Source organism: Paenibacillus jepli, from assembly GCF_047238105.1.
Classification (GTDB): Bacteria; Bacillota; Bacilli; order Paenibacillales; family Paenibacillaceae; genus Paenibacillus_D.
The window spans coordinates 2,642,762-2,700,432 of sequence record NZ_JBDFMD010000001.1 but is presented as its reverse complement, the minus strand read 5'-3'; the positions used below and the strand labels follow the sequence as shown (position 1 = coordinate 2,700,432).

Genomic DNA, 57,671 nt, shown 5'->3' with positions numbered 1-57,671 from the left:
GCATGTGGATGCGCTTCAGCCGCCTTATTCCATCCTGCGGCCCAACGCAGAGCAGGAGCTGCTGCCGTTCTGTCTGGAGCATGGGATCGGCGTCGTCGCTTACAGCCCGCTGACCTCGGGACTGCTCTCTGGCAAATACACGTACGAGACGACCTTTGAGGACGGCGACTGGCGCTCCCGCTCCGCTGCCCATACAGGGGAAGGTCTGCGGCGCAATGTGGACCGCGTGGAGCAGCTCAAAGGCATCGCGGCCCGTCACGACATCACCGTCGCCCAACTGGCGGTTGCCTATGATCTGGCGCATCCGGCTGTCACCAGTGCGATCGTCGGCGTCCGCAAGCCGGAGCATATCCTCGGCGTCCTGGCGGCCGTGGATGTCGTACTGGATGAGGAGACGCTGCAAGAGATTCGGGCAATTGGCAAGCCAGACTGACCTTTTGAACCGCCATAACCTACATGTCGTGTCATAATCGGGAGGATCTGGTCGTATCTTTGCGACTGCCCCGGCGCAGGCTCGGGTGAGCCAGCGAGAGCGGAAGCAGAGCCTGCTCATCCGGCGAGGGGCCGGTTTCCTTCTCGCGGTCTGTCTTATATACTTATAAATGTGCCACAACGATGGCAGGTATACACAGACAAAAACAAACCGGGAGTTGAGAGATTGTGACTTACAGTGAGTTACTGACACGACGAAGCGAGATTCTGAAACGGAACATTGGACGCATGATCGTACGCGACAATCGGAACGATCTGGGGGACCAGGAGGGCTATCTGATGCAGCGGATGATCAAGGAGCTCCATCAGAATGAATATGAATTGAATGCGACGAAATAAGCGATTGTGATGCTGGTAACAGCGAACAGGCGGTGCAGGGAAGATTCCTGCACCGCCTTTTACTGCTGTCTGGACCGGTCAGACGACGGATCTGCGGAGCAGCAGGAAGCAGCAGAGCGCCATGACCAAAGAGAGCGGCAAGGTCCACAACGACAGCTCGAAGGCCGTGTGCCGGGCAAACCAGTGGAAGAAATCCATCCACCAGCCCATCTCCGTCATGTAATAAGAAAGCAGCGTCCCGAGCACTAGCGCAGCCAATAAAGCGATCAGCAAGCTGGAGCGGCCATAACGGCGGTAGACGGCGGCGATCGCAAGACCGCAGAAGAAAAAGAACATGTATAACAGCAGGAACAAGATGAGCTGCTGGATAAGCGAACCGTCATGCAAGTATGGCAGATGGAAGAAGTGAAGTCCGGTTCCCCAGGAGCCGCTAGCCTGCTCGATCGCTCCGAGCAGCGTAACGACGACAGTCGAGAACACACCCATCAGCAGACCGGTCAAGACGGTGCCGATGAAGTAGTCGCGCCTCGTCGCACCGAGACCCAGTGCCAGCGGGAACGTCTGCGGGACAATCGTAATCCCGGTGACAAAGATAATGATAAACAGAGCGGCCAGCCCTCCGGTGTACATCGCATCCTCAAGGTAAAAGCTGATCAACAAATTAATCAGAAAGCTCGAAAACACAATGACCCAGGGCAACCCTGCCAAAAGGAACGGATTGCGCAGATGCAGCGAAATAATCTTGACGGAACGGTTCATCGGCTGGATGCCTCCTTGTGGTTGTGGGTGAGCTCTACGATCAGCTGCTGCAGGGATACCGGCAGCAGTTCCAGACCATCCGCCTGCGCCTGCCCCCGGTCAGCGCGGGACAGTTCGCCAATGACGGTCGCTGTCATATAGCTGCCGAGCGGCTCGCGGCGCGTCACTTGCCTGCCTTCCAGGAAGGGCTCGACCTTGGCGGCTGGACCGGCCAGCGTAAAGGCGTAGCTGCGCAGCGTCTCCGTATCCTCATTTATGATAAGCCGCCCTTTGTCGATGACCAGCACATGCTCCAGCATCCGGCTCACCTCGTCGATCAGATGGGTAGAGAGCACGATCGTGCGCGGATGTTCGGCGTAATCCTCCAGCAGCAGATCGTAAAACATCTGCCGTGCTACCGCATCGAGGCCCAGATAAGGCTCGTCGAAGATCGTCAGCGGCGCCCGGCTGGCGAGGCCGATGATGATGCCGACGGCGGACAGCATACCCCGGGAGAGTTTCTTGATGTTGCGCTTAGGGGGCAGCGAGAACCGGTCCAGCAGGTCGCTGGCAAACTCAGCATCCCATTGCGGGTACATGGAGGCTGCGACGGCAAGGGCATCGCAGACCCGGAAGACATCCGGATAGCGCTGGCTCTCCTTGATGAAGCAGATCCGGCTCAGGATGCGGCTGTTCTCGTAAGGATGCTCGCCGAAAATGCGAATGTCGCCGCTGGTTGCGAAGGTCTGGGCGGTCAGCATATGCATCACGGTAGTCTTGCCGGCCCCGTTGCGGCCGAGAAGGCCATAGATCTTGTTCTCCTCCAGCGTGAAGCTGACGTTATCGACAGCTGTGACATCCTTATAATGCTTCGTCAGTCCCTGCACCTCTACGATGGTCGTCATTTCAGCATCGCTCCCCGTTTGATCATCTGTGTGAGCTGTTCTTCGGTTATCCCCAGCTTATTGGCTTCCGACAGCATGCGGATCACATATTGCTCATAGAATTGTTCCTTGCGCGCTTCCAGCAGTCTGGAGCGGGCGCCTGTCGCCACAAACATCCCAATCCCCCGTTTCTTGTACAAAATGCCTTGATCGACCAGCAGATTCACACCCTTCGCAGCAGTGGCCGGATTGATCTTGTAATAGGCGGCGAACTGGTTCGTCGACGGGACCTGAGATTCTTCAGGCAATACATCGTCAATGATGTCGTTCTCGATCCGCTCCGCAATCTGGGCGAAGATCGGCCGGTCATCATCAATTAGTAAGCTCATTGCTTCACCACCATATTGGTTAATTACTGTTGTAACTAACCATACAACCATTCGATCTTCTTGTCAATAGGGGTAAGACGTCGGACACGCAAAAAAAGCCTGTCCGGTTTGAAGCCGGATAGGCTGTTGGTGGGGCATTCGCCGTTTATGCAGTTGTGGCTTTGAGATCGACGGCGATATTGCCGCGCGTTGCTTTGGAGTAGGGGCACATCTCATGTGCGGCCTCGGACAGCTCCATGATCTGCTTCTCGTCCAGGCCTGGGATGGCGACCTCCAGCAGAACGGAGAGCTGATACCCATCGTCACCCTTGTGAAGCGAGACATGAGCCGTCACTTCGGAGTCTGTCGTGTCGATGTTCTTGCCGCCGGCGATGCTCTTGAGTGCGCTATGATAGCAAGCGGCATAGCCTGCGCCGAATAACTGCTCGGGGTTGGTGACGTCGCCGCCGCCGCCCGGCATGCCGACTTGCAGATCCAGTATACCGTCCGACGAGCGCACCGTACCGTCACGTCCGCCTTTGGAGGTTACTTCCGTCTTGTACATCGTCTTCATCCTATATCGACTCCTTTCGTATGCATTCCCTCTCCCATTACCCTGGAGGGCTGCAGACGAATCGGGACGAGGTTCGGATCAAGCCGCTTCTTCCTGCACAGATCCGCCGTCTCCGGTCTCCTCCCCGTCAGCCGCGTCTGCTGGAGGAGCAGGCGGCGCTTCTGGGACTTCTCCACTGAGGAAGCGCTCCAGGAACAGCAGCGCATGCTCGGGTTGTTCGGTGTCCAGATGGGGAGCCCGTACGCCTGCCACCATATTCTGATAGTACAACGGCAGCTCCTGCATCAGCTCGGTCTCACCCAGCCGGATCCCATAGACTCGCTCTTCGGGATCGTCTTCGGTGAATCCGGTGCGGAGCATATCCTCTGTGACGTAAGGTGCGAGCGGACCGGCGACCTGGTCGTCCAGCGGCCGCAGCAGTCCCTGTCTTGTCAGCAGTTCAAAATTATGCTCATCGATCAGATAAACATCGCTTTTCTCCGTCATAAGCATGATCATTGCTTTCTGGACAAGCGCCGCATCCTGCGGCGAGCCTTGCTCGCCCGGCAGATAGGTCAGGACGCCTCTCACACGCTGCCACTCAGGAAAGTAGGCAAGCATGGCTTCTTCCAGCGGTACGATATCCTGACCGCCGTCCTCCAGGAAGTAGTTGCCGTAGAGCATGAAGGTCAGGTCGATGGGCGGCCGCAGCGCTTCCAGCCGCTTCTCTTCCTGTCTGTCCATGTAACCGTTAATCCCATAAATGATGCCGATGATGATGACGACGCCGATGATCAGATGCCATCTGTAATAGCTGAAGAAATGGTCGGCTTTCTCGGCGGTGTCGGCCATGCCCTTATATCTGCCGTATTTGTCGGCATTGAAGGCGTCCAGATCCTTCTGGTTCTCGTGCGCCAGGATCAGCTTGTACGCCTGATTTACAACGTCCAGGTCCACCTTGTCGACGACGGTCTCGCCGGCTTCTTCGCGCCTCTGCTGGGTACGAGACTGCCGCATGAGAATCGTATACCGTTTCTCCACGGCCTCCTTGTCTGCGCCTTCGTTTAAGCCGAGGGTCGTATAGGCTTGCTTCAAGTCCATCTTGGGGTCACCTCTATCTCATAAATGGTTTCGTTTTCACACAAATGCAGCACCCGTTGCATGACTCGGGCCTCTATAATAATTTATACGATTAAGTATAAAGGTAGTTTCACCGATAGTAAACCTGGGTAAGAAATCAGGTTGAAGGTAAATTCATTCTCATGTAGAATATACTATTCCTTATAAGAGTTTGTATAACAGCCCGCTTTGGCGTGCGCACGATAAGTGTTCCAGGCTACTGGAGAGGAGGCAGCAGGTGTGAAAGCCATAACTGTGCAAGAACTCGCCCAGCGTTTCTCGCTGGAGATCCTGGCCGGCGCAGATCAGGTGGAACACCGCCAGATCAGCAAAGCCAGACCCCATCGACCGGGGCTCGAATTCGTCGGGTATTTTGATTTCTTCCCGCAGGAGCATGTCCAGATCCTGGGCAAAAAAGAGATCAATTATCTCCATACGCTTAGCGAAGAGGAGCGTAACCACCACATCGGCAACATCGTTAAATATCATCCGCCTTGTTTTATTGTAACGGGCAACCAGGACGGGCTCAAATACCTGACCAAATATTGCGAGCTGGAAGGGATTCCGCTGCTGCGGACCGGCTCGGCTACGAGCGAGTTCATCGCCCGGCTGGACGGCTTCCTGGTGAAGCACCTGGCCGAGGAGATCTCCATCCATGGCGTATGCGTCAATGTATCAGGCATCGGCATTCTGCTGCGCGGCAAGTCCGGCGTCGGCAAGAGCGAGACCGCGCACACGCTGATCCGGAGGGGACACCGCCTGGTGGCCGACGATATCGTGGTGCTCAAGAAGCTCAGTCCCCAGACGATCCTGGGCACGCATAATGAATCGACCAAGGAGTTCCTTGCGCTCCGCAGTATTGGTCTGGTCAACGTATCCAGGCTATACGGGCGCAAGGCGTTCCAGGAGGAGACGCGCATCACGCTTGATATCGAGCTGACGAAGTGGAAGGATGATGCGCTCAACAACGAGCTGGAGCTCGACGAGAAGTTCACCGATTATATGGGGGTCAAGGTGCCGCATATCGAGGTGCAGCTTCAGCCCGGAAGGGATGTGGCGGGCTTGATCGAGGCTGCCGCCAACAACTGGTATTTGCGCCAGCAGGGATACAGCGCGGCAGAAGAGTTCATGAAGCGTCTGGAATTCAGCTGAAAGGGACAGTGAGCGACGCAATGAAGGCGGTACAGAGCAATAGTCCTGTACCGCCTTTTGACGATGGGGCGCAGCTTTGCCGATACCGATACCGGCAGGCAACGGGATTACTTCTTGAGCACGGGGAGCATCCGGGAGTCGGCGAGCATCTCCGAGCCGCAGATCGGGCAATTGGGATTATCCTGGAAGGAGAAATTGTCCCGCATCCAGCATTCGCAGCCGTCGCTTTGACAAGACCAGATCGATGTTTGCTCCTCCGGTGTCGGTTCGGCGTTCTTCTTGGAATAGTAGATAACAACCCCTCCTAATCATAAGTATGCCACAGATTGACTCTGTCTGTTAGTTTATCCAAGACTGGCGATCGTTATTACTCTTTTGAGACAAGCGAAAGGAGATGTAAGCGATGTTAATGAACGAAAAAATCAAAGCCTCCGAGGTGCTGCTGACGGGCTTGGACGGCGAGCAGCTTGGCGTGGTGTCCCGCGAGGAAGCGCTCGCTCTGGCTAAGCAGGCCAAGGCTGATCTGGTGTGCGATTCGCTTATGAGCAGCCCGCCGCCCTGCAGATTGGCGTCACGGGGGCAGGCGAAGCGGCAGACGCCGAAGGCCAAAAAAGAGGACGGAGCCCCGCAGAAGGTCAAAGAAATCCGGTTGACCGCCGGCATCGAACAGCATGATTACGAGACCAAGCAGCGCCAGATCGAAAAGCTGTTGCAGTCGGGACAGGCAGCCGTGCTCGTTGTCAGGCTCCAGGGCCGGCGCGGTGAAGGCGAGCAGGCCAAGGAGCTGCTGCAGCGGCTGCTGGCCGACCTGCGCAGCGCAGGCACGCCCCGGACGGGCATCCAGGTGAGCGGCAAGCAGGCGGCTGTAGTGGTAGATCCTTTGTAGTCGTTTAAAATATTTGGTGAAAAAATGCCAAAGAGGCACGGAATCGATTCTGGTCAACGCTTTCTGTAAGAAAGCGACATGGAAGCATACGCTGCGAAGCGCTCGCCTGAGAGCTTTTCGCAGAAAAGCTAGCCTCGAAAGCATATGCTCCCCAGATTTCCCCCTTTAAAGGGGTTAAATCTATCCAAGAAATCTGGGGACAACAGCGATCGAAAGAACGATCCGTTTCAAGGAGGCCTACTTTTCACCAACGATTTAAGGAATTTATAAGAAATAAATTACGTTTCCTTATCGGAGTCTTAAATCCGCTCCGCCATACTGGGATCATGACAGGCAGCACAGGCTGCCGCGACAATCTCAGTACTGGAGGCACAGCGCTATGGCGACAAATGTGTATATTCTCTACGGCGGCCGGTCGGCCGAGCATGACGTATCGTTGAAGACGGCCTTGACCGTCCTGCAAGCCGTCGATAAAACCCGGTATACGGTACATCCGGTCTACATCACCCGGGACGGGGTATGGTGTCCGCCATGGCGGGTGGAGAGCGAGCTGCGGGAGGCAGCGCAGCTGCGCCGGCAGCCGGCGCACGCGAGCGCGGCAGCCTCGATGGGGGCTTTCCTGAGCGCGCTGGATGGGCAGGATGCGATCGTCTTCCCGGTGCTGCATGGGCCGGGCGGCGAGGATGGGACGGTGCAGGGACTGCTGGAGCTGGCGGGTGTGCCTTATGTCGGCAACGGCGTGCTGGCGTCGGCCGTCGGGATGGACAAGCTCATGACCAAGCGCATCCTGGAGGCCCAGGGGATCCGGCAGGCCCGGTATGAAGAGCTGCGTCTGGCGGAGTGGCAGGCGAGCGCGGAGGCGGCATTGGATCGGCTGGAACGCGAGATCGGCTATCCTTGCTACGTGAAGCCGGCCAATATGGGCTCCAGCATCGGCATCAGCCGCTGTGCGGGCAGGGAGCAGCTGCGGGCCGGCATCGTGCTGGCGCTGCGTTACGATGTCAAGCTGGTCGTCGAATGCGAGGTTGTCGGCCGCGAGGTGCAGTATGCGGTGCTGGGCAATGAGCAGCCGCGCTGCTCCATCGGCGGCGAGTTCATCCGGGAGATCGATTTTTTCGATTATGACAAGAAATACCTCCAAGGCGGACTTGTCCAGCAGATTCCGGCCGTTCTCGAGCCGGAGCTTGACGAGGCGCTGCGCAGCACGGCGCTCCGTGCGTTCCGGGCGCTGGACGGCGCCGGACTGATGCGGGTGGACTTCTTCGTCACGGATGACGGGTTTGCCTATCTGAACGAGGTTAATACCCTGCCCGGCTTTACCGCGATCAGCATGTATCCGGCACTTTGGCAGAAGACCGACGGCACACCCTATAGCGGGCTGATCGACCGCTTGCTGGGGCTTGCGCTAGAACGGCATCAGGCACGCCGTCTGGAGGTGGTGTCATGATCCGCCGGACGATAGGCCAGATCGCCGAGATGCTGGAGCTGGGGCGCGATCGGCTGCGCAGTGCTGCGGAGGACGTGGAGGTGCATGGCGTCTCGACCGATACCCGGACGATCCGCCCGGGCAATCTGTATATCCCGATCCGGGGACCGCGCTTCAATGGCCATGACTATGTGCGCCAGGCTGTCGATGCCGGAGCCGTGGCGGCGCTCTGGAGCGCTGACGAGCCGGATGCGCCCGAGGGCGTGCCGCTGTTGATTGTGGGCGACACAGTCGCTGCGCTGCAGCAGCTGGCCGGAGCGTACCGCAGGCAGCTGCGGACGCGGGTCGTCGGCATCACCGGCAGCAACGGCAAGACGTCGACGAAGGACATCCTCGCCGGACTGCTCGGCACGGCGTTCCGGACACAGAAGACCGCCGGCAATCTCAACAATGAGCTCGGCGTCCCGCTGACGCTGCTGTCGCTGGCGGAGGAGACGGAGATGGCTGTCGTCGAGATGGGGATGTCCGGTCTGCGAGAGATCGCCTTACTCTCGTCGCTGGCCCGGCCGGACGTCGCCATCATCACGAGCGTCAGCGAAGTGCATCTGGCCGATCTGCTGACCCGGGAGCGGATCGCTCAGGCCAAGCTGGAGATTCTGGAAGGCTTGGCGCCTGGAGGGTTCTTCATCTACAATGCCGACAACCCGCTGCTCACGGACCGCCTGGCGCTGCTGACGCCGGATGCCGACTTGCTTGCCTTCGGGGAAGCGGCCCGGCATGATCTGTATCCGGCCAGTTGGACGATGAACGAGGCGGGGATCACCTTCGAGGTGAACGATCCGGTGTATGGCCCGCTGTTCCTGCCGATGCTGGGCAAGCACCAGCTGCTCAATGCGCTCGGCGCCATCGCCGCCGCCCGTCATCTCGGGCTCTCCCCCGAGCAGATCCGGCAAGGACTGCTGCGCGTCGAAGCGACGGGGATGCGGCAGGAGGTCGCCTATGCGGGCAAGCTGATGATGATCAACGACACTTACAAGTCCAATCCCCCGAGCCTGCGGGCGGCGCTGGATACGCTGATGTCGCTGCAGCCGCACAAGCGCAAAATCGCTGTCATCGGCAGCATGGTCGAGCTCGGCGAGGAGAGCGATGCTCTGCATACGGCGATCGGCGAAGGGCTCGATCCGCAGCGGCTCGACCGGGTACTGACGATAGGAGAAGCTGCGGCCCGGATTGCTGACGCAGCAGCCAGACGTTTTCCCGCCGGAGCGGTCAAGGCGTTTGCCGAGAACCAGCGGGCTGCGCTGCTGGCAGCGCTGCTGGCGGAAGCGGACAGCGACTGTATCGTCCTCGTCAAGGGTTCCCGCTCGCTGAAGCTCGAAGAGCTCGTGACCGAAGTGCTGGCACGGGTGGGAGAGGGGGAGGGGGTCCGATGAGCTGGACGCCGGTATGGACCTGGGCCGAGGTCGATCTGGGAGCGCTGGCCCGCAATGTCCAGCTGCTGAAGGACCGGCTGCCGGGGCATTGCCGCTTCATGGCGGCGGTCAAAGCGGACGGGTACGGGCACGGACTGGTGGATGTCGCCCGGGCGGCAGTGCAGGCAGGTGCAGACGAGCTTGCCGTCAGCCAGCTGGAGGAAGGCGTGCGGCTCCGGGAGGCCGGCGTGAGGGTGCCGATCCTGGCGTTGACGCCGCCGCATCCGTCTCAGGCCGATCATGCCGCGCGCCACCGGATTGCGGTGCCGGTGTTTCAGGCGTCATGGCTGCGCGAGATGCGAAGCGGCAGGCGGACATCAGAGCCGCTGGAGGTGCACATCAAGATGGACACGGGTATGGGCCGGATCGGCCTGCGCACCCGCGAGGAGCTGGCAGCGATGGAGCCGTGGCTGCGGCAGCCGGGCGTTGTCGTGGCAGGCGTCTACACGCATCTGGCGACAGCCAATCAGGCAGACGGCACCTACTACCGGCGCCAGCTCGATCGCTTCGCCGAGATGCGGCAGTGGCTGGCGGAGGAAGGCTGGCCGGATGTGCCTGCCCACTGCGGCAACAGCGCAGCGGCGATCCAGTATCCGCAGGACGCGGCTGAAGGCATGGCGATGATCCGGGTTGGAGCGGCGCTGTACGGGATCGATACGTGCGACGAGGAGGTGCGCGAGCAGACGGCGCTCCGGCTGGAGCCGACGCTGGCACTGTATTCCACGGTCGTCCAGACCAAGCTGGTGCGTGCCGGGGAGTATGTCGGCTATGACTGCAGCTACCGGGCCGAGCGGGATGAGTGGATCGGCACGGTGCCGCTGGGATATGCCGACGGCTATGCGCGTGATTATGCGGGCTTCCATCTGCTGGTGAACGGACGGCGGGCGCCGATCCTCGGCCGGGTATGCATGGATCAGCTGATGATCCGGCTCCCGGGCCCCTGTGCCGTGGGCACGGTCGTCACAGCGATCGGCCGCTCCGGGGACGACGAGATTACCCTGGGGCAGCTCGCAGAGCACAGCGGCACGATCCCCCAGCATGTGCTGACGATGCTGGCTGGACGCGTGCCGCGGGTGTCGGCGGGGCAGCCTGCAGGTCGCGCCAGCCTGCGGGCGATGCCCTGAGGCTGGCTGACCCGGCCCGGCGGGGTGGACCGGATCCGCACGGTTTCGGGCCAGCCTGCAGACGTTACCCTGAGCGGTGGCTGGGACATCGGCTCCGCCGGTCGACTCCTCTCCTGCAGGCGAGCAGGACCCACCCGGGATTCCCGGCGCTGCCAGCAGGGTCAGCCATGCAGGAACCGCTGGCGGAAGCTGCGCGGCGACAGCCCCTCGAGCTTGGTGAAGCTGGCGGTGAAATAAGCGGCCTGGTTGAAGCCGACCGCCTCGGCGATCCGCGAGATGGGCAGGTCGCTCTGCAGCAGCAAGAGCTTCGCCTGGTCGATCCGGAAGCGGAGCAGATATTCCGAAGGCGAGCAGCCGAGATGGCGCTGCATGCAGCGGGCGATATAGACAGGGTGGAAGCGCAGGCTTTCGCCCATTTGCTGTGCCGTGAATCCCTCCTGATAATGCTCCCGGATGTAGGAGGCGGCGGCTTCGGCGCACACCATGGAAGCGGACGGCGGCGGAGCCTCCAGGGAGGCGGACAGCAGCTGCAGCACCTCCTGGAACAATTGCTGCTGCTTCCATCGGACGCTGCCAAGGTGGCTGCGCTGCTGCAGGCCGATCAACTGCTCGATCCGCTCGTACAGCTTGCGGGGCTGGAGCAATCGGGTGAACTGGGCCAGGATGATCGGGAAGGTTTGCGCAGCGTAAATGGCCAACGACGGATCGGCTGGCGCCTCGGACCAGTCCGCCTCTTCGTAGAGCAGCCGACCGGCAGGCAGGCTGTGCTCGCGGGCGACGGCCTCCCAGCTTCCGGTCGTCTGGAAATGCAGCCAGTAGTAAGAGGAGTCCCGGCTGCAGGGCAGCGTCGCATAGTGGTGGCTGTCGGGACGGAGGATCAAGGCATGCCCGGGCATGACCTCATAGCTTCGTTCCGCTTCGCCCATATAGAGACAGCCTTCCGAGACTGCGATCAGATCGAACACGCCGATCGCCCGGCGGCTCGGGTGCTTGCGCCCCGCAGGCATCAAAGATGCGCCCGAGACGATGTAGTGCGGGAGCGGCGGGGCTTCAAATTGCAGCAGCATCGATTGTTCCCTCCAGAGCAGATAGGTTGGAATCGTGAAAGTTTCGGTTGATCCGCTGATACATGTGATTCAGTATAGCATCTATAATTTGATGGGGGTACCATCCCTGATCACAAAGCGCATGACCCATTACGGGAGGACGCGCCAAAGGAGCAACAGCGGTGACAGCCAAGACAGAAGACCAATCCAACTCCCACCCGTTGAAAAAGTTTACGTTATGGGCGCTCGCATGGCCCGTTTTTATCGAGCTGTTCCTGCAATTGATGCTGGGCGCAGCCGATACGCTGATGGTCAGCAAAATCTCCGATGACGCCGTCGCGGTCGTCGGCTTCTCCAATCAGCTGTTCGCGGCGCTGACGACTCTGTTCGTCATGGTTGCCAGCGGCGCAGGCATCCTGATCGCCCAGCGGATCGGCGCCCGCAAGCAGGAGGACGCCCGGACGCTTGCCATCATGGCGGTCAGCGTGACGTTCGTCGTCGGAATATTCCTCAGCATCGTGCTGTATCTGTTTCCAGGCGAGATTGCGGGAGCGCTGCAGCTGCCCTCGGAGCTGCTGCCGATGGCGCAGGTGTATATCTCCATCGTCGGGGGCGGCATGCTGCTGACGGCCCTGATGTCGACGCTGAGCACCGTCATCCGGAACACAGGCAATACCAAGGGACCGATGTATACAGCGATCGGCATGAACGTCATCCATCTGTTTCTGAACTATGCTTTTATCTACGGTGCGTTCGGCTTCCCGGAGTGGGGGCTGACCCGTGGCGATCTCCACGGTTGTCAGCCGTCTGCTGGCTACGGCGCTGCTGTATGTGATGTATGTAAGGGCCTTTGACCGCCCGATCGTCTTGCGGGACATGAAGCGGTTCGACCGCCGTTTGTTCGGCGAGGTGGTGCGGATCGGCTGGCCGCTCGGTGTACATATGTCCTGCTGGGTGCTGAGCCAGCTGGCGATCTTCACCTTCATCGCGATGCTGGGGGCCAAGGAGCTGGCGGCCCGGACGTATATGAACACGCTGGAATCGACCTGCTTCATGCTGGGGCAGGCGATCGCGATGGCGGCCCAGATCCAGATCGCCCACCTGTTCGGTTCAGGCCGGACTCGCGAAGCGTACAGGGCCGCTTACCGGGCGCTATGGATCGGCGTTGGCATCGTCGTGCCGGGATCCCTGCTCCTGCTGCTGTCCGGCGGCTGGCTGCTGGGCATCTTCACGGCCGATGCCGAGATCGTCGCCATGGGTGTCTCGCTGCTGGCGCTCAATCTGCTGCTGCAGCCGGGCAAGATGCTCAATATGGCGATGGGCAGCTCGCTCAATGCGCTCGGCGATACCAAGTTTACGATGGTCGCCTCGCTGACCTCGATGTGGCTGATCGCCACCGGCCTTTCCTATCTTGCAGGCATCCACTGGGGATGGGGGTTGACCGGCATTTACGTCTGCATGATCATCGACGAGTATGTGCGGGGCATCCTGGCCTTCTTCCGCTGGCGTGCGCAGAAGTATCTGAAGCGTGCGGAAGCCGGGCAGCAAAGCGTAGACAGTTCTGGGGACCATGACGGATCCGGACGTCCTCACCGCCCGGCAGGTGGCGGGAAGATTCTGCCGGAGCCTGCGGGAGCCGAACTGTAGACTCGGCGCGGCTAAGGGAACGCAGACAGCCCCGCAGCCCCGCAGTGGCACAACGTACCGCTTTCCAACGATCCCTGACTATGCTATAGTTACATCGAACTGAATATCTAGACCGGCCTGCGCCCACGCGCGGATCCGGGAGAGGTTCGCGACCCCCCCTCTATAAAAATACTAAGGATGAACGGCATTCCCTTGGTATGCCGTTTTTTGCATTCCAGAAAGCAGGTTATCACGATGAGACAACATGAAAAAGCCATCGTCGTCTTCAGCGGCGGCCAGGACAGCACGACCTGTCTATTATGGGCTAAGCAGCAATTCGGGACGGTAGAAGCCGTCACGTTCAACTACGGGCAGCGCCATGCGGCGGAGCTGGACTGCGCTGCTGCCATCGCCAGCGAGCTGGGGGTGCGTCAGCACGTCCTTGACCTGTCACTGCTCAGCCAGCTTGCGCCGAGCGCGCTGACCCGTCAGGATATTGCCATCGAGCATCAGGAAGGCAGCCTGCCGACTACTTTTGTCGACGGACGCAATATGCTGTTCCTTACTTTTGCTGCCGTACTGGCCAAAAATATCGGCGCCCGCCATATCGTCACGGGCGTCTGCGAGACCGACTTCAGCGGGTATCCCGACTGCCGCGACGTCTTCATCAAGTCGCTGAACGTGACGCTGAATCTGTCCATGGACTACAATTTCGTGATCGATACGCCGCTCATGTGGCTCGACAAGGCCCAGACCTGGGCGCTAGCCGACGAGCTGGGCGGCCTGGACTTTGTGCGGGAGCGTACGCTCACCTGTTACAATGGTCTGCCGGCGGACGGCTGCGGCGAATGTCCGGCCTGTCTGCTGCGCAAGAAAGGGCTGGATGCCTATATGGAGACCAAGCGCGCGGGGGAGGCGACACGATGATCCAGCAGATCTATCCTTCGCCGCCGCATGCGTACCGTTACGAGCTGCACAAGGATCTGCACTTTGCAGCCGCCCATTACATCCCCCATGAGTCGGCAGGCTCCTGCCAGCTCGTGCATGGACATACCTATTTTGCCGATCTGACGATTGCCGGCGACGAGCTCGATCCGGCGGGCTTCCTGGTCAATTTCTCGACACTCAAGCGGCTCGTCCATGATCGGCTCGATCATACGCTGCTCAACGATCATGAGCTGTTCGGAGAGCAGCCAGGGGAGCGGATGCCGACGACAGAAGTCGTCGCCAGGGCCGTCTGCGAGCTGGTGCAGGCTCATCTCGATACACTGCCCAATCGGCCGCGCTGCCTGCAGGTCTACCTGCGCGAGACACCGAGCAGCTATGTCATCTACCGCCCGGGGAGGGAGTGCTCATGAGCGCCAGACCGCTCCCGGTGCTGGAGATCTTCGGCCCGACCGTGCAGGGGGAAGGCCGCTTCATCGGCCAGAAGACGATGTTCGTGCGGACGGCGGGCTGCGACTACTCCTGCAGCTGGTGCGATTCCGCATTCACATGGGACGGGTCGGCGTCGTCGTCGATCCGGATGCTCTCTGCAGAGAGGGTGCTTCGTGAGCTCTGCGACCTGGGCGGCGATACGTTTGCCCATGTGACGCTGTCCGGGGGCAACCCGGCGCTGCTGCCGCAGCTGGGCACGCTGATCGGCCTGCTTCATGAGCGGGGCATCACCGTGGCGCTGGAGACGCAGGGCAGCCGCTATCAGCCGTGGTTCCGGGAGGTGGACGAGCTGACGATCTCTCCCAAGCCGCCCAGCTCGGGGATGGAGACCGATTGGGCCAAGCTGGATGAGATCATGGCGCAGCTCGCGGATCGCGGGGATCAGACAAGTCTGAAGGTCGTTGTCTTCGATGAGACGGACCTGGCGTTTGCTGTGCGGGTCCACGACCGTTATCCCGAGGCGGCGATGATCGTGCAGCCGGGCAACGGCGAGCTGGAGGAGCAGGAGCCGCAGCGCATGCTGCCTTACCTGGCCGCCAGATACGAGTGGCTGGTGGCGGCGGTCGTTGCCTCCAGCGCCTTGCGCCGGGTACGGGTGCTGCCGCAGCTGCATACATGGCTGTGGGGCAACAAGCGCGGCGTGTGAGCCGGATGATAGGATGATTATTAGATAAGAGGAGAGAGAGCACCATGGCAGGGAGAAGCAACGAAGAGCTCAAGGAGCAGGGTGTCAGCCTGCTTGGCAATCAAGGTACTTCTTATGTGTACCAGTACGACCCGGGGGTGTTGGAGGCTTTTGATAACAAGCACCCGCATCGCGATTATTGGGTCACCTTCAATTGTCCGGAGTTTACCAGTCTGTGTCCGATGACCGGGCAGCCGGATTTTGCCACCATCTATATCTCGTACATCCCCGATCAGCGGATGGTCGAGAGCAAGTCACTCAAGCTGTACCTGTTCAGCTTCCGCAACCATGGCGATTTTCACGAGGATTGTGTCAATATTATCATGAATGACCTGATCGAACTGATGAATCCCAGATATATCGAGGTGTGGGGCACCTTTACGCCGCGAGGCGGCATCTCGATCGATCCTTACTGCAATTGGGGACGTCCGGACACCAAATACGTAGCGATGGCTGAGCATCGGCTGTTAAACCGCAATCTGCGGACGTAAGGGGCTTGCCCGAGATCTGATCTGACTGAATGAAGGAGGCGCTGGCATGAAGGCGATCTGTGTGGATGAGAAGACGAAACAGCTCTATGTGGGAGAAGCGGCGGAGCCGCAGCTTCAGGAGAACGATCTGTTGGTCGAGGTGCGGGCGACGGCGCTGAATCGTGCGGATCTGCTGCAGAGACGGGGGTTGTACCCGCCGCCGCCGGGCGCTTCCGACATCCTCGGCCTGGAGATGTCGGGCGTAGTCTTGAAGGCCGGCGTAGGGGCCTCCGGTTGGCAGCCGGGAGACCGCGTCTGCGGTCTGCTGCCCGGCGGGGGCTACGCTTCCCGCGTCAGCCTGCCTGCCGGGATGGCGATGCGCATCCCGGATGAGCTGAGCTTCGAGGAGGCGGCGGCTATCCCGGAGGCCTTCCTGACAGCCTATCTCAACTTGATGGAGCTGGGCGGTCTGCGGGCGGGACAGACGGCGCTGATCCATGCCGGGGCCAGCGGCGTAGGAACGGCGGCCATCCAGTTGGTCCGTGAGGCCGGCGCACATGCCATCATCACCGCAGGCACGGCGGCCAAGCGGGAGGCCGCTCTATCGCTTGGCGCCCAGTTGGCGATCGATTACAAAGCAGGGCCGTTCGCGCCGATGGTGATGGAAGCGACCGGCGACCGCGGCGTGGAGGTCGTGCTGGATCCGGTAGGAGCCTCTTACTGGGACCAGCATCTGGAGGTGCTCGCCGTGGATGGCCGCCTGGTCCTGATCGGACTGATGGGCGGCAGCAAGCTGCGGGAGGTAGATCTGGGCAGACTGCTCAGCCGCCGCATCCAGGTGATCGGTTCGACGCTGCGTTCGCGCTCCCGGGAAGACAAGATCCGGCTCACCCGCGACTTCGCTGCCTTCGCGCTGCCGCGCTTCGCAGACGGGCGGCTGCGGCCGGTCATCGACACGGTGATGGACTGGTCGCAGGCGGGCGAAGCCCATGACCGGATGCAGGCCGATGCCAATATCGGCAAGATCGTGCTGCAGGTGCAGACTTAAGCATGCGCATGAAACAGCCGCTGCCGTCAGGGGGTTTTCCTCTGGCTGGCAGCGGCTTTGTTTGGTTTATTGGGTGCTAGTGCGAGCGTGCTGCCCGCCTTATCCGAGCCGGAATCGTGCAATCCAAGTAACAATCTGCCCCTGGATGGGCTCGCTGAGCCGGATTATTAACTATGCGCTTAGTGCATCACCCCTTCACGTCTCCCGGCCGCCGTGCCGCAGCTTAGCTCCAGCTTTTTTTCTCACGCCTGTTAGTTCCATAGTTACTCCTTAGGCTTCGGCAGCGCCATGCCACGCGAGCTGTTGTAGAGCAGGTACCACTCGATGCGGCTCAGCTCGATGCGGTCGGCGCCTTCGCAGGCGGCGATCCGCTGCGGGTTGGTCGTGCCGATGACGGGCTGGATGCCGGCGGGATGCCTCATCAGCCAGGCGAGCACGATGGCCTCGCGGGTCGTCCCTTTCTCTTCGGCGAACTGTCCGACGAGCTGGGCGGTCTGCTTGATGGCATCGCTCTGATCTTCCAGGTCGCGGCCGGAGAACCGGCCCTGCGCCAGCGGACCCCACGCCTGCAACTGGATGTTCTCGTGCTGACAGTACTCCATGGTCCCTTCAGGGAAGATATTGTCCTTGCCCTTGTCCTGATTGACATACACCTGCGTGTTGACGAAGCCGGTGCGGGCGAGGCTCATCTCCAACTGGTTGACGATGAAGGGCTCGTCCGCATACGTCTGAAGCAGCTTGATCTGACCCATGCTCATGTTGGAGACGCCAAAATGCCTCACTTTGCCTGATTCCTTCAACCGCCGCAACGCTCCCGCCACTTCCTCGGCATCCATCAGCGGATCCGGCCGGTGCAGCAGCAGGATATCCAGATACTCGATCCCCAGACGCTGCAGGCTGCCATCGACGCTGCTCAGGATATGATCGGCGGAGAAGTTAAAATGGTTGGGGATACCCGGCTCCTCCAGGACGATGCCGCATTTGGACTGCAGGATAATCTTCTCGCGCAGGCCCGGGTGGCGGCGCAGCGCTTCGCCGAAGACACGCTCCGACTTGCCGCGCGTATAGATGTCGGCCAGGTCGAACATGTTGATGCCGGCGGCCAGCGCGGCCTCCACGGCAGCTTGTCCTTGCGTGTAATGCTCCTCGGTCAGAGGGTCGCTGTTCCAGCCGCCTCCGAAGGGCATGCAGCCGAGCACAAGACGGCTGGCCTCAAGGCCGTGGCGGTTCAAAGGGATCGTAGTCATGTGGAGAATTCCATCCTCTCAATATGAATTTGGTGAGCGCTTTCAGCTCCAGCAACGAGTTGACCGCTGGGTGCCCGGAATATTGTCCGGCCAGCCGCAATGCGGCAAAAGAACAGGCTATCCCGTCCCTCTGCCGACAGGTTCCGGCTTATTGCAAGCCGATCCAATCCTCTTGGGCGACTTCCGCCCAGCGGGCTTTGATGGCATTGTACTGCGCTTCCGGCAGATAGCCGGCATCCAGCAGCCGGGCGTTCTCTATCCAGCGCTCCGGCCGCGCCGTACCGACGATCGCGGAGTGGACGCCGGGCACGGAGAGTGTGAAACGAAGCGCTGTACTTACCGCCTCCTGCATGTCGCCCTTCAAGAAATCATAATCCAGCCGTTGCAGCCGCTCCCAATAGTCCTGAACATAGCTGTCGTCAGGCTTGGTCTGGTGCTGCCAGACCGCATTGGCGATCGGCCGCTTGATCACGACGCCCATCCCCTGCTCGATGGCCTTGGGGATCGTCAACTCGGCGGCCTCCTGATCGGCGATGCTGAGCGAAGTTTCCAGGGAATCAAATTGCCCGGACTGCACCGCGTACAGAGCCGCCTGATGGTCGCCGCTGTAGCCGATATAGCGGGTCTTGCCCTCCTCCTTGGCCCGCTTCAGCACCTCGATGACATCCCCCTGCCGGAGGATCTCCTCGCTGCAGCTGTGCAGATGGATGACATCGACATAGTCGGTCTTCAGCCGCTGCAGGCTGCGGTCGATACTGAGCTGGAGCAGCTTGGGATCCCAGGCGGGAAAGTCCAGGCCGGAGGGATGTCCGCATTTGGTGAAAAGATAATAATCCTCGCGGCGGTGCGACACGGTCTTGCCGATCAGCTCTTCGCTGTCAGCATAGCACTCCGCCGTATCGATCAGGTTCAAGCCTGCGTCCAGCGCGCTGCCCAGCAGCCGGTCGACATCGGCCTCGGACGCCTTCTGGAAGCCGATCTCCGCCCCGCCGAATCCGAGGACGCTTACATTCATCTTCGTCTTGCCGTATGATCTCAGTTCCATCGTTACATCCACTCCTTCTTATAGTAAGTATACGAATGTTTACCCAACTAGGAAAGTAGTGAACAAGCAAAATAACCCCAGTAAGCAGGGGACTCGCTTCAAAGCAAAATCAAATCTGTTGCAGGGCCTGGATACGTTTAAATTTGGTCCGCTCCTACAGGCGCTCTGCCCCGATAATGGGCGGAGCGCCTGGGCGCTTCCAGCTTGCTTACTGCGCCTGATTGTGCATATCTGACATCCGATAGATCGCGAGCCGGCGGTTGAGGACGTCGCAGGCATAGACCAGTCGGCTCGTCAGATCGACCAGCGACAGCCGGAGCCGGTGTCCGGCGCCGGTGTCGATGCCAAGCTTGCCAGGGGCTTCCCAGATGCAGCCTGCGGTTGCGCCGAGCACGTGTGTCGCGGTATGACCGAAGACGATCGTTTTGTCAGATGCGGCAGGAGAGCGGTAGAAGACGTCGCGGATGCTCAGCAGGTCGGCAGGCTGCTGAACAGACAAAGGAAGGCCGGGGCGGAGTCCTGCATGGACGTAGATGTAACGCTCGTCCTCGTGCCAGAGCGGCAGTCCCCGGGTAAACCGGAGCAGGTCACCGCTCAGCCAGGGCAGAGCGGCCGGCTGCACCGCCTGACGCCGCAGCAGCTTGTCTTCATTGTTGCCCATCAGCGCGACGGCTCCGCCATCTACCAGAGAGCTTGCCAGCCGCAACGCGCCTTCAGAATCAGGGCCCTTGTTGACGTAATCGCCAAGCAGCAGCAGCCGGTCCTGCCCGGGGACATACTGGGCAGCTTCCAGAAGCTCGCGCAGGCAATCGGTATAGCCATGGATGTCGGATACGACTAAGGTTCGTTTCACGGGCATACACTCTTTCATTTAGGTTGTCGCAGGGTAGAGCAGGGCACGGTCAGCGGGAAATACGACATCGACGGTCTGACCGAGCTCTACCTTGACAGGGGTAGTCAGATGGATGCGCTGACCGTCGCCGATGTCGACCATAAGCCGCCAGTGATTGCCTTCATAGACGAGGTGGACCACCTTGCCCTGCAGCTCGTTATCGCCAGGTGCGGCTTCGCTATTACCAGCATTCCCGCTGACTGCTTGACGCAAACGCAGATTGTCCGGGTGCAGCAGCAGCAGCGCTTCGCGGCTCTCCGCCATGAAGTCGGCCGGCACGGCGGCCATCAGCCGTTGTCCGGCGGCGGAGACGACGGCACCGGCATCCGAACGCAGATAGCCGGGGGCGCTCTCAAGCTTCACCCGCAGTGGATTGTGGAAGCCCATCAGCTCTGCCACCCACTGCGATACCGGACGCTCGAAGATCCGCGCCGGCTCGTCGAGCTGCTCGATGCGGCCCTCGCGCATGACGAGGATGCGGTCAGCGAAGGCAAAGGCTTCGAGCGTATCATGCGTAACATACAGCGAAGCGATGCCCAGCGAACGGATCAGGTATGAGAGCTCATGCCGCATCTGCAACCGCAGCTTGGCATCGAGATTGGAGAGCGGCTCGTCGAGCAGCAGCAGCTTTGGCTCGGTTACGAGCGCTCTGGCGATGCCGACCCGCTGCTGCTGGCCGCCCGACAGTTGGGAGGGCAGACGGCCGGCGAGGCCTTGCAGCCGCAGCAGCTCCATGACACGTGCGACACGGCTTTGGCGTTCGTCGGCTTTTTGCTTTTGGCGCTTGAGCCCATATTCGATATTGGCGGTCACATTCATATGCGGCCAGAGCGCATAGTCCTGGAAGACCATGTTCAGCTGACGCTTCTCCGGCGGCACATCCTTGCCGGGAGCAGTCACCAGCCGGCCGTCCAGCAGGATCTCGCCGCCGTCGCAGCTCTGCAGGCCGCCGACGAGCTGGAGCAGCGTAGACTTGCCGCAGCCGGACGGGCCGAGGATGCTGATGACTTCGCCTTCTCTCATCTCCAGGGAGAGGTCGCTCAGCGCCCGGTGAGAGCCGTAAGCCTTGGTCAGGTGGCGAATCTCCAGCAGATTGGTGGAGGGTGCAGCAGGACTCATATCCATTACCTCACTTTAATAGTTGTTCAAAAGGCTGCTTTTGATCACGAAGTGAATCAGGATGCATTTGGCCTATTCTTGATTGTCTGCCGGCCTGGATAGCCAGCGTTTGCCGAGCCAGTTGCCGAGCAGCAGGATGATGACGACGATCGAGCCGCTGAATACGGTCGCTGCGGTAGCGTAGCCGTACTGGGAAAATTCAAACGCTTTGTCAATGACGAGCGGGACCAGCGTATAGTTGGGCGGCTTCAGGATCGAAGCGATCGCCAGATCATAGACACTGGTGCCAAAGGAAGCGAGTGTCGCCACCAGCAGTCCGCCGCGCACGAGCGGCAGCAGGATATCCTTCATCCGGCGCGCCGACCCGGCGCCCTGCATGGCGGCGGCGTTCAGCATGCTCGAAGGAATCTTGGCGAATGCGCCGATCTGCAGGCGCACGGCATACGGGATCGCTCCCGCGACTGCGGCCATGACGAGCAGCGTCGGCGTTCCGTACAGATGGAGTCCGATCATCTCCAGCCAGCGTTGATTCCAGACGAAGATATAGCCGATGCCGAGCACGACGCCAGGGATGGCCAGCGACAGCACGGTCGAGAGATGGATCAGCTGCTTGAACCGGAACCGGGTGAAGGTGACGACATAAGAGGTCAGGAACCCCAGCGCCATGCTGAGCACCGCAGCCAGAGCGGCGATCATGAAGGAATTGCGCATGCCGGTAAACAGCGGCAGGGTCCGGTGTGCGCCGGGCGGGACGTTGAACAGGCTAATATAATGGTCCAGCGTCAGATTGCTCCAGGTCAGCCCGCCGCCAAGCTGCTTCAGTACGGAGGTCGAGATGCTGGTGCCGACGGGGATTCCTACGGCGATGAGCAGCAGGAGAAGGACGCCGCCAGTCATCAGCCAGCTGTAGCGGCTCGGCCCCGGAGCCTGCACGACGGCTCTTGAGGTCAGGAAGTCGACGCGGGACTTGCGCAGGGCAATGAACAGGACGGCCATGGCCAGCGCCAGGATCGCGACCAGGTAGAGCGCCAGGACGCCGGCCATATCGAAACGAACGGGCGATTGATAGATGGCCGTGTAGATCGAGTAGGGCAGCGTCGGGAAGCGGTATACGGTGGCCAAGGCGGCAGGCAGCCCGAAGTCGCCGATCGTATCCATAAACACCAGCGTCCAACCGGCTGTAATCGCCGGCATGCTGAGCGGCAGATGCACGGTCCGCCACACCGTCAGCGGCCCGCCGCCGTTCAGCCTGGCGGCATCGCCGTAGTTGCTTACATTCCATTCCAGCGCCGCTGTCACCGCCAGATAGGCCAGCGGGAATTTGCACAGCGACATGACAAGGATCAGCCCAAAAGGCTGGAAGATCAACGCGGTCAGCCAGCTCCAGCCCAGCCATTGATTGGCCAAGCCGCCGGAGCCGGCGAACAGCACCCAGCCCTGGGCGATCATGAAGGAAGGGACGATCAGCAGTACCCATGCTGACAGGTCCAGCAGGCGCGAGGCCCGGAAGGACCAGTGGCTCCGCAGAATCGCCAAGAGTGCGCCCAGCAGGGTGCCGAGACAGGCGGTGCCCAGCCCCAAGGTCAGCGAGTTGATCAGCGATTGACGCCACAGCGGCCGGTCAAACAGTTCCAGCAGCAAGCCGAAGCCGGTATATTGCACCTCGCCGAAGAACAGTCCGGGCAGGAAGATGTTAGTTATGACTGCGAACAAAGGGTAGAGCATACAGAGGAAGAGCAGGAGGAGTACCGCTCCCCCTGCCCAAGAACCATGGGATCTCATCGCCTAGGCTCCTTTACTGCACATTCTGGTCGGCAAACCAGGTCTTGATCTCCGTCTCATGCTCGGCAGACCAGGTATCCGGAGGCAGGATGAAGGCGCCGTCCTGCTCCCGCTCGGGGCGGGATGTCGCTCCTTCGGCGAGTGGCGTGAAGAAGCTGTCGTTGGAAGGCAGAGAGCTGAGCATATTTTGCGTCTCGGGCTTCATCATGAACTCGACGAACGCTTGCGCAGCTTCGAGGTTGGCGGTTTCCTTGCTGATCGCGATGACCCGCAGCGAGCCAGGGGCGCCTTCTTTCGGCCAGACGACCTCGATCGGCGATCCGTCCAGCTTGAGCTGATAGGCGTTGTGCTCCTGCAGTGCCGCCGCCGCGATCTCGCCGCTGACGAGGGCATTGCCGACAGGCCCGTTCTTCGGATAGACGGAGAAGCCTTGCTTGAAGCGGTCGCTGTACACCTGCTTCGCCTGCTCCACGCCCCATTGGTAGAAGAAAGCGGAGACGAGCGGATAAGCAGGGGCGGCGACTGCGGGATCGGCGTGGCCGACGCGCTCCTCCATGGCGAAGAATTGTTCCCATGTTCCTGGCGCCTGCTCAGGCCCGATCAGGTCCGTGTTGTAAGCGATCAGGGCCGAGGCGTGGATACCGACGGGATAATAAGCGAGGTCTTCCGGCAGCAGTTCTTTGCCGTATTCGCTCAGCAGCTCGATGCCATGGGCTTCCCAGCCGGTATGAAGGAAGTCGCGCTCAGCCAGACCGCGAATCGAGCCGTGTCCGTCCATCATCACCACATCCCACTGGGGATTGCCGCGCTCGGCTTCGATCTTGGCTAGTGCTTCGCCGCCGCCGTAATGTACCGCTTCGATGGCATAGCCGGTCGCTTCTTCGAATTTGGGGGCGATGAAGTCGACGAAATCATTGCCATACAGGACAAGCGGCGACTGCTGCGCTGCCGGGGCAGAGACCTGCTCGGCCCCGGCAGGGGCTGGGCTGCCTGCAGCTGCTCCGGTATCGTTAACCTGTCCGGACGGCGAGCCGCCGCCGCATCCGGCCAGGACAAGCGACAGCATCAGCGCTGGAGCGATGCCTTTTCGCCACGGTTGGATTCTTCTCATCATTGATCGAACCTCCATTATCGGTTGAGCCGATGCATACGCGCACCGCACTTCTTGTCTTCTACTCTATCAAGGAAACGTACGAGCAAGATTAAGGGTTTGTCAAACCTTAATAAAATCTTATCTATGTTATCTATCCAATTATCAGTAGAATCTATATTAGCACCGACTGAGCGAAGGGAGCGCGCAAGCCATGAATCTGCAGCAGCTCAAAGTATTCGTCCTGACCGTCAAGCTGAAAAGCCTGTCTTTGGTGGCCGCGGAGCTGCAGATCAAGCAGCCGACGGTCACCTTCCATCTGAATAAATTGCAGGAATACTGCGGCGTACCGTTGTTCATCACCCAGTCCTATCATGTGCTGCAGTTGACTGAGGAAGGACGGGCGCTGTATCGCTATGCCCAGCAGGTGACGGCACTCACCGACGATATGCATGCCATGATGGAGGGCTACCGGCAGCAGCCGGGCGGCGTCATCGCCATCGGCTCGACGCACACGCCGGCCACGTATCTGCTGCCGCCGCTGCTCAAAGCTTACAAAAAGGACCATCCCGCCGTCCGGATCGCCCTGGAGGTCAAGACGGCCCCCGTCCTGCTCGATAAGATCCGTCACTACGAACTCGATTGCGGGCTGGTCTCTTTCGACAAGCTGGAGGACAGCGAACTGGAGGTGACGGCTTCGCTGCAGGATGATCTGATCCTGGTCTGTCCGCCGGGCCACCCGCTCTTGGCAGAAGACGAACTGACGCCGGAGCGGATCGCTGCCTACCCGTTCGTCTCGCACGAGACCGAATCTGTGAGCCGGCGTCTGATCGAGGGCTGGGCGGCGCAGCATGGCGTGAAGCTCAGCCTGGCGATGGAGGTGTCGTCCACGGAGACGATGAAGGAGATGATCCGCAGCGGCCTGGGGGTCGGCATCCTCTCCGAGCTCAGCGTACAGCGCGACATCGGGCAAGGGCGCCTGGTTGGCCGTTCGCTGCCGGGGGCATCATTCGGCCGCCGGATTTTCCTGGTGCACCACAAAAAAAAGCTGCTGAGCCCGGCGATGCACCGGTTTTTGTCGATGCTTCGAAGCGATGCCTTTGGCGTACATTCGCCCGACCTAGTGTCCCAGGGGCGAAGCTAACGGCTAGCGGGGAGGCGCTTGAATCTGGTATACTCTTAAAATATTACATAAACCAACTAATAGATAAGACCAGAAATAAACGAATGATGAGGAGTGGAGAGGAGAGGGAGGCTGAAGAAAAGCATATGCTTTCGAAGTCGCTTTCTTGCAGAAAGCGTTTAAGCGCTCGCCTAAAAGCTTTTCGCAGAAAAGCTAGCATCGGAAGCCTACGCTGTCCCAAGATTTCTACCGCTTACGCGGTTAAATAATCAAGAAATCTTGGGACAACAGCGATCGTAAGTCCCCTCTCCTCGCAGCGACTATAGTAAGGTTATTTCAGGTTTGATCTGCTAGATTCAGAGCCGAAGGGCGCAAGCTGAGGAGGGAAACGGAAGGAAATGAACGATCTTTGGTTATGGTTTGAATATGCATTCCTTGGTTTGCTGCAAGGACTGACGGAACCGATCCCGATCTCATCGAGCGGTCATCTCATTATAGCTCAGGCGTTATTGGGCTTGGAGATTCACGGTTTGAGCTTCGAGGTTTTGGTCAATTTCGCATCGCTGCTGGCGGTTCTTCTGATCTACCGCAAGGACCTGATCCGGCTGGCTTCCGGGAGCTTGTCCTATATCCGTCATCGGGATGAGGCTTCGCGAGCCGACTTCCGCTTCGTTGTCTATCTCATCATCGCGACGATCCCTGCCGGTCTGGCCGGCGTTTTCTTGAATGATGTATTCTCCAGCCTGAAAGGTCTGCTGACGGTAGGGGTTACCTTGCTCGTCACGGGCCTGGCCTTATGGCTGATCCGCAACATGCGGGGACACAAGAAGGATGCACAGCTGAAAATCAAGGACGCTCTGATTATCGGCTTGGCGCAGGCGGTAGCGCTTATTCCCGGTATCAGCCGTTCGGGGGCGACCATCGTTGCGGCGATGGGGGTCGGACTCAATCGCACGACCGCCTTGCGCTTCTCCTTCCTGATGTACATCCCGGTCAGTGTGGGCGGGATGGTGTTGGAGGGCCGGGACATGATCCGTGATCCGCAGCTGGCAAGTCTGGCGGTACCCTACACCCTGGCATTCATCTGTGCGCTCATTGCTTCGTATTTCTCCCTGCAGTGGTTTATGGGCATCATGGAGCGCGGCAATCTCAAGTATTTCTCCTGGTACGCTTTTGCGGTAGGGGCGATCATCGTCCTGAGCTATCTGCTGTAAGGATGCCAAATGATGCAAAAAGAGCGTCTTCGCCTGCAGTTTGTCTGCAGGGAAGGCGCTCTGTTGCTATCTGGATGGCTATAACGTGGTCTCTTCGCGGATGCGGCGGCGGTACGTCTCGGGGGTCATCCCGACCTGCTGCTTGAAGAGCCGGCTGAAGTGGGCCAGATGCTTGAAGCCAACCTGGAAGCCGGCTTCGGTTACCGAGAGGCCGGTGTCGAGCAGGAAGAGCACGCGGGCCTGATTGATCCTCCGCTGGTAGATGAATTCGAAGATCGTGACACCTGTCACTTCCTTGAAGATCTTAGCCAGATAGGAGCGGGTCAGGTGCAGCTTCTCCTCCAGCAGCTCCATCGTGATCCCTTCGGGATAATGCTGCTCGATAAAGGAGATGATCGCCTGCACATGCTTCTCCTTGTCGGAGGAGTAATCGCGGGGCCGGTGCATCGGCTGCATGCAGCGCTCGTGGATGAAATAGAGCAGGTCGATGAACGCCAGCTGCATCCTGCAGTCGCCGGTCGCATCCTGGCGCTGCTGCAGCTCATGCATGCGCAGCAGGAGGCGCTCGGCTTCTTCCTTGTGCTCGCCGCGCAGGCAGATCCGGTGGTTCTTGAACTCCTGGAAGGGCTGCAGTACATTAAGCGCCCCCGGCAAGTCCAGAAAAGGCTGCACCAGAGACGGCTCGAAATGGACGATGGAGCGAATATACGGATAGGCGTTGTCCACCTTGGCGCTGTGCAGGGTCATCCCGTACATGAGGATCAGGTCGCCTGGAGCCAGATTGTAGATCTTGTCCCCAATTAGGTAGTTGACTTTGCCCTCATGAAAATAGTACACCTCGTAATAAGAATGGGAATGCATCCTAGGTTCCAGTCTGCTGCTGCTTTTGTACCCGAAGGACATGATCCCCCTGAGGTCCTTGGCTGTCGTCATCGTCTGCCACTCCCATCCTTATCCGTATTTATTGCCGTCGTCGCGCTAACATGCAGCAGCTATGCGCGAGCGGTCTCCCCGAGCAGGGCATTCAGGTATTGCACGGTCTCCCTCAGCATCTGCTCAGTCTCGTATTGCCGGCTGAAATCCTCAATTCCGAGATAGCCGTCATAGCCTACAGAGCGCAGATCGGCAATCAGTTGTCCCCACGGCACGATGCCGTCGCGGACGCCTGTCCAGCGCGCCGACCAAGCCTGCTCGCCCAGCTCGCCTGCCGGCTCGCCCTCAGCAAACCAGCCGGCGTTCTTGACATGGACATGAGCCAGGTAAGGACCGAGCAGCTCCAGCCCCATTCTGTAATTCTCGAAGCCCTCATGCACCAGATTGCCCGGATCGTAAAGGACGCCGACATGATCCGGGTCCAGTCCGTCAACCAGGCGGTACGCAGCCGAGGCGCTCGGCGCGATCGTCACATGATGCGTCTCGATCAGGCCTTTGACGCCGTATTGCCGGCACAGCGGCTCGGCTGCCTTCAGATAGCTGCGCGCCTCTTCGAACAGTGCCGGGAAGGGCCGGGTCCGGTTGTAGGACGGGACGCCCAGCCGGATATAGGATGCGCCGAGCTCGCGGGCGGCAGAGAGCACCTGCTCGGTGCCCGCGAGATCGCCGGCTGCGAGATACGGCGTGACGCTGAGCGTAGGAACGCCCGCGGCCTCGGAGGCCTGCTTGAATCGGGCGATTTGCTCGTCACCGCCGGCAGGGGAGAGGGTGCACAGATTATTGCCCCAGAAGGACGGCTCTTCCTTGGCCACCTCGGGAGGGGTATCCTTATAACGCCACTCGATGCCGTGAATTCCCAGCTCGCGGGCTTTGGCGGCCAGCATTTCCGGTGTAAGGTCCGGAGTCGCTACAGTGAAGGTGGACAGTTTCATCTGTTTACACTCCTTTTATTCGATCCGCAGAGCTTGCGCCTGCGCCTTGAGGCACAGTTCCGCAGCCTTGAAGGCATGCTGTTGGGTCATGGCGTTCTCGGTACCGTTCAGGCAGTCCAGGATGAGCTGGCCAAAGTAAGGATAGCCGACTTTGCCGCCAAGCTCCATATGCTGCTCGCCATCGTCGTTGACCAGATACAGATGATTGCCGGAGCCGGAGCGGGCGATATCGACATATTTGCGCAGCTCGATATAGCCTTTGGTGCCGAGAATCGTCGTCCGGCCATCGCCCCAGGTCGACAAGCCGCTTGGTGTCAGCCAGTCGACACGGAAGTAGCCGGTAGCGCCATTGTCCGCACGCAGGGTAGCGTCGCCGTAATCCTCCAGCTCGGGGTAATCCTTGCTATTATAGTTGGCTACCTTGCTGTGGAGAACCTCCCCGTCCTGAGCGCCCGTATAATAAAGGAACTGCTCGATCTGGTGGCTGCCGATGTCGCATAGGATGCCGCCGTATTTCTCTTTCTGGAAGAACCATTCGGGACGGCTCGGCGCATTGAGCCGATGCGGCCCCAGGCCGATCACTTGGACGACTCTGCCGATCGCTCCCGCCTTGATGAGCTCGCCGGCGAAGATGGCGCTCTCCACATGAAGACGTTCGCTGTAATATACGGCATACTTCTTGCCGGTCGCCTCAGCCGCCTTGCGGGCGTCATCCAGCTGATCCAGCGTCGTAAAAGGCGCTTTGTCGACGAAGTAATGCTTGCCGCTGTTCATGACTTCGACGCCGAACGGACCACGCTCGGAAGGGATGGCAGCAGATGCGACCAATTGCACCTCATTATCCTGAAGGATCTGCTCCTCGGATTCGGCAACGCGGGCGCCGGGATATCTGGCTGCGAACTGCGCGGCCTTCTCGGCATCCCGGTCATAGACCCACTTGAGGGTAGCGCCGGCTTCGACGAGTCCATTGGCCATGCCGTTGATATGACCGTGATCGAGCCGCGCGGCGGCAAAGATAAATTCGCCTGCTGCCACGACCGGCTGCGGTTTGCCTTGGGGGGCGTAGTTCATTCCGTCTTGTTTGCTCATTGCAAAAGTGCCTCCTAGATTGGAATTATCGTCGTGCGTTGACCTTGCTGGATGCTGAAAACCGATCTTGCCGAACCTCACCCTTGCAGCACTGCTAGCGTCACGTCAGTGCGTGCCCGAAACGTCGAGCGTCTCATACGCATCCGCTTGCTTGCTGCTCTTCGAGCGCTCGATCTGCTCCTGCAGCTTGGTATGGAACAGCTCTTCATCGATCGGCAGATCCACCCAATTGTCGGTCCAGGTGGAGAGAAGCATCGCGTTGGAGAGCATCAGTCCTTTGATGCCTTCCTCGCCTGGCGCCAGCAGGGGCGAGCCGGTCCGGATCGCTTGGACCCAGTCTGCAGTGATCCCCAGATGCTGATTGCCGCTGCCCTTGACCGGGATGTCGATCGCCCAGCATTCGGGCTGGCCGAAGCCGCCTTTGAAATCGCGGTTGAACTCGGACTCCAGCACACGGGTGCGCCAGAACCGGATCTTGCCGTCCTCGATAACGATCTTGCCGCGGTCGCCGGAGATCTCGAAACGGTTGGTGCCGGGCGCCTCGAAGGTAGAAGTGACAAAGACGCCGGTAGCGCCGTTCTCGTACTCTGCATAGGCGGTGACATCGTTCTCGACTTCAATATCGCGGTGCTTGCCAAAGGCGCAAAACGCACGGATCCGAGTCGGCATCAGGCCGGTTGTCCACTGCCACAGATCGAGCTGATGGGGGTCTTGGTTGATGAGGACGCCACCGCCCTCGCCGGCCCAGGTGGCCCGCCAGCCGCCGGAGTTATAATAGCTCTGGGAGCGGTACCAATCGGTAATAATCCAGTTCGTCCGCCGCACCTCGCCCAGCTCTCCCGAGGAGATCAGATCCTTGAGCTTGGCGTAAAGCGGGTTGGTGCGCTGGTTATACATGATGCCGTAGAGCTTGCCGCTGCGGGCAGCCGCTTCGTTCATCAGCCGGACTTGCTTCGTGTAGACACCGGCCGGTTTCTCGACGAGCACGTGCAGACCGTGTTCGAATGCGGAGATCGCCTGCTCGGGATGCTCATAATGCGGGGTGCAGATGAGGACGCCGTCCACTGCTCCGGATTTGAACATCTCTTCGGCGGTGAGGAAGCGCTTTACCTCTTCGCCCCACTCTTCCTTTGCAAGATCGAGCCGTGATTGTCTGATGTCGGAAACTGCAGCCAATTTGGCTCCTTTTACTTCACCTGCAATCAAATACTTGGCATGGCTGGTGCCCATGTTGCCCAGCCCGACGATACCGATTCTGACTGTTTCCAATTGCGCACTTCCTTTCTTTATTATAAAACATCATCTTCAATTATTCATCACGCCCCGGGCGTGACTGAACCTGCTCTTATTGTAGCATGTGAGAACGCTTCAAACTTCACTATCCGTTATCAATCCAGGCTAGTGATTTGACTGTGAGTGTACTACCGTCGCAGGCGAAAAAAAGGGAGGGGGCTGTAATAGAGGTTTGACTGCAGGCGGGGACGTGATATGATACTATCACCTGGGCCGGGCAGCCGGCGAGAGAGAGAATTTGGATGATGGAGTGTAGCGACACAATGGACAGAAAATGGTTGTTTTATTGCGGTTTGATTATGGTGGCTGCCGTCTGGGGCGCCAACTTTGGCTTGTCCAGACTGGCGATGGATCAGCTCGATCCGATATTGTTCACCTTTTTACGGTTTGGCTCGGCCGTCCCCTTCTTCTTCCTGATCCTGAAGCTGCGCGAGGGCAGCATCGGCATCCCTTGGCGCGTGGCGTGGCAGCTGATGGCGATCGGGCTGTTCGGGATTACGCTGTTGGAAATTATGGTGATGTATTCGATCAAATATACGACGCTGGCCAACGCCTCGCTGCTGAACGTCGCGCCGTGGCCGATCTTCGCCGCCCTGCTTGCTCCGCTCTTCACTCGAGAGGTCATCACGGGGCGCCTGCTGGCAGGAGGAGGCGCAGCCATCATCGGTGTCTGTTTCGTGATCCTGGGAGGAGGCGACAGCTTTGCGCTAGGAGGCGGACATATGCTGGGCAATGCGCTGGCGCTGGGGGTGAGCTTGCTCGGCGCTTTGTTCAATCTGGCCTGCATGCCGCTCATGCGCCGTTACTCGGCGCTCAGGATCAGCAGCTGGACGATCTTCTTCGGCAGCTTGTTCATGCTGCCGCTGACCAGAGGCGCGTGGTCGCAAGTGGAGTGGGCAGCCTTGACGCCGACGCATTACGGCATCCTGCTCTATAATGTATTTGCCTGCACCGTGATCGGCTTCGTCGTATGGAACGCTTGTATGTATCGTGTAGGCGCAACAAGGGCCAACTTCTTCCGTTATGTCGTGCCTGCTGCTGCTGTGGCGGCCGGTTACCTGATGTTCGAGGAGCGGCTGACCTGGCTGCAGCTGGCAGGCGCCGCATGTATGGCAGCAGGTCTGGTCTGGATCAGCGCCGAGCGGCGGCAGGCGGCAGCGCTCCCTGCCGGGGCCGGGGCAGAGCAAGCCGGATAGCCGGGTGTCGGCCTGCCTTCAGGAGAAGAGGCAGGAACGCCCGGCTATCCGATAGCGCGCGAGAGGGCTCAGGCCGCTGGACGGCGGTTCCTGGCCTGAAAAATCAAGGACGCATATGTTCGCGAACAATCTGCTGCTGGCGCCTTGACACCTGCAGCGTCTTGGCGTCCTTTGCGCCAAAATAAAGCTGATCGTCTTCGATCGAACTGATCTTGCCGGTATTGACATAGCAATCGGATTTCAGACGGACAAAGCTCGCGTGAGAGGTTAGTCGCTTCACTTCTTCGGCAGACATTCTTTTTTTAATGTTGTAGTTCTGACCGTGGAAGCTTACCTGTCCGTGAGAGCCGATCTTGAAAAACAAGATATCCTTCTCGACCTCGAAGTCCTCATACAAATTGCGGGATTGCATTGCTAAACCTGCCATTCCAATTCCCCCCTTAAGAGATTTGTGCAGCCGATTTATTGATAGCGCTTACATTATAACATGTTTTTGAAGGGATTTAAAGGGGGTAAGCAATAAAAAAAACACCGGCATGTCTTTACGGTGAATCGCCACTCCTCGGGTTCGCTATACGGGAGCGGCAAATGGTATGATAAAAGCAGTCTGAATCCGGCTATTGCGTCCATAGCCGAGTACAGGAGGGAGGTGGGCGGCAAAATGACCTATTGGCAGCGTCTGTACCTGGTCGGCATGGTGCTGGCCATCATGCTCTGCGTCGCCGGTGAATTGATCTGGATCCTCGATCCTGTACATATCGGAAAGTCTTATTACTGGATTGACTTGCTCAACGGCATCGTCTACCTGCTCGCTGTCGTGCCGCTAGTCTGGCTGGCGGCTGCGGTCGGCGGGATCGTGCAAGCGCGCAGGGAGGCCGTGCAGTCGGCTATCGAGGGGCGTGCATCAGCGGTCCGCAGAAGAGGCTACAGCTTGGGGCTGTATCTCGATGTGCTCCGCCGGGCGCTGCTCCTGCTGGCCTCTGGACTGGCGGCGCTGTTCATCAGCTGGATGGCGGCGACAGGCGAGATGATGCTGATGCTGATGGTGGCTACGGCGATCCTGCTTCTCCTCTCCTGGCTGATCGCCTTGTGGGATCTGCTGGTGCTGGAGCGCCGCCGCCGCAATGGACGATTCCCCAGCCGTTCTGTCCTGGCGTTTATTGTATCGGTGGCGCTCTTATTTGCTTTGTTCTATCCGACGCCTTATATGGTTACTTATCCCGGTCTCTCGGTCAATATGCACCGTTATGCAGTGGCCGAGGAAGCAGATAGACACGGGGTTCACGGACAGATCATGGGCGTGCTGGTATTCGACCGGCCGGCTTTTCCCATCGACTGGCTCTATGCCGAATTGTTCCCGAACTACAGCTTCCGGCCGATCCGCAAGCTCGGCATGTCGATCGGCTCTTATGAGAACCTTGTTCATAGTCTGAAGATGGAGGCCAACGATCTCGGCAGTGCTGTCGGCTTCAAGCTGGCTGGTGTCGGTGACGGCGCGGTCGCATACGGCGCCCTCGTGCAGAGTGTACAGATCGGAGGTCCTGCATACGGTGAATTGCGTCCCGGCGATATCATCATCCGGATCAACACGCATGCCGTATCTTCCTCGCTGACGCTGACCAATGTGATGCGGCTGATCGAGCCAGGAGACCCGGTTGAGGTGACACTGCTGCGCAATAACGAGCCGATCACCGTACGTCTGAACACGGTCGTCCATCCGGATGATGAGAATCGGCCGGCAGTCGGCATCCAGGTCGATGACGCGCTGATGCTTGATCTGCCGATGCAGGTCAGCTTCCGTTCGTATTTTGCCCATGAAGGGGGACCGTCGCACGGCGCGGCGCTGGCATTGACGCTGATCGATCAGCTGACTCCGGGCGGAGTTACCTTCGGCAACCGGGTGGCCGTCACCGGCACGATCAATGCCAACGGCACGGTAGGCAAGATCGGCGGCATCCGGCAGAAGGCCTACACGGTCTACCGCAATGGAGCGGACGTCTTCTTCGTCCCGTACGGCCAGGCGCAGGAGGCCAGGTTGGGCGCCCCCGAGCTCAATATCGTGCCGGTACAGACGCTGAGGGATATTCTGGACTGGCTCAAGGCGAACCCCAAATAACGGAAGTTCCCGACAGCGATCGGAAGAACGATCCGTTACCTTGAGGCTTTATGTTGAGAGCAGTCTGAAGTCTGCAATCGGTCCAATGGCTAGCCGCCCCCGATATGGCCATACTAACAGGAGCATATCGGTAGAGCGGGGGCATTTTGACAAATGACAGGGAAGAGTGTCCGGGGAGAGGCGGCAGCCTGGCTCCCTTTGGGGTTCATGTCGGTCATCCTGATGGCCAAAAGCTTGGTGGCTTGGCAAATTTTATTCGATATGGGTGGAAGCATCCGGCCCTGGCTGACGGATCTGGTCACGATCGCGCTGCTGCTGGCCGTCATCGAGCTGGCTGCCGTCCGCGGCAAGCTTGTGCTCTATCTGGCCGTGGACCTGGTTCTGACGACGGTTTATTTTGCTTCTATTATGTACTATCACTATTATGGTGTAGTCGTGACTCATCACGCGCTGGGCCAGATCAATCAGATCACGGCGGTGCAGGACAGCGTGTTCTCGCTCTTGCACCCGGAATATCTGCTGCTGTATGCGGATCTGCCGGTCCTTGCGACGCTGCTGTTCATCGATCGCCGCGGCCGGCGATGGCTGTCCCGATCGAGGCGCAGGCTGCCTGTGCTGTCCGCTGCAGCAGCCGCAGCCGTCCTCTCAGCTGTCTGCGCAGCTCATATCGGCGCTCACCGCAGCAGCATCAATGAGCTGGTTCAGGCCAGCGGCATGGGACTGCTCAATTATGAAGTGTACCGGATCGCGCTTGAAAGGCCGGAGCCGCTCATCCCTGCCGAACAGATCACTCCGGCAGCTATTGCCGCCCAGAAGGGATTGGCCGGCGAACCGGCCCTATACCGGCGCGGTCAGGCGCGGGGGAAAAATATCATCCTCATCCAGCTGGAAGCCTTTCAAAACTTTCTTCTGCACCTGAAGGTAGATGGCAAGGCGGTCACGCCTGTTATGAATGCGCTGGCTGAAAAGTATGCCTATTTCCCGAACTTCTATCAGCAGGTGGGGCAGGGGAATACGTCTGACGCGGAGTTTGTAGTGAATACTTCCTATTATATTCCCTCAGCAGGCGCAGCATCCCAAATCTACGGCGGCAAGCAGCTGCCTGGACTGCCGCGGCTGCTCCGGGAAGCCGGCTATTACAGCGCTACGTTCCATGCCAACGATGTCGCTTTTTGGAGCAGGGATCGTCTCTATAGCGCTTTGGGCTTCGACGCTTATTATGACAAAAGCTTCTTCGGAGAAGCGGACAAGGTTGCATTCGGCGCCTCTGACGAGGTGCTCTACAGGCGCATCGCGCCCGAGCTGTCCAGCTGGCAGCAGGCAGGTCTGCCTTTCTACGCCCACATCATCACGATGTCGGCGCATCATCCGTTCCGTCTGCCTGAGGATAAGCGGCTGCTGTCCATGCCAGCTGAGCTGGATGGGACGCTTCTGGGCGACTACTTGACGGCACAGCATTATGCCGACCGGGCGCTGGGACAGTTCATCGAGGAGCTGCAGCGCAGCGGCATCTGGGAAGACAGCGTGGTTGCGGTCTACGGGGATCATCTTGGACTGCCGATGTATGCGCTGGCCGATACGGACAAGCGGCAGCTGGAGCAGCTTACCGGGCACCCGTATTCATATCCGGATATGCTGAATATCCCGCTCGTCATCTCGGTTCCCGGCCAGACGGGACCGCAGCGGCTGGAGCAGGCGGGTGGCCAGGTTGATCTGCTGCCGACGCTGGCCCATCTGCTGGCGCTTGATTCGGGGCGAGAGGTATGGTTTGGCCAGGATTTGCTTGAGGCAGATGACAATGTCCTGCCGCAGCGCTACTATCTGCCGACAGGATCGCTGGTCACGGACGGGGCGGTCTTCATCCCGGGTAGAGGTTATGATGACGGCGTGACGCTGCCCATCCGTCAGGTGCCCGGCGCTGCTTCGCAACCACGGGCATATGTGACGGAAGCCGATTACTACAAAGCGCTGCGGCTGTTGCATTTATCTGACAGCTACGTCCGGCAGCTGCCGGAACTTTGAGGGAGGATACAAGGAGCCAGAGCTCGCAGAATCGCGCATTCGTGAGTGCGGCTTTTCTTTTGCATGTTTTTTGGAAGCTGGCGGACAGATAAAGGCAGTCATGACAGTACCTGACTTTTGACTTTATCCAGACGGCGTAGCATAATATGCTTTACTGCTTTATGATTGAGTTTCTGTAAACAGGGTATATGATAACTAAAGATGTTAAGTGGGGCCACAGTTTAGGCGTTTTTGAAACTATTATGAAAGCTGAATCGTTATATTATCATTGCGTAAACGGGCGGATACCGAATTCGTCCTGTTTGGTCCGCAGTCCGGTTGCCGGACAGGGATTTTTTTGAAAAGGAAGGCGGGGAATCATTTGTTTAGGTTTCTGGAAGCCGTGCGGGCAAGACCGTTCGTCTTTTTTTCGATCATTATGCTGCTTAAGAGTTGTCTGGCCTATTTTGTCATCTTTGACAACGGCATTTCTATTACGCCGCTGTTGACCGAGATCCCATTTGTGTGGGCGCTGTTCTGTCTCATCGAGTGGTTTGCCACCAAGCGCAAGCTGCTTTATTATCTGCTGGTCAATCTGCTGCTGACAGCGATCTTTTTTGCAGCTATCATGTACTACAAGTATTACGGCGTCATCGTCACTTACCACGCTCTGGACCAGGTCAATCAGGTGACTGCGGTCAAGAACAGCGTATGGTCTTTGATGCATCCTTACTACCTGTTGATTTTCATCGATATCATCGTCTTCAGCATCATGATGTTCCGCAAGCGCCAGCCGAGGGACGACCATCCATACAAGCCGAGAAAAGCGCTCGTCATGAGCCTGTTCGCTTTGTCGGTCATCCTCTGCTTCGTCAATATTATGCCTAACCGGGCCAGTATGAACGAGATCAAGAAAGCGGAGGATATGGGCATCCTCAATTACGAGGCCTATACGATCTTTGCCAAGGAAGAGAAGGAGCTTGTCGACCCTGAAGAGATCACCAGAGCCAAGATTGAGGGTCTGAAACAGACGAGCGCCCTGGAGGAAGCCAATTATACAGCTGCCGCTCAAGGCAAGAATCTGATTATCATCCAGATGGAATCGTTCCAGACCTTCCTGATCAATCTGGAGCTTGACGGGCAGGAGATTACGCCCCATATGAACCGGCTGATGAATGAGCATTTTTATTTCCCGAACTTCTACCAGCAGGTAGGGCAAGGCAACACGTCCGATGCGGAGTTCGTCGTCAACACGTCGTTTTATATCCCGCCGCGCGGCGCCGCTTCCGGCGTCTATGCGGGCAAGCAGCTGCCGAGCTTGCCCAAGCTGCTGAAGGAGCATGGCTATCAGAGCGCGACCTTCCATACCAATGTCGTGGAGTTCTGGAACCGCGGCGAGCTGTATGAGGCGATCGGTTTTGATCGCTACTATGATGAAGCCTTCTTCGGCAAAGAAGATACGATCTTCTTCGGCGCCTCGGACGAGGTGCTCTACGACAAGTCTGCAGACGAAATCATCCGGATGCACCGCTCTGGCGAACCGTTCTATGCCCAGGTCATCTCGATGACGGCGCATCATCCGTTCACGATTCCACAGGAGAAGCATCGGATGACGCTGCCGGAGCGGTATGAAAAAACATTCGTCGGCGACTATATTCTCTCGCAGAACTATGCTGACCATGCGCTCGGAGAGTTTATCGACGATCTGAAAGAAAGCGGCGTCTGGGAGGACAGTCTGGTCATCATCTACGGAGATCACCTGGGGCTGCCGATCTATTCGCTGACCCGTACCGACAAAGAGCTGATGGAAGAAATCTACGGTCGGGAATACAGTTATACCGATATGATCAACATACCGCTGGCTATCGTCTCGGACGATTTCACTTACCCGGCCGTGTTCGAACAGATCGGCGGACAGGTCGATATCCTGCCGACCGTGGCCAATCTGTTGGGCGTGCCGCTCGGGGACCGCATCTACTTTGGCCAGGATATCGTCAATCAGACGTATAACCTGCTGCCCCAGCGGTATTATCTGCCGTCGGGTTCGCTGCTGAGCGACGACGCGCTGCTCATCCCGGGCACGGGTTACGAGGACGGCACGGAATACCCGCTGGCCGGGGATGGCGGCAACGGCACCAGCATCACCGAAGACGAGTATAACCGGGCGTTAGAGCTGCTGAACCTCTCCGACAGTTACGTCACCCAACTGCCGGACCGGGAACCGTCAGAGGACGCTGCATTATTGGATTAAATAAGGCCAAAAGGCCGGGATGAGGCAGTAATCTGCCCAATCCCGGCCTTTACCTTCGTTTTTTGGAAATTATGCTGCCCCGCCTGCATTTGCTGGTTCATCTCATCCTCGGAGTTATGGCGCCAGCCGCAGGCCGTCTTCGAGCAGTGTCTCTTGCTCGGACTTCAGTGTCTCCTGGTCCCCCTCCGCTTCGTCCGCGGCGATGCCGATGAGCCGGGGAGTCGGTTTGTACGTATCGCGGGAGATCCGCTCGCGCGATATCTCCTTGCCGTCCTGGAGCTTCGTCCGGTACGTCTCGACGACATAGCCGGGCTTGCCCTCATTGAGCTGCACCGGTCGGCCCGGTGCTGCCTTGACGCTTGCCACTTCAACGACAGGAGGATCGATCGTCTGCACGATACGCGAATGGATCTCGTATTGGGTGCCTGTGGGCAGTGTGCCGAACAGCTTGACGGTCAGCTTGCGATCCTTGGTCTCGGTGCGGATCACCAGATGCTTGCCGGTCGTATTGCGGAACCGGAAGTTGATCGCCCCCTCGGCAAAGGTAGCATCCTGTCCGAGAGGCATGTACGAGACCGGCAGCGAGTGGTTGCGGCGTTCCACGATCGCAAGTCCCGCCATCAGGGCGGCCTGGTAAAGCGTGCTCGACACTTGGCAGATGCCGCCGCCGACGCCCGGCACGAATTCGCCGTTCAGGATGACCGGAGCTTCGCGGAAGCCGTACTGCTGTTCCGCAGCAGCGATCACCTGACCATAGTCGAAGATCTCGCCTGGCGCGAGCTCCCAGTTCTGGAGCGTACGGGCGGTCGCCTCGACATTGAAGGCTCGTCCTGCCGGACTGGCGCTATAGTCCGTCGTATGCGAGGAGATCCTGCGCTCGACGCCTTGCGCCCGGAGCTTCTCAAGTGTTAGCTCGGGCTGCAGCACGGTGATGGGCAGCTTCAACGTATACGGCTTCCCGACCTCGCTGTGCGGGGCCGCTTCTTCTCCTTGCGAGCGTGCTGCAGCATACTTGCGCCACCATGACGCCGCTTCGGTACGCATCTGCCCGGACAGGGCATTCATGTCGATGCGGTAGGCGTCCCGATGTCCGCGGTAGACGACCTTGTCGTCCGTCGTGATCCGCCGCTGGGCATCGGCGGTCTCGCTCAGATCCAGCCAACCCCACTGGCTGCGGATCCGTTCCTCGAACAGCTGGCGGTTCCAGGCCAGCCGGATCCGATGCTGGCGGGGAAAGCTCAGTCGATAGCGAGCACGCTCCAGCAGACTGCCCTCCCGCAGCTCCAGCAGTGCCCGCTGAAGCGGCTCGCGCTCGACCTTGAACCCAAGCTCGCGGAGCGACCAGGATTGCCCGGCATCCTTCGTCAGATTGGCCTGGATCATCACTTCCTGCTCCTCGAATCGGGACCATACGTCCTCCAGTTCCTGCTGTGCTCTCTCGATGGTCAGACCGCCGATCGGCCTGCCGTCGACAACTGTTCCGTCGGGTACCGTGTCTTGTCCAGCATAGACGTTCAACAGCCCCCATGAGGTGGAAGCAAGCAGCAGGATTGCGCTGATGACGATGGCGGCCAGATGGATTTTTTTCATCGCTTAGACATCACCTCGCCTCGTTTCTTACTTCATAGGTATGCAACAGACAGCTGCAATATTAAATCCGGCTTCGATGATTGTCCCCCTCTAATTCGGAATGAGAATTATTAAAATCCTGTCGATTGGACCGAGATTGGAAGGAATTGCGTACTTCTTGTCGAATGTCTAGTAGTTGACTCTCTACAGGATGTGATAATGTGATAGAAATGCAAGACATCTGGAAAACGTACGCCAATGGCTCCCATGCGTTGCGCGGCGTTTCCGTCCTTATAGATCGCAATGAGTTCGTCTATCTGGTCGGACCTTCCGGTGCGGGCAAATCGACGTTCATGAAATTGATATACCGGGAGGAAGTGCCTACCAAAGGGCAGATCTCGGTTAATGGCTTCAACATCGGCAAGTTGAAGCCCCGCAAGATTCCGTATGTTCGCCGCAATATCGGCGTCATCTTCCAGGACTATCGTCTGCTGCCAAAGCTGACTGCTTTTGAAAACGTCGCCTTTGCGATGGAGGTTATCGAGGCGCCGCGACGCCTCATCCGTAAACGAACGATGGAAGTGCTGGAGCTGGTAGGGCTGCGTGAGAAGCATGCGAGTTATCCGGCTCAGCTCTCCGGTGGAGAGCAGCAACGGGTTGCGATCGCGCGGGCGATCGTCAACAACCCGGCTGTCATCGTCGCGGATGAGCCGACAGGCAATCTTGATCCGGATACCTCCTGGGGCATCATGCATCTGCTGGAAGAGATCAACTTCCGGGGTACGACGATCGTGATGGCGACTCACAACCGGGAGATCGTCAACCGCCAGCGCAAACGCGTCATCGCGATCGAAGAGGGCTTGATCGCCCGCGACGAGGCAAGAGGGGAGTATGGGTATGAAATTTAGCACCATGCTCCGTCATCTCCGGGAAGGCGGCAAAAGCCTGTTCCGCAACGGCTGGATGACCTTCGCGTCGATCAGCTCGATCTGCATCTCCTTGTTCATCCTGGGCGTCTTCCTGTTGCTTGCGCTCAATGTCAACAATCTGACCGAGCAGATCGAGAGCCAGGTTCAGGTCCGGGTATTCCTGCAGCTGAACACCGAGCAGGAGAAGATCGATGAGCTGCACCGGACGATCGGCAATATGCCGGAGGTCAGCAGCGTTGACTTCGTCTCCAAGATGGAGGGATTGGAGCTTTTGCGTACGAGCCTGGGGGATGATGGCCGTGAACTGCTGGACGGCTATGACGAGACCAATAATCCGTTGCCGGATTCCTTCACCGTCGAAGTCGTCAACCCGCAAGAAATCAGCTTCGTGGCGAAGAAGATCGAAGCGGTCAACACGGAGGGCGATGCGTCGATCACCAGTGTCAAATACGGTCAGGGTACCGTGGAAACGTTGTTCAAGGTAACAACGGCCGTGCGCAATATCGGCCTGGTTATTGTCGCAGGACTGGCTTTGACAGCCATGTTCCTCATTTCCAATACGATTAAAGTGACGATCCTCTCGCGCAGCCGCGAGATTAAGATTATGAAGCTGGTCGGTGCCACCAATCCCTTTATTAGCTGGCCTTTCTTCATCGAAGGGGCGCTGATCGGCTTTATCGGCTCGGTCCTCACTTCAACTATCGTAATGGCCGGATATTCACAGCTGGTTTCTTTTTCCCAGTTTGAGCTCGGACTGATGATGATCCGGCTGGTGACTGTACAGGAATCGGCGCTGCTCGTGAGCGGACTGCTTGTCGGCATCGGGACGCTGATCGGCATATGGGGAAGTACGATATCGGTTCGAAAGTATTTGAAAGTGTAGGTGAAGACATTCGTGAAGAAAGCACTTGCCGCATTGGTGTTCCTGCTGGTCGCGGCCTTTGTCATACAGCCGGTGGGCGGACAGGCCGCTTCGCAGGTTGATCGGATCAATCAGGAGCTGAACAAGGTTCGCTCACAGATCAAGGAAGCTTCGGAGAACAAGGAGCAAGCGGAGCAGGCGCATAGTTCTGTGACCATGCAAAAGGAGGAGGCGACCAAATCGATCAATCAGATCCTTGATGAGATCGACAATGTCTCCCTCAATCTGCAGGTTACCCAGACTCAGCTTGCCAAGACCGAAGGCGAACTGCTGGATGCGGGACGCAGCCTGGAAGAGACGGAAGCCCGAATCGTCGAGCGGGACAAGCTGCTCGATTCCAGAGTGCGGCTGATGTATACCAATGGCTTTGTATCGTATATGGACGTGCTGCTGAGTGCGACCAGCTTCAGCGATTTCCTCGACCGCGTGGACGCGCTGTCGTCGATCATGAGTCAGGACAAAGATATCCTGGAGGAGCACCGGCAGGATAAGGAGCTTATCCTGGTCAAAAAAGCGGAGATCGAAACCAAACTGGATGAAGTAAAGGATCTGTATGTCCGTCTGGAGTCCTATCATAACCAATTGCTAGTCAAAGAGAAGGAAAAAGAGGTCATGATCCTGCAATACAACGAGCAGCTGGAAGAGCTTGAAGGCATATCGGATGAGCAGGAAGCGCTGCTGATGAATCTGGCCAAACAAGTATCCGAGCTGGAGAAGGAGCGTACGGCGGAGCTCGAGCGCCAGCGCAAAGAGCAGGAGCGCCTGCGCGAGCTGGAGCGTCAGCGCGAACAGGAGCGCCAGCGGAAGCTCCAGCAACAACAGCAGCAACAACAGATGCAGGCTCAGACGCGGTCCGAGTCCAACTATCAGGACACGGGCGGCAAGCTGCTGCGGCCGATCTCCTCGTCATATCGGATGAACTCGCAGTTCGGGCCGCGCATCGATCCGATCACGGGTCAACGCGGACGGATGCACAACGGCGTTGACTTCGCAGCACCGGCGGGCACGCCGATCTATGCGGCTGAATCCGGCATCGTCACCGTCGCCCAATCGACCAGCGGCTACGGCAATACGGTCATCATCGATCACGGCGGCGGCATGTGGACCTTGTATGCCCACATCCGCAACGGCGGCATCAAAGTCAAGGCCGGCCAGCAGGTGAAGCGGGGCGAGAAGATCGCCGAGGTCGGCAGTACCGGCCGCTCCACGGGCAACCATCTGCACTTCGAGGTGCGGATCAATGAAAAGCCGGTGAACCCCGTTAATTATCTACGTTAACGATTAACAAAAATCGCTTTTCAGCACCGAGAAGGTTAAATGAGGTTGGAACTGAGGAGCGTCCACGTTTTCGTAGAAAACGACTTCGGAAGCATGGCTACGTGAGCACACTAAGCTGAGGCTTTCGAAGCTAGTTTCCTTCGGAAACTTTTATTCAACTGAATTTAAGATTCGATGTCGAATCCACTTCTCTGAATTGCTTCGTGATCAAAAGCGTCAGGTTGCGTTAGTCCGCTTGAAGCGGTATACTACCCCTTACAGCCGCCCTTCACAGGGCGGCAACCGCTGTTTGGGGCTGTCAGCACCTCGTGTCACCTCAGGCCCGGTTGGTTTAATATTAGCTGTAGGCTTGTCATACACTATATAAGTTGACTTCAGCAGGATGCAGTAGTGCTGCGGTCGTACAAAGGTGGTGAAGGGTATGCAATACAAGGGTAAGACGGTACTCGTCTATGTCATCCTGACCATGCTGGCGACCATGCTGGTGACGCTGGCCGTGGTAGACCGTTCCTTGCTCAGGGAACTGAGCAGCCGGGCAGGACTGGTGACAGCCCAGGGCGTGGTAACGGAAAGGCTGACCTCGGAGGAGCTGGCCAAGCTCAATACGGTATTGTCGCTCATCGAGACGAAGTATTACCAGCCGGTGGACAGAGAACTGGTCGTCAGCGGGGCGCTGAACGGGATGATGGCAGTACTGGAAGATCCTTATTCGGTCTATATGGAGCATGATGCGGCCGAGCATTTCTCCGAGTCCATCGAAGGCTCCTTTAGCGGGATCGGGGCCGAAGTGTCGATGGAGAACGGACAGGTCATCGTCGTCTCGGCCATCAAGGATTCGCCGGCTGAGCGGGCGGGTCTGCTGCCCAAGGATATCATCCTGTCGGTCAATGGCGAGAAGCTCGATGGCTTGCAGTTAAACGAGGCGGTAGCCAAGGTGCGCGGCCCCAAAGGCTCGAAGGCGGAGCTGGAGATTCAACGCGGGCAGCGGACGCAGCCGATCCAGGTTACTGTCGTACGTGACGAGATCGATGTGGAGACCGTGTTCGCGGAGATGCTGCCCGGAGATATCGGCAAGATCGAGATCCGTCAGTTTGCCATGAATACTGGCGAGCGGTTCGGGGAAGAGCTGGCCACCCTCGAGGGGCAGGGGATGAAAGGACTGATCATCGACGTGCGCAACAATCCAGGCGGCGTCCTGCCTGTCGTCGTATCGGTCACCGAGCCGTTCATCCGCTCAGGCGAGCCGATCGTCCAGATCGAGGACCGTAACGGGGAGCGGGAGCAGACCGTATCCAAAGGGTCTGGCAAGCCGTATCCGCTCGTCGTGCTGACCAATAAAGGCAGTGCGAGCGCCTCGGAAGTGCTGGCCGGCGCACTGAGAGAGCGGGCGGACGCTACAGTGGTCGGTGAGACGACCTTCGGCAAAGGCACGGTACAGGTAAGCTACAATAAAGTCATGAGTGACGGGTCGCTGGTGAAGATGACGATCGCCAAGTGGTTGACGCCGGACGGCAACTGGGTCAATGAGACCGGAATCGAGCCAGATATCGAAGTGCTGCCGCCGGATTTCTACAATGCGCCAAGATTATCCAAGGAACAGACCTTGAAGCGCGACATGCTGGGCGAGGAGGTCCGCAGCGCGCAGCTGATGCTGAGCGGGCTTGGCTACAATACCGGCCGCAAGGATGGATATTACAGCGAGCAGACAGCCCAGGCTGTCGCCGCATTCCAGCAGAGCGTGTCGTTGCCGGCAAGCGGCGATCTGGATGAGCAGACGGCGGAGCGGCTGGAGGAAGCGCTGATCAGCTGGATTCGCGATGACAGCAACGACAACCAGCTTGACGCAGCCGTAGAAGCGCTGCAGAAGAAGCTGGCGGAGTGACGCAGTGGGCTTGCTGTGCAGCATAGCATGACCCCCGGCGGTAGCCGGTACGTCCAGGCTACTTGAGCCGCCCGGAAGGAATCCGGCGCCGGAGCGTCGAATGTGTAGAAGGCTGGCTCATCGCCGATGCGGCGGGGGTCAGCCTTCTATTGTTGAGACCCGTGTTGGAGCGTGAGAGGAAGTGACCGTAGATTGGAAGAACTGTACGTAGTGCTGCAACAGCTCGGAGCTGCGGCTCTGCAGCTCATTGTCCAGCCGTTTTATTATATCGCCATATTACTGATCATCCTGATCTACCGCAATCAGATGCAGCTGGAGCAGCGGCTGTTCCATGCGCGGCTGCATCCGTGGCCGGTCGAGACCATGCGCTCGCTGCTCTGGGGACTGGCGGCGGGGCTGGGCGTCTCGCTGGCTGCCGCCTTTATCGGCATCCAGTTGACATCGGACACCGTCTTGTGGGTGTGGGGCACGGCCGGTGTCCTCCTGCTGCTGCGGGTCAGATGGCTCTGCATGGCATACAGCATCGGCGTATTGGGCTTGCTGCAGGGAGCGGCGGGTTGGATCGACCCGGACTCGCTCACCCCGGCGGCCGTCCGCATCGCAGAATCCCTGGCCGCTCTCGACATCCCCGGCCTGCTCCTGCTGGCGGCGCTGCTGCATCTGGCCGAGGCAGTGCTGCTCGGCCGTCAGGGACCGGCGCTCGCCAGTCCGCTCGTGCTGGCGGGCAAGCGCGGCCGGCTCGTCGGCGCCTACCGCCAGCAGGGCTACTGGCCCGTGCCGCTGCTGCTCGTGACGCCGGCGGCGGGCGGATTGGCCGCTGCGGCAGACAGCCCTTTGCCCTGGACGCCGCTCCTGGGCGGCAGTCTGTGGGCGGAGGGCTGGACGATGATCGGCCTGCCGGTGATCATCGGCTTCACGGCGCTGACGCGCTCGCTGCTGCCCCGGCAGAGCGCCCGCGACAGCGCCCGCCAGCTGGTGGCGTACAGTCTGCTGCTGGGCGGCGTGGCGGCTGGCGCCGCCTGGTGGCCGCCGCTCACTGTACCTGCCGCGCTGTGCGCGCTGCTGCTGCATGAAGCGATCGCTCTGCTGGGCGCTTGGCGCGAGTCCGCCCGCAGCCCATTCTATGTGCACGACGGCCCGGGTCTGCGCGTGCTGGCCGTCGTGCCCGGGAGTCCTGCAGCGGAGCTGGGCATCGTCACCGGCGAGGTGCTAGTCAAGGTCAACGGCACACGCGTCCGTACGCAAGCGGAGCTCCATGAGGCGCTAAGTCGGAGCAGCGCGGCCTTCTGCAAGCTGGAGGTGCTCAACCTGGAAGGAGAGAGCAAGTTCCTGCAGCGGGCCCGCTATGCCGGCGAGCATCACCAGCTCGGGATTATCCTGGCGCCCGACGAGCATGCCGACCAGTATGCGCCGGCCCGCCAGCCCTCGCTCTGGCGTCTGCTTGGCGGAGGCAAGTCGCGCCGGAAGCCGCGCGAGCTCCCGGATGACCTCTCGTTCTGAGTAAATGAAGCTTTGTCGATTTCATGCTGCGAACGCTGAGAGATAGAGAACAAAAAAACCTTCATTGCCGTGGCTCACGGAAATGAAGGTTTTTTTCAACATACAAGCCGTTTCACCTTGGCCCTTTCCCTTACTGGACGCGCCGCCGCAGCAGCAGCAGCCCGACGATCAGGACGGCGACTACACCAGCGGCGGTGTAGGCCGTGAGCGTCACGGTCTCGTTGCTGCCCTGCTGCTTGACGCCGATGCCGATCAGCGCCCAGACGAAGACAAGCATATAGGCCGCATCGGTATAGCGGTAGCCGATGATGCCTGCCAGCGCCACGGCAATGACGATAAGGATGACCGTCCAGGTCGTGTCGCCCAGTCCGAAGCCGTCCCATCCGGCGTCATAGAGCAGGACGGTAATATTGACGATCGTAGCGACGCTGATCCAGCCCATGTAGATGCTGAAGGGCAGGTACACCAGCAGCCGCTCGGCCATCGTCTTGCGCTCGCTGGCGCCGCGGATGCGCCGGTACAGCACAATGAGCGACAGCAGCAGGGCGAGCATAACGGCGACCGAAACAGGCAGCAGTTCATAATGCCATACGACAATCCAGGTGCAGTTAAACACACAGGTGAGCAGGAACCAGATGCCGATACGCTGGACGCTGTCACGGCTCATCGTGTGCGGCAGCGCCTGATAGATGACGAAGCCGATCAGCAGGGCGTAGATCAGGCTCCAGATTGAGAAGACGTAGCCGGCGGGCGTGATAAGGACAGGATATTGATCGGACAGCTCACCGGTCGTTTTGCCGGCGATCGGCAGTGTATTGGCCAGGGTGTTGACGACCAGAACGGCAATGAGGCCCAGCATATTCAACCAACGGTAAGGATGAGATCGCATGTGATTCCTCCTTTTGACCAGCGGGTCAGTTTCGATATGCTATTATATTCACCCATTGTCCGTTCATTCAAACGGCTTTAACGGTTTTCGCAGGCGAAGGTGAGCTGGGCCTCCAGCATCTCGCCCGGGCCGACCATGGGCAGCTCTTCGCGGACCACGAGCTCCTCATTTTTGGCCATCCAGGGCTCGACGCAGACGAACGGCTTGCCTTGTACGCTCCACAGCACGATGTATTTGAAAACCTCGCTATAGGATAATCGGACCGTGCATGTCTCGTTCAACGGAAAGGCGATCTGCCGCTGCTCCGCATCCAGCAGCGCTACCGACTCGACCAGCTCGCCGAGATCGATCGCTCCAACGACAGGCTTGATCCGGCCGTCGTTGTAGTCCAGATACTGTGTGGCGTCGGTGTCGTAGACCAAGGCCTTGCTGCTTGTGGCAAAATAGGGGTGGAAGCCGGCGACCATCGGCATGGGCGCCTCCGAATGGTTGATGTATTGCTGCTCCAGGCGCAGCCGGCCGCCCTGCAGCCGGTAAGTGAACAGCAGCTCAAAGGCGAACGGATAGGATTGCAGCGTCTGCTCGTTGCTGGTCAGCCGCAGCGTCAGCGACGCCTCGTCATCTTGAGAAGTAGATACAACCTCCCACGGCAGGACGCGAGCGACCCCATGGTTGGCCATCGGATAAGTCACGCCTTGCCACTCATATTGCTTGTCCGGCAACTGACCGCAGATCGGGAAGAGGATAGGGTTGCCGCCCCGGATATTGGCGTCCGGGTCGCGGAAGGTTGCTTCATCCAGATAGAGCAGCGACTGGCCATGCAGGACCAGCCCGGTCATGATGCCCCCGCGCTGCGGACAGATCCGGGCGGCAGAAGAGGTAGAGCGTTCCTGCAGCTCATAGACGGGAAAGCCGTCCTGCACGAGTTGGACGCTATAGTCGGATAGGGATGTCATGGAATGGTGCCTCCTTGGATACGTAATCTGTTAGCATCATACCACAACCTCTCTGCATGAAGGTACGCCGCCGAATATTTATCATGCAAAGCGATAGTAGATCAGCAGGAAGGTGGCTAGCGCAAATAGAAAATTAAGGGAGACAAACACCATCTGGTCTGTGCGGGACTGGTGCAGGGAAACAGGCGGTTTGTAGAAGCCGGTCCCTTCGATGATGAACATCAGCAGGACGACATGAATCATGAAGTGGCCGATCAGCTCTGTTATGCCGAACAACATCGTGGTCGATATAAAGATCAAGGTCAACACAAAGGCCAGAAGCCGGTTTAAGAGACCGACGACGAGGAGATAGCCGACGACAAATTCGATGAAACCCGTCATCACGATAAAGGCGCCTGGCGCAAAGCCGAACGTAGGCACATTGTGGTTAGCGATGATGTCTTCGGCCATTATGGGATAGACCCACTTCTCGACAGCGACCCAGCACAGCGACAAGCCCGTTCCGAGATACAGCAGCGGGAAGCCAAGACGCGACTCGCGGGTGCGTTCGAGGACGAGTACGCCGATCACGGCGAAATAGAAGCCGTAATCCAGCATGTGGAACAATCCGGCCTTATAGGTCAGATTAATGAGCAGTCCCAGCAGAACCAGGGCGCCGGCCTTGGAGGCGAATTTGAACGGGATGAGCAGGAGCACGATCGCCGTCCACATCAGTACCAGCTCAAACGTATGCTCAATTGCAAACTCGGGGGCAAACATGGAACCGGAGGCCGCTTGAACAATCAAGGCGGCAGCGGTGCCGTACTTCAGCAGCATGGGCAGATAGCCGCGCAGCTGATCCAGTCCCGCGTCGATCCGCTGCGACACTCCCCATGTCGAGACCCGGCCCAGCAGCTGGGTTATCAGGGCCAGTACGACTGCTGTGACGACTGCCAGGATCATGAAGAACGGCGACATGATGGTGGTGATGTCTTCTTTGACCGGCTGGACCTCGGTGAACCACTTGACATGGCCATGCGCCGCTGCCGGCACCAAGAGGAGCCCCGTGAACAGGAAGATTAGCGAGCAAGACAGTCGTTTCATGTTTTATCCATCCCCTTTATCGTCTTATTTTACATGCGTCTGGAAGATTACAAGCCGGGAGGACTTACTGTGAATATCTCATCGCTTCGCACCCGGATGATTCTGCTCATCCTGATCGTCACCCTGATCCCGCTGACCATTGTCGGCATTGCCAACTATCTGTCTGCCCGCGAAGTTGCCGAGGCCCCTGTTCACCATCTATTGTGGCGAACCGTGTTTTTCATTATGCTGGCCGAGCTTGCGATCTTTGGCTTGATCCTGATGCTGTTCAATCGGCTCATAGCGAGGATCAGCAGCATCCTGCAAGTGACAGAGCAAGTGGCAGAGGGGCAGTTCGATGTCTCTCCTCTTCCTGTAGGAAGGGGAGATGAGATCGACCAGCTGGCCGGGTCGGTAAACGGGATGATCGAGCATTTGCGGGAGATGTTCGAAAAGCTGGAAACTATTATTAACCAAAATGGCTTTGCCTTTATCGTCATGGATCAAAATTACAAAGTGACGTACTTCAGTAAAGCGGCGGAGCGGATGCTCGGCTACACCGCGGAGGAAGTGCTCTACCGGGCAACGCCGCTTACCTTCATCGCGCCAGACGAAGTCCAGGCTGTCGCCGCAGAGCTGTCCGTCAAGCTGGGCCGTGAGATCAAGCCGGATCTGACGGTATTCCGGGAGCTGCGCCAGCAGAATCTCAGCTACACTCGGGAGTGGACGTTCGTCCACAAAGACGGGACGCGGATTCCGATCGAGCACTTCTCCAACGGCTTGCGCGACCGCAACGGCGGCTTTGCGGGTTCGATCGGAATCGCCCGCGACATCACCGAGCTGAAGCATGCGGAGAAGGCGCGCAATCGGCTGCTCGAGGTGATGGAGGCGGCGAAGGATCTGGTGGCGACCATTGACGCTCAGGGTCGGTTGATCTATATGAATCCGGCTGGACTGTCCCTGCTGGAGCTGACAGAGGAGGAGGCGACGCTCGGCGAGGTGGCCGATCACCCGCTGCTCTTCTCACCGCTCCATGAGGGGCTGGAGCAAGCGCGTGCCCAAGGGTACTGGGAGACTGAGTCCTCCTATGTCCGCAGCGACGGACATGTGGTCTACGCCTCGCAGATCGTCGTCGTGCATCACCGGGAAGAGGCTGGGGAGATGTTCTATTCGATCATCGCGCGCGACATTACCGGTCAGAAGCTGGCGCAGGCGGAGAGCGAGCAATCCAAGCGCGAGGCGGAGGAGGCCAGCAAGGCCAAAAGCCGGTTCTTGGCCAGGATGAGCCATGAGATCCGCACACCGCTCAATGGGGTGATCGGATTGACGCAGCTGATGAAGAAGACGGAGCTGAGCGGTCTCCAGCGGCAGTACCTGGACAACATCTCGCTCTCCTCGCAGACGCTGCTCGGGCTGATCAATGACGTGCTCGATGTGTCCCGGATCGAAGCGGGCAAGCTGGTACTTGAAGAGGCGCCTTTCGACCCCGGGATGATGCTGATGCGGCTGTGCGATGCCATGAGTCTCTATCTCGGCCACAAGCAGGAATTGGAGTTCCTGGTCGAGTCGCCGGCGGAGCTCCCAGCTTCGCTCATCGGCGACTGCCAGCGCATCGAGCAGATCCTGCTCAATCTGTGCAGCAATGCCGTCAAGTTTACGCCAAACGGACGGGTCGAGCTGGGGATGACGATATCGGAGGTGCGCGAAGGCATGCGGGAGGTGACCTTCATCGTAGAGGATACCGGCATCGGTATTGCGCCTGAGCAGTTGGACCGTCTGTTCGAGCACTTCACGCAAGCGGACGGGACGGCCAGCCGCAAGTACGGGGGCAGCGGGCTTGGTCTGGTCATCGTCAAAAGCCTTGTGGAGCAGATGGGCGGTACGCTGCAGGTATGGAGCGAGCCGGGTGTCGGCAGCCGCTTCAGCTTCGCCTTGAGGCTGCGTCAGAGCGCTGACGGCGGTATGGGACGCACGATGCTCCCGCAAGCGGAGCATCGGCGCGCCAGAGTGGTCTGGGTCGTCGAGGACGACGAGCGGATGCGCACCCACTGGTGCGAGATGCTTGAGGAGATGGGCGTGCGGCCGATGCCGTTTGCCAGTTGGTCCAAGGCTTTGTCTGCCCTGCAGGCGGGCGGGCGGCCGGCACTGCTGCTGCTCGATATGGAGATGCACGATATGTACGGCGAAGAGACCTGGCTCGCTATGCACGATGCGGCGGCATCGGCCGGCGCACGTACTATGATGGTGACAACGGTATACGGCCGCGAAGAGGTGCAGCACTTGCCAGAGCATTCCCGGCCCGACGCACTGCTCGTCAAGCCCGTCAGCCGTCTCGGGCTGTATCAAGGGTTGCAGGCGCTGCTGGAGCGTCCGGGTGAGCCTGTTGCGGCGAGCACCTCCAGAGCTGTTGATCGTCATAGCGGGAAGGTTCCCCAGAAAGCTCGGGTTCTGCTCGCCGAAGACAACCGGATCAACCAGCTGGTAGCGGTCGACATGCTGCGCTCCAGGGGCTTCGAAGTGGGAGTGGCCGAGAATGGCATGCAGGCGCTGGAGCTGGTGCGTGCAGAGTCATGGGATCTGGTGCTGCTCGATATCCATATGCCGGAGATGGACGGGACCGAGGTCGCCCGGCGAATCCGGCTCGACAGCGCCAGCAGCGCTCTGCCGATCATCGCGTTGACAGCCAATGTGCTCAGCCGTGACCATCAGCATTATCTGGCACTAGGGATGAATGCGGTGATTACGAAACCGATCGATGAAGAACAGCTCTTCGCCGTTATTGACCGCTGGCTGCCGCAACTGGTGGTGAGTGTGCAGGCGGAGCCGCAGCAAGGCGCGGCAACTGGGCGGAGCGCGGCGGCAGTGGCGGATGGTGAAGCGTTTTGCTATGAAGAAGCGCTGGCCCGGCTGAACGGCAAGGAGACGATCCTGCAGCATATGCTGCAGCTGTTCGATCGCGAATATGCGGATTACGGTGTGCGTCTGGGGGTCGCCCTGCAGGCTGGAGACGATCAGTTGGCTTATCGTCTGGTGCATACGCTCAAGGGCGTGGCAGGCAGTCTCTCCGCCCGGCGGCTGATGGCGCTTTGCGCCGGGCTGGAAGAGAAGCTCCGGCTGGCGCGTCCTGACCGCGCAGAATTGACCAGCGGGTTAAGGCTTCTGGAGGATGAGATTGCGCAGGTGCGCATGCAAATGAAAAAATCCTAACAATTTTCTAACAATTGTATTGTTGACTCCATATCTCTATAGTATCATTGAGTCTAAAGCCACATCGGGCAACATGTATTAGCCGTGGTATTTGAGTTCATTGATAGAGGTGGACGAGCTATGTATCGAGTGCTAGTCATTGAAGATGACTTGATTATGGGCGATATGTTGTCCATGTATTTGACCGAGGAAGGCTATTCGGTCAAGCTGGGACCAACGGCAGCCGGCGGCATGCGTCTGCTGGACGAATTTGAACCGCATATCATATTGCTGGATCTGATGCTTCCTGACCGTGACGGAATGGAATTGTGCGAAGAGATCCGCGAGAGCTCCCAGGTTCCGATCATGATCATCTCTATGAAGACCGAGGTCTCCGAACGGGTACATGCACTCAAAGCGGGAGCAGACGATTATCTGTGCAAGCCTTTCAGCATGCATGAGCTGACGGCGCGTGTGTACGCGCTGATCCGCCGCGCGCAGACGATGAGTACGCCGGCCGAGCCGAGGCAGCAGGAGCAGACGCAGCAGATTCAAGCCGATCCGATCCAGCTTGATATCGACCGGCGATCCCTGAAGGTAAGGGGGGTCCCGGTAGAGACGACATTCTCCGAGTTTGAGATTATGAAGATGTTCCTAGCACACCCGGGCAAGGTGTTCAGCAGGGAGGATCTGATCAATGCTATACGCGGTTTCGACTCGTTCGTCACAGATCGGGCGATCGACGTCCATGTGGTCAATCTCCGCAAGAAGATTGAACAGAATCCGCGGGAGCCCCGGTATATCCGCACCGTATGGGGTGTCGGCTACAAATATACCATGCAGTCTGATTGAGTTTTTGGAGAAGCAAAACTCAAAAAGAAGCCGCCCTGGTCCAATGTCTATAAGGTGTTATAGCCTTATTGACCTTGTGCCTTCGTGCCGCGGCTTCTTTGTCGTAGGTGTTCGTGTGAGCTAGGACACTTCCAGATACAGCTTCGTCCCGTCATTGTACTGGAAAATGGCGACGTCGCGGATAACTTCGACCGATTTGATCCGCTTCCAGCGCTTGTGGAATTCAAAATCCAGGGCAAGTTCGGCTAGTTTTGCATGCAACAGTTCATAATATTGATTATGTTCAGCCGGATAGTAGACGGGGACCGATTTGTTCTTGAACGTAACGACTTTCATCATCGCACGCACCTCCGCTCTTTTTTATCATCTTATCTCAGAGATTTTAGATGGTTATAAAGGAGGCGTCAGGCCATTGTTTAATTTGCTAACAAAGTTTTAATACTTTGAAATGAAAGCTGAGCAAGACCTGTACCTGCTTGGGATGCACAGTAAGTTGGCGATTGTTGCGATAGATGAGAAACATCTTGTACAACCATTGTATAACCACAATATTATACGTGAAAACCGGCCAAAAGGTTTCTGTTCATCGAAAATTGGCTAAATCCCGCCGGACAAAGCGGGCTTGTCCGTCAGCCAGGAAAGGGTCCTTCCCGCAGGGAAGGACCCGGGGCAGGCCGCCCAAACCGCTCAAATATTGCCTGAACGTTGCAGCCGCTTGACAATCTCCAGATAATGATCTGCTGTGATGCCGGGGGCAAACTCCTCCGGCAGTTCGCGAAGCTCCGGGATGGGGCCTCCCTCCGGGGTGCCGATGATAACCTCAAGCTTGGCACCGCTCTCAGGATGGGTGCCTTTCCAAATCTTATCGATATCCCGATAATCATCGTAGCTGAAGGTGTAGAGTTTGCGTCCTAGTCCCATAGCTTCGAATTTGCGGGCCCCGTCGAACTGCTGATTGCTCAGATCGGGAATCGGAATCAGCTTGGTCATGTCCACACCGGTAGCAATCTCCAGCGCCTTGGCATAGGCCAGCACGTGTACGCCCCCGCGCACAAGCAGATAACCGATCATCTCTCTGGCAACGGGGTGGTTGGTCATCTCATAAACCCTCATCTTATGGGTGCGGGCTCCGCATTCCAGGAAAAAGTTGTGCAGCAGATCAAGCACCAGATTGCCGCTGTTGAAGACGTAATCTCCGCGCCAGGGCTGACCCATGGAGTCCCCGGCGAGCGATGTCTGGGCGGTAGCGATAAAATGATAGGTATTGCGTTTGTCCAAGCCTTCGTGAAGCGGCGTGGAGTCGGGCTTGCCCGGACTCGTCGAGCCCGTCAGGATGAGATTGATCGCGGCAGATACAAGCTCGACATGCCCCAGTTCCTCCGCTGTAATGCTGGCGACAAGGTCGTAAAAAGGCTTGAGCTTGGTCTTGCCGCGGAAATTGAACGATTGAAACAAGTAATTATTCAACGTCGACATCTCGCCGAATTTGCCGCCCAGCAGCTCCTGGACGGCCGCCGCCGCATTGGCGTCGGCGAATGTGGACGTAGGCAGTTCGATCTGAAGCTTGTTGATACGAGTAAACATGCTAGCTTCACCTCTCTTGGCATTCACTAGTTCCAAGTGTATGCCGCCTGGCTGGTGGTCAGACCAGTAAAGCGCTGCCCGGCGCAGGAAAGTGTCCTGCCGCGCTTCTAACGGTTTTGCTGTGGAACCGGGCGGATGGAATAGTGTACAATTAGAAGAAGGTTCTATGGGATATTTCCAGGCAGGGAGGGAGGAGAGTCTTGCAGTTCTACAAAGCTTTCTTTACGAATATCAGCCTGCTGATTACGATCGGATATATTTTTAATCTGGCGTATAAATATATTTTTGTCCGGACGGACAGCAAGCTCAAGGCGGGTATGGTGCCTGTGCTTTTTATTTGCGCAGGCTGGCTGGCCATGCTGTTCGGGCTGCAATTGACTGATGCGATTCTGTTTGATCTCCGTTTTGTGCCGATTCTGTTCGCGGCGGTTGTCTTCCGCAAGCCGGCCACTCTGGTTCTGATAGGATTAGGAATCGGGGCGGGACGGTTTTTTTATGGCGTGCATGCCGCCGCTTGGGCAGGTTTTGCTAATATGGCCTTGCTCGGCTTGGCTGCTGCTCTGCTGGTGATCTGGTTCAACAAGCGAGACTGGTCGTTTGGCCGCCGGGCACTGATTTCGATTTTTGCGATCAACACGCTGAATATGATCAACATCGCACTGATCGGCGTTATCCCCGCAAGGGAGTATCTGAGGGAGATCGGCGTCATTACGTACCCGCTCGGAATCGCGCTCAGCGGTCTGTTTATCTTCATCATCTACGACTTCCAGAAGGAGCGCAAGCGGATCAAAGAGCTCCGGGAGATGAATGTAGTCCTCCGCAGGCAAACGCGGGAGCTAAGGATTGCCAAGCGCGAGCTGGAGGAGAAGGCCCGCCAGCTGATGCAGGCTTCTCGGTACAAATCGGAATTCCTGGCCAATATGTCGCATGAGCTCAAAACGCCGCTGAACAGTATCATTCTGCTCTCGCAAATGATGAAGGAGCACGAGCCAGAGTCGCAATCGGCGGACGAAGAGCTCAATTATGCCGGCATTATCCATGCTGCAGGTAACGATCTGCTGTACTTGATTAACGATATCCTCGACCTTTCCAAAGTGGAAGCGGGCAAGATGGATATCAACGCCGGATATGTTGCCATGGAGGAGCTGCTGCAGCTCACGCAGCACCAGTTCATGGCGCTTGCCCAGCAAAAAGGACTGCGCTTTGAGGTCATCCTTGGCGAGGGGCTCCCGGAAGGGTTGTATACTGATGCGCTGCGGGTAAATCAGATCCTGCGCAACCTGCTGGTCAACGCGTTCAAGTTCACGGAGGCGGGATCGATCACGCTGAAAGTGACTGCGGAAACCGATACGACGGCGGTGACGGGGATGTCCAAGATGGGACGGCGCCGTTTCTTGTCCTGGAGCAATGCGGCTTGGTATGGCGGCTTCAATTCGGCCGTCAATCGGGCGATCCGGCGCGGCCAGCGGGGGACAAATGACAACGCCGCACGGACAGGCGAGCAGCGGCAATGGATCGTATTTGCCGTCCAGGATACCGGCATCGGCATCGACGAGGAAAAGCAGGAGCAGATCTTCGAAGCCTTCCAGCAGGCAGACGGGGCTACGACGCGCAAGTACGGCGGCACCGGATTGGGGCTTTCCATCAGTCTGCAGCTGGCGCAGCTCCTAGGCGGCACGCTGACGCTGAGGAGCCGCCGCGGCGAAGGCAGTACGTTTGAGCTGCGGCTGCCGTTGCTGGAGATGTCTGATCCCCCGGCGCAGGAGCCGGAAACGGCTTCTGAACGGCAGCCATGACGTGCTGGTGCAGGGTTATTGGATTCGGGGCTTTCTCCATACGGGAGGAAATGGTACACTTTCTATGTAAACCAACACATCAAAGGAGCCTGCAATGGCTAAAATAAAAATCAAGTTTGCTTGTACGGAATGCGGCACCGAGTCGCCGAAGTGGCTCGGCAAATGCCCGGGCTGCGGGGCCTGGAACACGATGGTGGAGGAGAAGGAGACGGCGACCCGCACGCAAGGCGTCGGCTTGTCGAATCTTCATGCGAAAGAAAAAGCGCTTCCGATCATACGTATAGAAGGTGGCGATGAGCCGCGCATCGAGACCACGCTGGGGGAGCTCAATCGGGTGCTGGGTGGAGGCGTGGTGCCTGGCTCGCTCATCCTCGTCGGAGGCGACCCCGGGATTGGCAAGTCAACCCTGCTGCTGCAAACCTCGCATGCCTTGTCCTCCAAAGGGCTCAAGGTGCTCTACGTCTCCGGCGAGGAGTCGGTCAGGCAGACGCGGATGCGGGCAGACCGGCTGGGCGCGCTGACGGAGACGCTCTATGTGCTCTGCGAGACCAACCTGGATCATATCGCAGATGCGATCGAGTCCGTCAAGCCGGATTTTCTGGTCATCGACTCCATCCAGACGGTCTATGAGCCCAATGTCCAGTCCGCGCCGGGCAGCGTCGCCCAAGTGAGGGAGTGCACGGCACATTTTATGAGGATCGCCAAGATCAAAGGCATCGCTACAGTCCTTGTAGGTCATGTGACCAAGGAGGGGGCGATCGCCGGTCCACGACTGCTGGAGCATATGGTGGATTGCGTGCTTTATTTTGAAGGGGAGCGCCACCACACCTACCGGCTGCTGCGGGCGGTCAAGAACCGTTTTGGCTCGACCAATGAAATCGGCATCTTCGAGATGGAGGAGACAGGGCTGCGAGAGGTGACCAACCCCTCGGAGCTATTCCTGTCGGAGCGGCCGATGGGCGTGGCGGGCTCGACGGTCGTCTCCAGCATGGAGGGGACCCGTCCAATGCTGATCGAGCTGCAGGCGCTCGTGACCGCAACCAACTTTCCCTCCCCCCGGCGGACGACGACCGGGCTC

Annotated in this window: 51 protein-coding genes and 1 pseudogene (2 of these 52 running past the window's edge); 28 read left to right on the top strand and 24 right to left on the bottom strand. The window is 58.8% G+C overall.

All coding sequences use genetic code 11. The features are described from left to right. Together ABC336_RS11965 and ABC336_RS11960 are read left to right on the top strand one after the other, a co-directional pair. Positions 1 to 433: the end of an aldo/keto reductase gene (locus tag ABC336_RS11965; RefSeq protein WP_413238862.1), read on the top strand. Its footprint begins 521 nt before the window's first position; 433 of the gene's 954 nt are visible here — the last part of the coding sequence; its start codon lies off the left edge, out of view; the stop codon is at positions 431 to 433. Positions 434 to 660: 227 nt separating this feature from the next. Next, positions 661 to 831 (top strand): hypothetical protein, encoded by a 171-nt coding sequence (locus tag ABC336_RS11960; protein ID WP_413238861.1) that lies wholly within the window; start codon positions 661 to 663, stop codon positions 829 to 831. Between the two features lie 78 nt (positions 832 to 909). Here ABC336_RS11960 and ABC336_RS11955 read toward each other — a convergent pair whose 3' ends face one another. The 5 genes from ABC336_RS11955 to ABC336_RS11935 form a co-directional block, all read right to left on the bottom strand. Continuing rightward, on the bottom strand, positions 910 to 1,590 hold the full coding sequence (locus ABC336_RS11955; protein WP_413238860.1) for a hypothetical protein: 681 nt from the start codon (positions 1,588 to 1,590) through the stop codon (positions 910 to 912). Then, complete coding sequence (locus tag ABC336_RS11950; RefSeq protein WP_413238859.1) at positions 1,587 to 2,474, bottom strand: ABC transporter ATP-binding protein; 888 nt, start codon at positions 2,472 to 2,474, stop codon at positions 1,587 to 1,589. Before ABC336_RS11950 ends, ABC336_RS11955 begins: the two co-directional genes overlap by 4 nt. After that, complete coding sequence (locus tag ABC336_RS11945) at positions 2,471 to 2,842, bottom strand: GntR family transcriptional regulator (RefSeq protein ID WP_413238858.1); 372 nt, start codon at positions 2,840 to 2,842, stop codon at positions 2,471 to 2,473. Before ABC336_RS11945 ends, ABC336_RS11950 begins: the two co-directional genes overlap by 4 nt. A gap of 145 nt (positions 2,843 to 2,987) precedes the next feature. Next, on the bottom strand, positions 2,988 to 3,395 hold the full coding sequence (locus tag ABC336_RS11940) for an organic hydroperoxide resistance protein (protein ID WP_413238857.1): 408 nt from the start codon (positions 3,393 to 3,395) through the stop codon (positions 2,988 to 2,990). 78 nt (positions 3,396 to 3,473) lie between these two features. Then, positions 3,474 to 4,475, bottom strand: a complete 1,002-nt coding sequence (locus ABC336_RS11935; RefSeq protein WP_413238856.1) for a J domain-containing protein — start codon at positions 4,473 to 4,475, stop codon at positions 3,474 to 3,476. Between the two features lie 258 nt (positions 4,476 to 4,733). Between ABC336_RS11935 and hprK the strand changes: the two genes are divergently transcribed. Then, entirely contained in the window at positions 4,734 to 5,645 is a 912-nt protein-coding gene (hprK, locus tag ABC336_RS11930) for an HPr(Ser) kinase/phosphatase (RefSeq protein ID WP_413238855.1), read from the top strand. 107 nt (positions 5,646 to 5,752) lie between these two features. Here hprK and ABC336_RS11925 read toward each other — a convergent pair whose 3' ends face one another. Continuing rightward, complete coding sequence (locus ABC336_RS11925; RefSeq protein WP_413242494.1) at positions 5,753 to 5,887, bottom strand: cold-inducible protein YdjO-related protein; 135 nt, start codon at positions 5,885 to 5,887, stop codon at positions 5,753 to 5,755. Between the two features lie 161 nt (positions 5,888 to 6,048). On the opposite strand from ABC336_RS11925, the gene infC reads away from it, so the two are divergent. From infC to alr, 4 genes are all read left to right on the top strand, one after another. Then, entirely contained in the window at positions 6,049 to 6,531 is a 483-nt protein-coding gene (infC, locus tag ABC336_RS11920; protein ID WP_413238854.1) for a translation initiation factor IF-3, read from the top strand. A 379-nt stretch (positions 6,532 to 6,910) separates the two neighbouring features. After that, positions 6,911 to 7,978, top strand: a complete 1,068-nt coding sequence (locus ABC336_RS11915) for a D-alanine--D-alanine ligase family protein (protein WP_413238853.1) — start codon at positions 6,911 to 6,913, stop codon at positions 7,976 to 7,978. Then, a complete protein-coding gene (locus ABC336_RS11910; RefSeq protein ID WP_413238852.1) occupies positions 7,975 to 9,390 on the top strand; it encodes a UDP-N-acetylmuramoyl-tripeptide--D-alanyl-D-alanine ligase in 1,416 nt (471 codons plus the stop codon). Before ABC336_RS11915 ends, ABC336_RS11910 begins: the two co-directional genes overlap by 4 nt. Continuing rightward, a complete protein-coding gene (gene alr / locus ABC336_RS11905) occupies positions 9,387 to 10,553 on the top strand; it encodes an alanine racemase (protein ID WP_413238851.1) in 1,167 nt (388 codons plus the stop codon). The genes ABC336_RS11910 and alr overlap by 4 nt, the downstream gene beginning before the upstream one ends. Before the next feature lie 161 nt (positions 10,554 to 10,714). On the opposite strand, the gene ABC336_RS11900 is transcribed toward alr, so the two are convergent. Beyond that, on the bottom strand, positions 10,715 to 11,620 hold the full coding sequence (locus tag ABC336_RS11900) for a helix-turn-helix transcriptional regulator (protein ID WP_413238850.1): 906 nt from the start codon (positions 11,618 to 11,620) through the stop codon (positions 10,715 to 10,717). A 161-nt stretch (positions 11,621 to 11,781) separates the two neighbouring features. On the opposite strand from ABC336_RS11900, the pseudogene ABC336_RS11895 reads away from it, so the two are divergent. The 6 genes and pseudogenes from ABC336_RS11895 to ABC336_RS11870 all read left to right on the top strand — a co-directional run bounded on the left by ABC336_RS11895 (position 11,782) and on the right by ABC336_RS11870 (position 16,865). Then, positions 11,782 to 13,246, top strand: a pseudogene (locus ABC336_RS11895) (MATE family efflux transporter). 234 nt (positions 13,247 to 13,480) lie between these two features. Continuing rightward, positions 13,481 to 14,152 (top strand): 7-cyano-7-deazaguanine synthase QueC, encoded by a 672-nt coding sequence (gene queC / locus ABC336_RS11890; protein ID WP_413238849.1) that lies wholly within the window; start codon positions 13,481 to 13,483, stop codon positions 14,150 to 14,152. Continuing rightward, positions 14,149 to 14,583 (top strand): 6-pyruvoyl trahydropterin synthase family protein, encoded by a 435-nt coding sequence (locus ABC336_RS11885; protein ID WP_413238848.1) that lies wholly within the window; start codon positions 14,149 to 14,151, stop codon positions 14,581 to 14,583. The genes queC and ABC336_RS11885 overlap by 4 nt, the downstream gene beginning before the upstream one ends. Further along, on the top strand, positions 14,580 to 15,308 hold the full coding sequence (queE, locus tag ABC336_RS11880) for a 7-carboxy-7-deazaguanine synthase QueE (RefSeq protein ID WP_413238847.1): 729 nt from the start codon (positions 14,580 to 14,582) through the stop codon (positions 15,306 to 15,308). The genes ABC336_RS11885 and queE overlap by 4 nt, the downstream gene beginning before the upstream one ends. A 44-nt stretch (positions 15,309 to 15,352) precedes the next feature. Next, positions 15,353 to 15,838: a preQ(1) synthase gene (queF, locus tag ABC336_RS11875; protein WP_413238846.1), complete on the top strand. Its 486-nt coding sequence runs from the start codon at positions 15,353 to 15,355 to the stop codon at positions 15,836 to 15,838. A gap of 46 nt (positions 15,839 to 15,884) precedes the next feature. Then, the gene (locus tag ABC336_RS11870; protein ID WP_413238845.1) at positions 15,885 to 16,865 is read left to right on the top strand and encodes an NAD(P)H-quinone oxidoreductase; all 981 of its coding nucleotides are present in this window, start codon (positions 15,885 to 15,887) and stop codon (positions 16,863 to 16,865) included. Positions 16,866 to 17,128: 263 nt separating this feature from the next. On the opposite strand, the gene ABC336_RS11865 is transcribed toward ABC336_RS11870, so the two are convergent. The 6 genes from ABC336_RS11865 to ABC336_RS11840 all read right to left on the bottom strand — a co-directional run bounded on the left by ABC336_RS11865 (position 17,129) and on the right by ABC336_RS11840 (position 24,064). Continuing rightward, on the bottom strand, positions 17,129 to 18,112 hold the full coding sequence (locus tag ABC336_RS11865) for an aldo/keto reductase (protein WP_413238844.1): 984 nt from the start codon (positions 18,110 to 18,112) through the stop codon (positions 17,129 to 17,131). A gap of 148 nt (positions 18,113 to 18,260) precedes the next feature. Further along, positions 18,261 to 19,157, bottom strand: a complete 897-nt coding sequence (locus ABC336_RS11860; RefSeq protein ID WP_413238843.1) for an aldo/keto reductase — start codon at positions 19,155 to 19,157, stop codon at positions 18,261 to 18,263. Between the two features lie 208 nt (positions 19,158 to 19,365). After that, complete coding sequence (locus tag ABC336_RS11855; RefSeq protein WP_413238842.1) at positions 19,366 to 20,010, bottom strand: metallophosphoesterase; 645 nt, start codon at positions 20,008 to 20,010, stop codon at positions 19,366 to 19,368. Positions 20,011 to 20,028: 18 nt separating this feature from the next. After that, positions 20,029 to 21,168 carry an ABC transporter ATP-binding protein gene (locus ABC336_RS11850; protein ID WP_413238841.1) on the bottom strand — a complete coding sequence of 380 codons (1,140 nt, stop codon included), beginning with the start codon at positions 21,166 to 21,168 and terminating at the stop codon, positions 20,029 to 20,031. A 72-nt stretch (positions 21,169 to 21,240) separates the two neighbouring features. Then, entirely contained in the window at positions 21,241 to 22,950 is a 1,710-nt protein-coding gene (locus ABC336_RS11845) for an ABC transporter permease (RefSeq protein WP_413238840.1), read from the bottom strand. Between the two features lie 13 nt (positions 22,951 to 22,963). Continuing rightward, positions 22,964 to 24,064, bottom strand: a complete 1,101-nt coding sequence (locus ABC336_RS11840) for an extracellular solute-binding protein (RefSeq protein ID WP_413238839.1) — start codon at positions 24,062 to 24,064, stop codon at positions 22,964 to 22,966. A 190-nt stretch (positions 24,065 to 24,254) separates the two neighbouring features. On the opposite strand from ABC336_RS11840, the gene ABC336_RS11835 reads away from it, so the two are divergent. Together ABC336_RS11835 and ABC336_RS11830 are read left to right on the top strand one after the other, a co-directional pair. Then, the gene (locus tag ABC336_RS11835; protein ID WP_413238838.1) at positions 24,255 to 25,184 is read left to right on the top strand and encodes a LysR substrate-binding domain-containing protein; all 930 of its coding nucleotides are present in this window, start codon (positions 24,255 to 24,257) and stop codon (positions 25,182 to 25,184) included. 377 nt (positions 25,185 to 25,561) lie between these two features. Continuing rightward, a complete protein-coding gene (locus ABC336_RS11830) occupies positions 25,562 to 26,377 on the top strand; it encodes an undecaprenyl-diphosphate phosphatase (protein ID WP_413238837.1) in 816 nt (271 codons plus the stop codon). Positions 26,378 to 26,455: 78 nt separating this feature from the next. On the opposite strand, the gene ABC336_RS11825 is transcribed toward ABC336_RS11830, so the two are convergent. The 4 genes from ABC336_RS11825 to ABC336_RS11810 form a co-directional block, all read right to left on the bottom strand. After that, positions 26,456 to 27,310: a helix-turn-helix transcriptional regulator gene (locus tag ABC336_RS11825; RefSeq protein WP_413238836.1), complete on the bottom strand. Its 855-nt coding sequence runs from the start codon at positions 27,308 to 27,310 to the stop codon at positions 26,456 to 26,458. Between the two features lie 59 nt (positions 27,311 to 27,369). Further along, the gene (locus ABC336_RS11820; protein WP_413238835.1) at positions 27,370 to 28,242 is read right to left on the bottom strand and encodes a sugar phosphate isomerase/epimerase family protein; all 873 of its coding nucleotides are present in this window, start codon (positions 28,240 to 28,242) and stop codon (positions 27,370 to 27,372) included. Positions 28,243 to 28,257: 15 nt separating this feature from the next. Beyond that, positions 28,258 to 29,331, bottom strand: a complete 1,074-nt coding sequence (locus ABC336_RS11815; protein ID WP_413238834.1) for a Gfo/Idh/MocA family protein — start codon at positions 29,329 to 29,331, stop codon at positions 28,258 to 28,260. A gap of 105 nt (positions 29,332 to 29,436) precedes the next feature. Continuing rightward, entirely contained in the window at positions 29,437 to 30,600 is a 1,164-nt protein-coding gene (locus tag ABC336_RS11810) for a Gfo/Idh/MocA family protein (RefSeq protein WP_413238833.1), read from the bottom strand. A gap of 287 nt (positions 30,601 to 30,887) precedes the next feature. On the opposite strand from ABC336_RS11810, the gene ABC336_RS11805 reads away from it, so the two are divergent. Next, positions 30,888 to 31,820, top strand: coding sequence for a DMT family transporter (locus tag ABC336_RS11805; protein WP_413238832.1), 933 nt, complete (start codon positions 30,888 to 30,890; stop codon positions 31,818 to 31,820). Positions 31,821 to 31,923: 103 nt separating this feature from the next. Here ABC336_RS11805 and ABC336_RS11800 read toward each other — a convergent pair whose 3' ends face one another. Further along, a complete protein-coding gene (locus tag ABC336_RS11800; protein ID WP_413238831.1) occupies positions 31,924 to 32,247 on the bottom strand; it encodes a LytTR family transcriptional regulator DNA-binding domain-containing protein in 324 nt (107 codons plus the stop codon). Between the two features lie 234 nt (positions 32,248 to 32,481). On the opposite strand from ABC336_RS11800, the gene ABC336_RS11795 reads away from it, so the two are divergent. The 3 genes from ABC336_RS11795 (at position 32,482) to ABC336_RS11785 (ending at position 38,188) form a co-directional block, all read left to right on the top strand. After that, positions 32,482 to 33,936 carry a PDZ domain-containing protein gene (locus ABC336_RS11795; RefSeq protein WP_413238830.1) on the top strand — a complete coding sequence of 485 codons (1,455 nt, stop codon included), beginning with the start codon at positions 32,482 to 32,484 and terminating at the stop codon, positions 33,934 to 33,936. Between the two features lie 153 nt (positions 33,937 to 34,089). Then, positions 34,090 to 35,958, top strand: a complete 1,869-nt coding sequence (locus ABC336_RS11790; protein WP_413238829.1) for an LTA synthase family protein — start codon at positions 34,090 to 34,092, stop codon at positions 35,956 to 35,958. A gap of 418 nt (positions 35,959 to 36,376) precedes the next feature. After that, positions 36,377 to 38,188, top strand: a complete 1,812-nt coding sequence (locus tag ABC336_RS11785) for an LTA synthase family protein (protein WP_413242493.1) — start codon at positions 36,377 to 36,379, stop codon at positions 38,186 to 38,188. A 114-nt stretch (positions 38,189 to 38,302) separates the two neighbouring features. On the opposite strand, the gene ABC336_RS11780 is transcribed toward ABC336_RS11785, so the two are convergent. Continuing rightward, positions 38,303 to 39,778 (bottom strand): VanW family protein, encoded by a 1,476-nt coding sequence (locus tag ABC336_RS11780; protein WP_413238828.1) that lies wholly within the window; start codon positions 39,776 to 39,778, stop codon positions 38,303 to 38,305. A 200-nt stretch (positions 39,779 to 39,978) separates the two neighbouring features. On the opposite strand from ABC336_RS11780, the gene ftsE reads away from it, so the two are divergent. The 5 genes from ftsE (at position 39,979) to ABC336_RS11755 (ending at position 46,268) form a co-directional block, all read left to right on the top strand. Then, on the top strand, positions 39,979 to 40,665 hold the full coding sequence (gene ftsE, locus ABC336_RS11775; protein WP_413238827.1) for a cell division ATP-binding protein FtsE: 687 nt from the start codon (positions 39,979 to 39,981) through the stop codon (positions 40,663 to 40,665). Next, a complete protein-coding gene (gene ftsX, locus ABC336_RS11770) occupies positions 40,655 to 41,569 on the top strand; it encodes a permease-like cell division protein FtsX (RefSeq protein WP_413238826.1) in 915 nt (304 codons plus the stop codon). Before ftsE ends, ftsX begins: the two co-directional genes overlap by 11 nt. Positions 41,570 to 41,581: 12 nt before the next feature. Beyond that, positions 41,582 to 42,886: a murein hydrolase activator EnvC family protein gene (locus tag ABC336_RS11765; protein ID WP_413238825.1), complete on the top strand. Its 1,305-nt coding sequence runs from the start codon at positions 41,582 to 41,584 to the stop codon at positions 42,884 to 42,886. 421 nt (positions 42,887 to 43,307) lie between these two features. Further along, on the top strand, positions 43,308 to 44,768 hold the full coding sequence (locus tag ABC336_RS11760; RefSeq protein WP_413238824.1) for a S41 family peptidase: 1,461 nt from the start codon (positions 43,308 to 43,310) through the stop codon (positions 44,766 to 44,768). 192 nt (positions 44,769 to 44,960) lie between these two features. After that, a complete protein-coding gene (locus ABC336_RS11755) occupies positions 44,961 to 46,268 on the top strand; it encodes a PDZ domain-containing protein (RefSeq protein ID WP_413238823.1) in 1,308 nt (435 codons plus the stop codon). A 130-nt stretch (positions 46,269 to 46,398) separates the two neighbouring features. Here ABC336_RS11755 and ABC336_RS11750 read toward each other — a convergent pair whose 3' ends face one another. The 3 genes from ABC336_RS11750 to ABC336_RS11740 form a co-directional block, all read right to left on the bottom strand. After that, a complete protein-coding gene (locus ABC336_RS11750; protein ID WP_413238822.1) occupies positions 46,399 to 47,157 on the bottom strand; it encodes a tryptophan-rich sensory protein in 759 nt (252 codons plus the stop codon). 77 nt (positions 47,158 to 47,234) lie between these two features. Further along, the gene (locus tag ABC336_RS11745) at positions 47,235 to 48,113 is read right to left on the bottom strand and encodes an aldose epimerase family protein (protein ID WP_413238821.1); all 879 of its coding nucleotides are present in this window, start codon (positions 48,111 to 48,113) and stop codon (positions 47,235 to 47,237) included. Between the two features lie 81 nt (positions 48,114 to 48,194). Further along, positions 48,195 to 49,196, bottom strand: a complete 1,002-nt coding sequence (locus tag ABC336_RS11740) for a hypothetical protein (protein ID WP_413238820.1) — start codon at positions 49,194 to 49,196, stop codon at positions 48,195 to 48,197. A gap of 69 nt (positions 49,197 to 49,265) precedes the next feature. On the opposite strand from ABC336_RS11740, the gene ABC336_RS11735 reads away from it, so the two are divergent. Beyond that, complete coding sequence (locus tag ABC336_RS11735; RefSeq protein WP_413238819.1) at positions 49,266 to 52,382, top strand: response regulator; 3,117 nt, start codon at positions 49,266 to 49,268, stop codon at positions 52,380 to 52,382. Positions 52,383 to 52,502: 120 nt separating this feature from the next. Next, complete coding sequence (locus ABC336_RS11730) at positions 52,503 to 53,213, top strand: response regulator transcription factor (RefSeq protein ID WP_413238818.1); 711 nt, start codon at positions 52,503 to 52,505, stop codon at positions 53,211 to 53,213. A gap of 120 nt (positions 53,214 to 53,333) precedes the next feature. Here ABC336_RS11730 and ABC336_RS11725 read toward each other — a convergent pair whose 3' ends face one another. Both ABC336_RS11725 and ABC336_RS11720 read right to left on the bottom strand, forming a co-directional pair. After that, positions 53,334 to 53,552, bottom strand: a complete 219-nt coding sequence (locus tag ABC336_RS11725) for a hypothetical protein (protein WP_413238817.1) — start codon at positions 53,550 to 53,552, stop codon at positions 53,334 to 53,336. A gap of 348 nt (positions 53,553 to 53,900) precedes the next feature. Continuing rightward, positions 53,901 to 54,797 (bottom strand): manganese catalase family protein, encoded by an 897-nt coding sequence (locus ABC336_RS11720; protein ID WP_413238816.1) that lies wholly within the window; start codon positions 54,795 to 54,797, stop codon positions 53,901 to 53,903. 200 nt (positions 54,798 to 54,997) lie between these two features. Here ABC336_RS11720 and ABC336_RS11715 point away from each other — a divergent pair, with 200 nt between their 5' ends. Further along, positions 54,998 to 56,593, top strand: coding sequence for a sensor histidine kinase (locus tag ABC336_RS11715; protein WP_413238815.1), 1,596 nt, complete (start codon positions 54,998 to 55,000; stop codon positions 56,591 to 56,593). Positions 56,594 to 56,687: 94 nt separating this feature from the next. After that, a protein-coding gene (radA, locus tag ABC336_RS11710) for a DNA repair protein RadA (RefSeq protein ID WP_413238814.1) crosses the window boundary here: on the top strand, positions 56,688 to 57,671 show its 5' portion. 384 nt of this gene lie beyond the right edge of the window; the window shows 984 of its 1,368 coding nt (coding positions 1-984); it begins with the start codon at positions 56,688 to 56,690; the stop codon falls past the right edge of the window.

Coding starts and splice junctions, on each gene's coding strand:
- ABC336_RS11955 (WP_413238860.1), bottom strand. CDS start 1,590: ATGAACCGTTCCGTCAAGATTATTTCGCTGCATCTGCGCAATCCGTTC.
- ABC336_RS11950 (WP_413238859.1), bottom strand. CDS start 2,474: ATGACGACCATCGTAGAGGTGCAGGGACTGACGAAGCATTATAAGGAT.
- ABC336_RS11945 (WP_413238858.1), bottom strand. CDS start 2,842: ATGAGCTTACTAATTGATGATGACCGGCCGATCTTCGCCCAGATTGCG.
- ABC336_RS11940 (WP_413238857.1), bottom strand. CDS start 3,395: ATGAAGACGATGTACAAGACGGAAGTAACCTCCAAAGGCGGACGTGAC.
- ABC336_RS11935 (WP_413238856.1), bottom strand. CDS start 4,475: ATGGACTTGAAGCAAGCCTATACGACCCTCGGCTTAAACGAAGGCGCA.
- infC (WP_413238854.1), top strand. CDS start 6,049: ATGTTAATGAACGAAAAAATCAAAGCCTCCGAGGTGCTGCTGACGGGC.
- ABC336_RS11915 (WP_413238853.1), top strand. CDS start 6,911: ATGGCGACAAATGTGTATATTCTCTACGGCGGCCGGTCGGCCGAGCAT.
- ABC336_RS11910 (WP_413238852.1), top strand. CDS start 7,975: ATGATCCGCCGGACGATAGGCCAGATCGCCGAGATGCTGGAGCTGGGG.
- alr (WP_413238851.1), top strand. CDS start 9,387: ATGAGCTGGACGCCGGTATGGACCTGGGCCGAGGTCGATCTGGGAGCG.
- ABC336_RS11900 (WP_413238850.1), bottom strand. CDS start 11,620: ATGCTGCTGCAATTTGAAGCCCCGCCGCTCCCGCACTACATCGTCTCG.
- queC (WP_413238849.1), top strand. CDS start 13,481: ATGAGACAACATGAAAAAGCCATCGTCGTCTTCAGCGGCGGCCAGGAC.
- ABC336_RS11885 (WP_413238848.1), top strand. CDS start 14,149: ATGATCCAGCAGATCTATCCTTCGCCGCCGCATGCGTACCGTTACGAG.
- queE (WP_413238847.1), top strand. CDS start 14,580: ATGAGCGCCAGACCGCTCCCGGTGCTGGAGATCTTCGGCCCGACCGTG.
- queF (WP_413238846.1), top strand. CDS start 15,353: ATGGCAGGGAGAAGCAACGAAGAGCTCAAGGAGCAGGGTGTCAGCCTG.
- ABC336_RS11870 (WP_413238845.1), top strand. CDS start 15,885: ATGAAGGCGATCTGTGTGGATGAGAAGACGAAACAGCTCTATGTGGGA.
- ABC336_RS11865 (WP_413238844.1), bottom strand. CDS start 18,112: ATGACTACGATCCCTTTGAACCGCCACGGCCTTGAGGCCAGCCGTCTT.
- ABC336_RS11860 (WP_413238843.1), bottom strand. CDS start 19,157: ATGGAACTGAGATCATACGGCAAGACGAAGATGAATGTAAGCGTCCTC.
- ABC336_RS11850 (WP_413238841.1), bottom strand. CDS start 21,168: ATGAGTCCTGCTGCACCCTCCACCAATCTGCTGGAGATTCGCCACCTG.
- ABC336_RS11845 (WP_413238840.1), bottom strand. CDS start 22,950: ATGAGATCCCATGGTTCTTGGGCAGGGGGAGCGGTACTCCTCCTGCTC.
- ABC336_RS11840 (WP_413238839.1), bottom strand. CDS start 24,064: ATGATGAGAAGAATCCAACCGTGGCGAAAAGGCATCGCTCCAGCGCTG.
- ABC336_RS11835 (WP_413238838.1), top strand. CDS start 24,255: ATGAATCTGCAGCAGCTCAAAGTATTCGTCCTGACCGTCAAGCTGAAA.
- ABC336_RS11830 (WP_413238837.1), top strand. CDS start 25,562: ATGAACGATCTTTGGTTATGGTTTGAATATGCATTCCTTGGTTTGCTG.
- ABC336_RS11825 (WP_413238836.1), bottom strand. CDS start 27,310: ATGACGACAGCCAAGGACCTCAGGGGGATCATGTCCTTCGGGTACAAA.
- ABC336_RS11820 (WP_413238835.1), bottom strand. CDS start 28,242: ATGAAACTGTCCACCTTCACTGTAGCGACTCCGGACCTTACACCGGAA.
- ABC336_RS11815 (WP_413238834.1), bottom strand. CDS start 29,331: ATGAGCAAACAAGACGGAATGAACTACGCCCCCCAAGGCAAACCGCAG.
- ABC336_RS11805 (WP_413238832.1), top strand. CDS start 30,888: ATGGACAGAAAATGGTTGTTTTATTGCGGTTTGATTATGGTGGCTGCC.
- ABC336_RS11800 (WP_413238831.1), bottom strand. CDS start 32,247: ATGGCAGGTTTAGCAATGCAATCCCGCAATTTGTATGAGGACTTCGAG.
- ABC336_RS11795 (WP_413238830.1), top strand. CDS start 32,482: ATGACCTATTGGCAGCGTCTGTACCTGGTCGGCATGGTGCTGGCCATC.
- ABC336_RS11790 (WP_413238829.1), top strand. CDS start 34,090: ATGACAGGGAAGAGTGTCCGGGGAGAGGCGGCAGCCTGGCTCCCTTTG.
- ABC336_RS11785 (WP_413242493.1), top strand. CDS start 36,377: ATGCTGCTTAAGAGTTGTCTGGCCTATTTTGTCATCTTTGACAACGGC.
- ABC336_RS11780 (WP_413238828.1), bottom strand. CDS start 39,778: ATGAAAAAAATCCATCTGGCCGCCATCGTCATCAGCGCAATCCTGCTG.
- ftsX (WP_413238826.1), top strand. CDS start 40,655: ATGAAATTTAGCACCATGCTCCGTCATCTCCGGGAAGGCGGCAAAAGC.
- ABC336_RS11760 (WP_413238824.1), top strand. CDS start 43,308: ATGCAATACAAGGGTAAGACGGTACTCGTCTATGTCATCCTGACCATG.
- ABC336_RS11750 (WP_413238822.1), bottom strand. CDS start 47,157: ATGCGATCTCATCCTTACCGTTGGTTGAATATGCTGGGCCTCATTGCC.
- ABC336_RS11745 (WP_413238821.1), bottom strand. CDS start 48,113: ATGACATCCCTATCCGACTATAGCGTCCAACTCGTGCAGGACGGCTTT.
- ABC336_RS11740 (WP_413238820.1), bottom strand. CDS start 49,196: ATGAAACGACTGTCTTGCTCGCTAATCTTCCTGTTCACGGGGCTCCTC.
- ABC336_RS11730 (WP_413238818.1), top strand. CDS start 52,503: ATGTATCGAGTGCTAGTCATTGAAGATGACTTGATTATGGGCGATATG.
- ABC336_RS11725 (WP_413238817.1), bottom strand. CDS start 53,552: ATGATGAAAGTCGTTACGTTCAAGAACAAATCGGTCCCCGTCTACTAT.
- ABC336_RS11720 (WP_413238816.1), bottom strand. CDS start 54,797: ATGTTTACTCGTATCAACAAGCTTCAGATCGAACTGCCTACGTCCACA.